Origin of the sequence: Legionella dresdenensis (assembly GCF_042649825.1) — a bacterium.
Lineage (GTDB): Bacteria > Pseudomonadota > Gammaproteobacteria > Legionellales > Legionellaceae > Legionella_C > Legionella_C dresdenensis.
This window is the reverse complement of record NZ_JBHSAB010000022.1, coordinates 1-57,671: the sequence shown is the minus strand read 5'-3', so window position 1 is coordinate 57,671 and position 57,671 is coordinate 1. Positions and strand designations below refer to the sequence as shown.

Sequence of the window (57,671 nt, the reverse complement as noted above, 5' to 3'; positions counted from 1 at the left end):
CCGAAAAGAACTGGCGCCCCTTTGCCGTGAATTAGTCGTAGAAACACTGGTCAGCATAATGGATAGCAATCAAAAATTGCAATTTCAAGATGTTCTGGTTAAGCTCGAATCCAGCGATTTTGAAAACACTACCGCAACGGGGCTGGACTATTTACGCACCGATAGCTGTAATGGCACCGTAGTTCGAATTGAGGCGACCGAGTATACTGCTCATGGCAAGGTATTAGGCGGGCAAAAACAGGCGCTGCGCCTTTTGGCGAGAAATCATTATCAGCCTCAGTCCGGCCAGGTAATGCCCTATGCTAACAGTACCCAGGAGGCACGGGTTCCCTCAATTGCAGTCATTAGTGTTCCCCATTCTGAATCGGTCCATGATGTAACTGCCAAATTAGGCTATAGTGCACAGCAATTGCGTCAGAAAGTACCAGGCTACCGAGGACCTATTGTTTATAATCTGTTAACCTCACTGCATAGTTCGGCTTATGAACGGTTGTTGGATAACCGTAACCGCCAACGTGAGAGTGCCCGCCAGATTTTGATCGGCGCTCATCACTATAATCGGGCGCAAGTCAGGAAAGGCATGCCATTTGAACTGATTTATGTGCAGAATATTCCAGTCAATCAGCATACGGTAGAATTAAACAGCGCAAGCCTTAATGATGCGAATGCTGAAGCGGCCTTGATGGTAGATATCGCTTTATTATCAACGCTATATCACCATCGTTATATTTTTCCGCCAGCGATGCAGACAAGTATTGCCCGTTGTTATAAAAATGCCCACTGGCATTATGTCAGTTTTCTGACTGATGCAGAAAAACGCGAATTTTATTTTAAAAATTCAGAAGCTGGCGTTAACACAGTCAGGCTAATTGAGAATTACAGGACAAGCTGGGCGGTTGCTGAATTCGATAATCTTTCAGCTGATTTTAACAACCTTGCAGTCTTATGTTTGTTAAAAATGTTCGCCGATGGCAGTTATAAAAAGAAACAGTTTGGAATGTTGATGCAGACGCTGTCGGTTTTCAGTGAGCCCATATCCCAGGCAGGCTGTAAAAGCGCTAATGAGCGTTATCAGGCAGTAGCTGGCCGGGTGGAGTTGCTGAAAAGCCTGAGTGTCGATCCGAACTTAACCCCTGAGAAACAAAATGTAATTGATGCGATGAAGGGATATATTGCCGGAAAAAGTCCGCTTGATTATGTGCAATACCGGCTCGATACAGCATACAACTTATATAATCTGCAGGGCGCAGCCGCATCCTTTAGCACCGAAGATCAGGGCGGCCCCTCAAAAGTGCAATCAACTAAAAACAGGAATAAACCCGGCGTTATTAATGAGATGGTTAATACCAATTATGCGGAAACCGGTTATTTAACCAGACTCCAGCAGACTAATGCTTCAGAACTGCAGGCTCATAAAGCTAATTTGCATACCTCATACCAGAAGCTGTTTGGCAATGGCCCGGCAATTTTACCCGGCCCGCACAAATAGTTGGGTATAGTATAATTTTCCCTGGCTGTCACGCACGATTCCAATGCCTGTGAGATTATAATTGCCGACAATATTACGCTGGTGCCCGGGGCTGCGTACCCAGTTATAAACTACGTCTTGTGCAGTTTTGTAATTATAAGCGACATTCTCTGCGCCGCCGCGGGGTGAATTCACCTGTTTGTAGATTATCCCTATCCGGTTTCGGAAACCATCATGGCCGAAAGGCACTTTATGCGTTGCCATATCAAGGCTGTGTAGCCGAGCCTGTTCAGACATCCTGCTATCCAGTTTCAACGGTTGCAGATGATGTTCGCTACGGTATTGATTAATATAATAGAGAACCTGTTCAGCACTGACGTTATTGGTCTGGTTTGTAGCAAACAGCGGCAAAGGGAGGAGGGTTGCCAATAGCAAAATTGCTGCTTTTTTCATGTGTATAGCCTTCTTTTATCCATAAGGATCACGGATTATACACTGTCTTGCCACTTTATAGTAGGTTGGTCGTTTGACCCAACAAGCTTTTCAACAAGCGCTCCTAGCCTGGAATTGATTGAAGATAAGTGATGTTGGGTCAAACGACCCAACCTGCTTGGTATCGATTTAATAAATAGTTAAGAATATTCGCTTATAATATCAGTAGACCTAACTGCATAAGAGTAGTGACCAATATGACAGACACAATAATCTCCAAACCGGGCATCAAGGATGAATCAGGTGCCTCGAAGAAAAGAAAATTTGGTTATTTTGAAACCATGGGCAATAAACGTCAGGAACAAGAGGATGCCCTGGTTGGATTTGGTATAGAAACTGCGGTACTGCCTCATCCGGAAGGAATTAAGATGGCATTAGTCTCTACTTATGTAGCACTTGATGAAGGTTTGCAATATGAACCACAAGCTGCAGCTGCAGGAACGACAGCAATAACCGTCGTGTATGATGGCCAGGAGCATCTGGTTACCGCCCTGGTGGCGGATGCTGCTGCCTTTGCCGCGGTTTATGACCTGGAGGGCAAGGTATTAAAAGTTGTCCGCTTAAATTCAATTGTTCATAAACCGGATAATCCCGATGAAAAGCAACGCATTGAAGATGCGGGCGGCCAGATAACGCCCAACAATAGATTAATGGGACCGGGTCCAACCCTTGCTGTATCCCGGGCGTTAGGAGATCATATTTTTAATAAAAATATTCTTATTTCCCTGCCTCAGATTGATACGTTGAGCCTGCCTGAGTTGCTCCAGGATGTAAAAATTAATCAACAACCGGCAACATTGGCTCAAGTCAAAATCCAGGTTATTACAACCTGTGATGGTTTTACTGACGCGATTGGGCAGAACGCGAATAAAGAGCAACATGAACTGTATTTAAACGACTGTTTAACACGTTACTCTGGCAATAAAGAATCCGAACAAGATTTGGCGGCATTTCTGGCGAGGCAGGCAATTCAGGATGGCTCGGAAGATAATGTTTCTGTTGCCGTGCAAACTCTGGTAGCTGGTGAAGCTTGCTGCCTGGGTGTTTATGATGGGCATGGCGGTAATTGGGTTTCTCATTATGTTGCTGATAATATAATGGAGCTCTTGCTGCGAAATTGCAGGATGTTTAAACAGCTGTATCCGCCTGCTGTATCTAAGGCTGATAATAGTAAACAGGATCTGGCGCAGGCAGCTATTCTGGATATTCGGGCTATTGCACAAGAGGCGGCTCCTGTAACTCAGGCGCCAACATTGCTGGATGCGCAGAGGATAGATCCGGCCGCGTTGCAAGCGATGAAAGATGGGCATCCAGATCAAGAGTTTTTTGCCTTAAAACAAAAGCTGCAAAATCCGAATGCTGATTTTTCCAAATTATTTAAAAAATTTATTACTCTGGTAAACGCCGGGAAGGATGAACACTCCAATCTGGCACAGGAGATTTTTCAGAATTTGAAAGCACGGGCGAAAACAGCGCGAGATCATTGGAAAGTTCTCCAGTTTCAACTTAAACATGACTCTTATCGACAGGGCATTAATAAGTTCGACCGGCTGGTTGAGATTGCTCAAATGGGGCATCTCCAGGCATTACGTGCAGTAGCTAGCCATGCATTAACAGGAAGGGCTGGCGGAGAGCGAATTGATGGCGTAACCTGGGGCCTGGATTGTTTGTATACTTTCCAGGAGCAGATTATTCCCGCGCTGAAGCATTCTGATAATGCTCAGGATAAACCGATAGGGGAAATTTTAGAACGCAGCTTGGGGCGAATATTAAAGCGGCATCAAATCGAGCGCTTTCCTGCAAACGGTAGCGAGGCTTTTCAAAATCTGGCGAATCGGTTGCAACAGGAAGGGTATGATAAATTGGAAAGCCGGTTGCCATCACGTTCTGCATTGGAAATTATCAATGAAAATAACCAGCATGTTAAAGAATTAGTGCTGAACTATAACCAGACCCAACCTGTTGCAGAACCTGTTATAGAAGATGCTCATCCAGAGCCGGCCAGTCCGGCTAGTTCAAATGTACCGCCTCAGACAGTTCAGCAACCGGCAGTCCATAGCTCACAGGCCTCATCAGATCAAGACAGGAAAACACAGCAAAGAGTCGACAAGCTATTAGGCATTTGCCAAAAATACCGGCAACATTTAGAGAGTAATATTTATTCCGTAGGTGATTCAGAGGAAAGAAAAAAGGAAAAGCTAGCTCACGCTCTTACTACATTACTTGGAAAAAAACACGCTGTAATGCAAACTCTGGAAGACATTTTAGCCAATAAAAACAACTCGCCCGAAGATAAATTAAATAAGTTTAAACAGTATTTTTATCATGGCAACGTTGCAGATGAAGCAATGAGTCCTAAGGCGTTGATTGGCGAAAGACGAAACAAGCTGGCAGCATGGTTTCTGAGTGGGGTCGAAACAATCTTCGGTAAAGGTTTTACTTGTTTCGGTCTTTGGAAAGTTAAAGGACAAGGGGTATCAGAGCAGATTAAAAGAGAGGTTCCTCCAGACAACGAAACTCCTAGTCTGTAGGTTGGGTCGTTTTGACCCAACAAAGATGTTGGTTCAAAACGACCCAACCTTAAGTAATTCTTAAGGTAGATAAGGTACAATAAATTATTACTCTTCCAAAGAATCCAATATGCCATGTTAAGTCAAAGACAAACTACCGAAACTGACAATGCAAATGAAGGGGATTCGCAAGAAAATAGGCCTAATCAAAAGGCTTTTTCCGATGCCCTGCATCTCGCTGGTCAATTATACAAGGCGACAATGCTGCTTGAGCAAAGCCTGTTTGATATGCGCTACAGCGAGAAACCTGCCGCTGGCCATAACGAGCGTCATCAACAGATTTGTAGCCAGTATAGGAGGGCGCTGGCAGATTTCGATCGATTTAAAAGCAATTTTATTCCTGCAAGCGCCAATCTGATTCAACAGCTTTATCAGGAAACAGCCCGGTTTTTGTTTAATACCCTGAACCAAAAAGGAGAAGAGGATCTGGATGAGGATCTTGCGTATTTTACCGCCCAATTGAGAGACCGTCTAAAGCCAGTCTGGGAAAACAGTATTTACTATCAACACAGTTATTATTACTCGCTTGAAAATAATCAAATCAAGTCGTATAAAAATGGAGGTGCTGTCAGTGTCGGTAGCAACGCTGTCAAATTCGATATTCATACGTTGAGCAGTTTGAAGCGCGAGCGTCTGGTGCTGGTAAACGCAAAAAACGATAGTGAGGCTGGACAGCAAGCGAAGTGGGTTCTTACTTTTCGCAGAGGCGATCCGGCAATTAATACTGCCTGGCGGGCATGTGTCGATTTGATTTTCGGCAGCAAAGAAGTCAATCAGGTTATTGCCAGTATTCCGGAAGCAAGTGATAGCGTGCAAACAATAGAAATTTATACCTTGCGATCAATAAAAGATTGTTCAAGGGTATTTCGGCTTCTGGAACGTGACAGGCTAACTTCTGGCCCGAATGTGTCGGTTAAATTTAAAACAGTAGACAATGATATCTATGATCAGAGGCATGGAGCAAGCGATCAGGTCGCTGTTTTGCCGCAGCAAGTTATTCTGCTTGAGGTCTATACCAGGTTGTTTGAACATAACTATATATTACATGGCGGCGGTGTCGAAGTTAATAATAAACTTTATTCCGCAAGCGCTGCGGCAATTGTGAAGAAAATTGAGGAACTGCTGAAGGATAAAGTAGATATTACTCAAGAGCGGGCTCTGGCGGCAAAACAGGCGAAAACCACGGCCTTATTGCAGTTTATTGAAAAAGAACTGACAGCTAAAACCAGGCCGACACGAACTTGGGGAGCATGGTTTTTCCCGGGAGCACGGGATGAATCCACCGCGGCTTTATATCAGGATATTCTGACAATGATAAAGGGGCCGAATAAGACGCCAGAATCAGCACCGGCGCCTGTCGGAATGGTTGGGTCGTTTTAACCAAAAATTACATTGGTTGATTATTTTCGTTCAAATACCCAAATTGCCGCATTACATCGCCATGATCCTGAATAATTTTTTCAACCTGAGCATCATTCAGCGTTTCCCGCCAATCGCCTGCAATTCCCTTCCGAAAAAATTGCCCCTGATGGCCAGGATTTTCCTTAAAGCCGTGGCTTTTCTCAAATTGCTGCAGTTTATCAAAAGACGTATCCTGAATCGCTTTTTGTAACACCGTTGCTGAAATATCCAGATTGAGAAATTGTACCCCTTTGGCAAATGTTTCTAACGGTGCGGTAATCATGTCTTCATAGCGTAAAACCAGAACATTAATCGGCAAATCAGCAGCAGTCCAGCTTTGGGCATGCAATGACCACGATAGCAGCTTTTGGCGTAGCTGTTTATCTCTGTTATCGGTAAACTTATCGGAGAACGGAATGGCAAATTCACTATTCCCCATCATATGAATGCTCCAGTCAAGGGGGCATTTGACGTGGTGGGCAAGTGAAATAGCGACATCAAGCGGATTGCGGATAAAATAGATGGCTCCCAGGCAACCCTGAGCTGGAAACAAAGGCGTTTTTTGATCAACAAGCGTATAGGCATCGTGGGTTTTGATATAGATAGTGCGTTTGGCTTGCCCGGCATACCAGCGATGGGCTTCGGGCCGTAACCGGTCGATTTCATCATCGGTTAACAGGGTACTGTCCAAACCAAGCATTTTGTTCATCCAGACCCGGTTTGCTACCATCCGCGAACCTAAAATTTTATCGATATCGTTAATATAACAAAGCTCGGGAGAACGATTGAGCAGCCGCGAAAGAGTAATGCGAAACCAGGTATTTCCCGATTTGGGATAAGAAGATAACCAGACAATTCCTTTAGTATTATGCATAATGTTGGCCTCGCTCAACGATATCCTGATTAATCGCATCAACGATTTGTTGCAGTTTAAATCCGGTTTTCGGTAAATAAATATCAATCATTTCACTATCATCAGGACAAATTTGCTGCAGATAAGCATTTGTGTTACTCGCCGAAAATGTAATAGTGGATTTTTGATGCATTTTCAGGGTATAGAATGTTCGCAACGTCAGGCTGTCAGGGCAATGCTGTTGTGCAAGCGGAAGAAGATACTTGTCAATCCCAGGTCTGAGCGGCCGTAATTCCGGTGTGCTTAAGGCTAATGGTTTAATAATCGATTGGCTGAGCTCAATATGGGATAATCCGGATAAAACCCGCCCCTGATGATTCAGCGCAAAAGTATTACCTGCCAGAAACGAATACCCTTTTTTATAAAAAAATGCCTGCAGCATTGCCTGGCCGGTACCAAGAGTACCAGTAAACGCAATGGCATTTTGGTCAATTTGCAGGGCAAATCCTGGCAGTATAATCAAATGCCTTTGTTTTAATAAAGCCTCCAGACAAGGCCCAAGCAGGAAAGCGGTGATGCTGTCCGGATCAACATTTGGCGCCGGCTCAATGATAATAGTCTGACCCTTGCAGACCAGAAAACGGGCTATTGTCGGCAGAGATAACCAGTATTCGGTCTGGTTACGCTGAAATGCAAACCCCTGCTCAATCGGGTTAGCGAGCCCAACCGGACTAACTTCGCCATAGGAAATGGTTACGTCTGCTGTGTCTGCCGGGATAGTCTTTTCGCTAAAACCCGGCAGGGCTAATTGGCTTTGAAGCAAAAAATCATAAGCGCCATAATAATACATACTTAACTCCAGGCTAAGAGAAGACAGGCAGCGGGGAGCAAATTTGAGTTGGCGGTATTATTCATGAAAACATGCATCCCAGCGCAAACATTGTAATGTATCCTTCCTGACTTGATCAAGGAATAACCCTTGGCGTAAAACAACCCAACCTAAGCTGCTGAAAAATCCAAACTACTTTGAAAATGTCGGGTTAAAGGCCGGACCAGCCAGAAAACGGCAACGATAAAACCGCTCATAAAGCTTAATCGCAATGTGACCGGGCTGCCGTTAAACACAAATACGGCCAGCCCGCTAGCGGGTAATGATATTAGCCATAATGTCGTCAGGTTAATACGTGAGGCGGTGCGTGAGTCGTGCAGGCCGCGCAAGGCGCTGCTGATGGCGTTGCGTATTCCGTCCAGTATTAGAAATAGTGCGCTGATGGTAAAAAAAGCCTGAATTAAATACTCAAAATGCGGCTGTAGCGCTCCGACGCCCAGATAAAATTCGGCAAAACGGCTATAGCAGGTAGAAAACAGGATAATTACCGGTACCATATATAACATAAATAGTAATAGCGCGGCTTTCAGAATAAGCGCTATTGATTCCGCTGTTTCCTGCCGGCCATAGGCTTCACTGACGACAAGCGATAACGCTTGCGCCAGGCCAAAATTCAGCATAATGATTATGATTGAATATTGATTGCTAATCTGTAATGCTGCCATGGCATCAACGCCATAATATCCCATCAGATAACTGGCTGCCGCCATTGCTGAAAGCTCGCCGCCAAACTGCAGCCCAATCGGCAGACCAAGCGTTAGCAGGCTGCGGCATATAGACCAGTCTATTCTGAACAGGTTACTGAACAATTGATATGGCCGATTGGCCGGCTGGAAATAGACGCTAATCAACACTGCAATAGACATGAGCGATTGCACGGCCAGATTAGCCTGGCTTACGCCAGCTAATCCTGAAGCAGGTAAACCAAAATGGCCTGATACAGTTCCATAGGCAATCAACAGGTTTAAGGGGAGGCTTATTGCTTCAACCAGTAAGGCAAAGCGGGGTTTGCCAATCCCGATATGAAACTGGCCGAAGATGGTCATAATCAATAAGGGCAGCATAGCGAGGGCGGCATAGTGAAAATAGCCTTTCGCTAATGAAACCAGCTCTCTTTCCTGACCAAGAGCAACCAGTAGTTTATCCATATTATCGAGAGCCAATACCGCGATTATCCCGATAACCAGCGCCAGCCAGATGCTGTTATTCACCAGACGGCCAACGGTATGCAGCGGCTGGTTCTGGCCGTAGCAATAACGGATGCGGATTGCAATGGCATAAAAAATGGTTGAGGCAAAAGTCTGGACAGCAATGGTGCTGGAGACAGCCAGCATCCCGGCAGCAAGCTGTTGTTTACCATATTGGGCAACCATCATCATGACGATAAAATTCCCGGCTATATTAATCAGGCGGCCTGCACTGATGGGCAAGGCAATGGCGGCGAGGTTTTTCGCCTGGATTAGCAGAAACGTCTTGTTCATGGGAATGTTACATCCTGTTATCCCTTCTCCCCATCTGGGGAATGGCGTAAAGCGGCAACAGCCTATTTGCCCTCTTCCGCCCTTCGGGCACCTTCTCCCGATACGGGAGAAGGGTATTGTTAAAAAAAAGAATAATATCATAAAATTTAATTGCTGTTGCCCTGGTTTTAACATAACTGATGACATGCTATTCTGCGCGGGTGAATGTGATGAATTATCAAGGGACAGCAGGATGCCGCTTAATCATTTGGACTATCTGGAAGCAGAAAGTATTCATATTATTCGTGAAGTCGTCGCCGAATCAGTCAACCCGGCAATGCTTTATTCTATTGGCAAAGACAGTTCTGTCATGTTGCATCTGGCGATTAAAGCTTTTTTTCCGGGAAAGGTTCCTTTTCCGTTGGTCCATGTGGACACCGGTTGGAAATTTCGGGAGATGATTGAATTCAGGGATAAGACCGTTAGTCGGTTTAATCTGAAATTGATTACCCATACCAATATTGAAGGGCTGGAACAAAATATTAATCCGTTCAGCCATGGTTCGTCTTATTATACCGATACCATGAAAACAGCTGCATTAAGACAGGTTTTGGATCAATACCGTTTCGATTCTGTTTTCGGCGGCGCTCGCCGTGATGAGGAAAAATCACGTGCCAAGGAGCGGGTCGTTTCGCTGCGGGATAAAAATCACCATTGGGAACCCAAACGTCAGCGGCCGGAATTATGGAATTTATATAATCTTCGTCATAATCCGGGGGAAAGCCTGCGGATTTTCCCGTTATCCAATTGGACAGAGCTTGATATCTGGCAATACATTTATCGGGAAAAAATAGCGGTTGTGCCGTTGTATTTTGCTGCCAACCGTCCCATTGTTAACCGCAATGGCACATTGATTATGGTCGATGATGAGCGGCTTCCCCTGGCTGCTGGCGAACAACCGGAATCCAGAATGGTAAGGTTCCGTACCCTCGGTTGTTATCCATTAACTGGCGCTATTGAATCAACCGCAGCTTCAGTGCCTGATATTATTGAAGAAATCGTGCGCAGTAACTATTCCGAGCGGCAGGGCAGATTGATTGATCATGATAGCAGCGGCTCGATGGAGAGGAAAAAGCAGGAGGGCTATTTCTAATGAGTGATCCAAAAGGCGATTTTACTGATTATCTGAATACGCTTGATCAAAAAGAACTGCTGCGCTTTATAACCTGCGGCTCAGTCGATGACGGCAAGTCAACTTTGATTGGCCGGATCTTGTTTGAGACTGGGCAGATCTACGATGATCAATTGCATGCGCTGCTAAGCGACAGCAAAAAATTTGGCACTACTGAGGATGAACCTGATCTGGCTTTGCTGCTAGATGGTTTGGCTGCTGAGCGTGAGCAAGGGATTACCATTGATGTTGCTTATCGCTATTTTGCCACCGGGAAACGAAAATTTATTGTTGCTGATACGCCAGGCCATGAACAATATACCCGTAATATGGCGACAGGCGCATCAACTGCCGATGCTGCGATTGTTATTGTTGACGCTCGAAAGGGAATTGTCACCCAGACCAGACGCCACAGTTTTATCGCCGCAATGCTTGGGGTTAAGCAGATTATACTGGCGGTGAATAAAATGGATCTGGTTGCCTATGACGAGCAGATCTATCAGTCAATCAAAGCCGAATTTCAACAGATTATGCAGTCGCTTCGAATTGAGCAGTGGTGTGCTATACCGGTTTCTGCTTTAAAAGGGGTAAATATTACTGCGTTATCAGAATTCATGCCCTGGTATACAGAGCAGGCCTTACTGCCGTATCTGGAGCAGATTGACAATAACGCACAACGTCAGGCACAACCCTTTCGCATGGCTATACAATTGGTTAACCGTCCGCATTCTGATTTCAGAGGATTTGCCGGCCGCATTGCAGCCGGAACACTGGCAGCCGGCGATTTAATTCAGGTATTGCCTGGCGGGCAGACAGCCCATGTTACCCGCCTGGTTTGCCATGACGGTGATTTAAAAACTGCCGTCGCCGGTCAGTCAATAACGGTGATCCTGGATACTGAAATTGATATTTCCCGAGGAAACGTATTGGCCGCGGCCGATAAGCCAGTCCTGGTATCGGATCAATTTAATTGCAGGCTATTGTGGCTCAATGAAACCGCCATGGTTTCAGGCAGGCAGTATTTGCTGAAATGCCATACTGCTACGGCCTTGTGTACACCCGGGAAACCTCGTTATCGTATTGATGTTAATACCTTTGAGCAGTTGGCGGCAAATGAGTTAAACCTTAATGAAATCGGCGATTGCGATCTGTTTCTGGATCGGCCGATAGCATTTGAACCCTATAGCGCAAATCGGGAGCTGGGTGGTTTTATTCTGATTGATCGGCTGAGTTCTGAGACTGTTGCCGCAGGTTTTATTCAGTCATCCCGCAACAGCAATACTGATTCTGGCCAGAGTTGGCTGATTAATCAGGCACAACGGTCGGCGATTAAGGGGCAAAAACCCGTTGTGCTCTGGTTTACCGGTTTGTCAGGGGCTGGTAAATCAACCATAGCCAATCTGCTGGAGCGCGAACTTAACGCGTTGGGCAAGCATACCATGCTGCTCGATGGCGACTGCATCCGCCACGGATTAAACCGCGATCTTGATTTTACGGTAAGTGATCGTGCCGAGAATATTCGCCGTATCACCGAAGTAGCGAAGTTGATGGCCGAAGCGGGTTTGATTACCCTGGTTTCGTTTATTTCGCCCTTTCAGGCTGAACGTGAAATGGCACGTGCCCGCATAGGTAATGAGCAATTCCTTGAAATCTTTGTCGATGCGCCACTGGCAGTAGTTGAGGCACGTGATGTCAAAGGGTTGTATAAAAAAGCACGAGCCGGTGAGTTAAGCCATTTCACGGGTATCAGCAGTCCTTATGAGATCCCGGCGCAACCGGACTTGGTTTTGGAGACGGCGGTTAACAGTCCGGAGCAGTGTGTTGAGAAGATTGTTGAGTTATTGAAGAGGGAGAGGGTGTTAAAGTAAGAAGCTTTTCCCCTCTCCCGTATCGGGAGAGGGCTGGGGAGAGGGAAAAATGGGGTATTAATACTCAATATTCAACACCCGCTTTCGCGCCAACGCCGCCACAACTCCCAATGGCAAACGCCCAACATCATGCCGGCCTGGTTGCTGCAGTTGTTTAACCACATCAATTTCCTGGCTGTCACGCAGGATCTTATTAAGGAAACTGCGTTTATATTTAATTGCCAGTCCGTTCTCGCTTTGAGAAATGGATTGAATAACCTTCGACAATGAAACCGCTGGTGGTTGCTCCGCTTTAACTTGATTTTTATCCAGCCATGAACCATTAAAATAGCAACGCTCGCAATTCGCCAGATTGGCAAATGCAATTGCCTGTTCTGCTGTCGTCAGGAAATTATTATCCAGCTGAGTATCAACAATAAAAAGATTCTGGTCGTCAGTTATCGCCATGATTGAATGCAGATAATTCAGGACCAGAGTTGCCAATTGCTGTTCAGACTCCGCTCTTCTGGCAGGCTCTGCCTGACTATCGCGGCTTGTAAACAAGACGATGTCATGATTGATATGACACTGCTGCTTATGCGTTTGATCACTGTCATCAATAAACCGACAGGCAGGCAACGCTCTGGCTGCAAGGTTAATTTCGCATGTCTGGAGCAGGCTGGTGATTTTATCAATCAGAAACTGGTTGGCCTTATTGACCGGTAAAGGATTAATAATGTCAGTGATTTTTTCCTGGCATAATACCAGCCGCGGACGCCACGACAGTTCATATTTATTGCTGCAGGCCAGCCAGTGTAACGCTGCTTTTATCCAGTAAGCAAGCGCTGTCTGGTTGTCGTCTGCTGCCTCATAAAGGCTGCCAAGATTGATATTGTAATAAATATGATCGGAAGAACTATAACCGCCGCCGCTGATTTCGTTATAGGCATTGGTATAAAATTGCAGGGACAGATCATAGTCTTTAATTTTTTTATACAGCCGGGCAATATTAATAAAATTGACGTATTTTAGTCCAACAGTATCAATGTTGTGCTCTGCAATAAACGCTTTGATACGGAATTCAAGTTCAAATGCCGTATCAATTTCGCCTTGCAAGACTTTGGATAGCGCAAAAAGGTTAAGGCGGTAAAGAGAATTTTCATCGGTTAACGGCATTTGTTCATTAATGCCGCATTTATTGAAGAAAATTTTAGCAATCGGTAGATTACGGCTTAACGTAGCGGAATAGGCTGCCAAAAATTGCAGTGCAGTGACTTCTGACGCTTCGACATAATCAAAATGCTCAGGAAACTCGGATTCAGCAACTGCGGCGTATTGATGTGAGAAGAAACGCATAAAGAGCAAATGCATGAACAAATGTTCCTGTTTCTCTCGGCTAATCTTGGGATGTTTACCCGCTTGTTCCAATAATCGGCAAGGCGTGTCATAGCAGCCTGCTTTCAGGCAAAGCCAGGAGAAGCCTATCAATTGGTTTAATTCCGCATCAGGAATGGTTTCCTGCAATAAAAAATCATCGTTAAAGCTAAAACCATAAGTTTTTAATAACGAAAAACGGTTTGCTTTTAATTGCATGCTCACTGGTTCATGAAAATCAGCAGCATCAGCAATTGTTACCTGGGCGTTTGCTGCCAGGCAAGCTGTTTTGGCTTTCAGGGTTTCAATGATGTCAGGTGTTGCCAAAAAAGCGACTTGCAGGAAATCCAGTGTTTCAGCCAGATACAATAAGCTATACAGGTTATCGCTGGTTAAGCTGTTATTTCCGAGGTAAACAGTAATCACCGCGGTAGTTACCGCTTGCTTTTTCAGTGTTGTGCAAATCAGGTCGCTCAGTGCTTTTGCCCTGACAGCAACCGGTTTGCCCAGTGATTCAAGATTAATCCAGTCATTTGTCGAATTCAATTCACAAATGGGTGTAAATGCAAGATGCCTGATGCCAGGAGGGCAATTTGAAATTTGCTCAGCCATATCCAGAAGGATTTGGTATGGACACAGGACAGTACCGCTCAGATTAGCAATAAACTTCATGATTGTTACGTCTCATCGGGAGGGGGAGAACCGCAGCCCGGGTTTAGCTTCACTAAGTCCGGGCTTCGTTTTTGATATCTTAAGCTTCTGAATCTTCTGAAGTAGCAGCAGTGCAGCAGCAGCAGCAAGAAGACAGAGAAGGATCGAAGTTTACGCTGTCATCGAATAAAACTTCAACTTCCATATCGAAATCTTTGTTTGTGTTATCCATTACAATATTCTCCTAGTTATAATTTAGATTGAAAAAGCGTAGTTGATACCCAGGTTCAGGTTCAAATCACCGCTGCCAAATTTGCTGTTAACAGGAATTTGGTAGCCAGCATTGAATTTAATACCGAAACCATTGTCAAAGCGGTACATCGCGAAACCTTCAACCAAAGGATCGATACGTGTACGGCCCTGGATAGATTCAGATGAAGGGTTGTCAGCAGAAACAACGACTAAGAAATCACCTTCGTTCAGGGTTTCAACAATAGCGCCAGCACCGATACCGTAGCTGAATGTTCTGATATCGCCAAATACTTTATCAAGAGTAAATGACAGTTTTGTTGGAGCCAGACGGGCAGCTGTACCAGCAGTATAATTACGTCTGGTTTTTTCGCCATACATGTCGTAGCGAGTATTCATTAACCAATCAGATGGCCAATAAATAGAAGAACCAATGTAACCGCCGAAGAAATCATTAGGATAAGTTCTTTTTGGGTTAATGGCGTAGCCGTTTGGAGTAATCAGTGTTCTTGATTCAGGAAATACGGCATAGCTATCATAGAAAGCGTGTGAGTATGAAACACCGCCCTCGACGAAAAGCAAACGCTCAGGTACGTAAGCTGGGCCCATTGTTCCTGCTTGTGAAGCTGTTGATGCAAGAGCAAAAGCTAAAGCACAAATTTTCTTGTTATTCATACAAATTCCCTCTGGTTTAAGTAATCTCATCCTGAAAAACCGGCAACAGCTTTAATGGTGCCAAACTTGCAAACAACCCAAGCTTTTGTTTTTCATCACTAATTCAGTTTTATAAACGCGAAACCCTACTTTATATTCTTGTTTTTAGTTTGTAAATGCTTTTTTATAATTAAGGAAACGGTATTTTTCCCATATAAGCATTTTCAGGACTAATACCAAGCCTCCTCGCATACTGATTATCGACGTTTAAGTTTTTGCCCAAGGCCATATGAGTAAAAAAATCGGGGCTGATTAATTTGGTATAATGTAAATCAAGCTCGCGGTTATAAGCGTGATAATAATAAATATCTCTGGACATTTCACCAAGTGCGTTAACTACTTCGTCATAACTGAAACGTTTGCTTTGCTGCAGATCGGCCAGTGAGTTCACCTGATAAGGCGTCAGTTGATGTGTAAACGGAATCGTTTCCCGTACGGCTTTATAGTTACATTTTTGAAATTCAAGGTGGTATCCAGCGCCTGCCTTATCTTCCAGCCCTTCAGAGCTTTCCGCATTATACAGGAACGAATAACACTGATAGAGCTCCTCAAACGAGGAAAGCAGCGCTTCTTCCAATGTCAACCCGCTGCTTGAACCGATAGAGTATTTAACCAGATCATCATCCGAATGGGCAAAATAAAAGATAATAACCGTGTGTCCAGGCAGCTTGTTGCCGTTCTGGACAATAACCAGTTCGCCATTATCAAGAAACTGGTTGACCAAATCGGTATAAGGCGTAATGTCCCGTAAAATTTCAGGATTAATCGTATATTGGTATGTTTTGGATAACCAGCTGCCTAACAGCGCCTGCCGCTCAAGAAATTCCATGAGTGAATTATAGAGCGCGCTTTGCTTGTCGGGGTGAGCCGCGCAGGCACAGCTGTCGCTGAAATTAATAAAACGGCTGTCTGCTTTATTACAATTTAATGAAATGGCGTTATAAAAATAATCCTGCGGTTGCTCATCAAAAAGGTTGTAGATCGTGGTCCATGAAAACAGGTGTTCAAGGCAGGTTTGTTCATTGCGCTCTTTAAGCTGACAGAGCGCCAGCAATTTATCGCGGTAACTTGCCGGTTGGATATCCTGCAGTTTTTTTCGATTATTTACTGCAACCCGGGTAAATAAATGGTTGCGCTCGTGAAATTCGCCATAAGCCTTACGGGGTAGTTTTAAGCCAATGCTTGTACTGCCGCCGTAGCTGATAATGCCGTCAATGATGGCTGATTTAGGGGCTGATAACAGGCTCTCGGTGCATAATTTGAATTTTACCGCATGCTGAATGGATGCGTGATTAGCTTTGCATTGCGGCAGTAGCGGAAAATCCCTGAGTCCGGCTAACGTCATTTTTTATTCTCCATAACCAAAGAGCTGCATAGTCAAAGGCAGGTATGTTTCATGATTAAGGCCAAGTTCAAATAACATCTGTTGTTCGCTGAATGTTGACCATACTGTCGTGCGTAAACCAGCCTGTTGCGACGTGAGGGTCGCTTGTTGGTACATGGCGCCTGCCTCCATCAGTGCATGGCGATAGCCGCGGTAACGGTATTTAAAAATTGCTTTGCCCAGGTGAGCAAGGTAAAGAATACAGAAATTCGGCCAATGCCCGCTTTCGTTACCGACAAATTCATGCAGCATTTTCTGGTAAAAATGGTTGATATCCAGCTCCTTGATTAATTGCAGCTTTTTACTGACTGGCCGGAAATGGTAACAACCTTGCGGTTTATCGTTAAAGCCATTAATGCGATCGTTAAACAAAAAAACCAGCGGCTCAACCGGATATAATCCGCCTGCTGACGGGTAGGGGCGAGTTCCGGATGCAGCAGGGGAAAACGTAGCCGTCAGTAGTTGCTGGATTGTTGCAAAGTCTATGCGGCGATCGGCAAATTTTGCGGTTGAGTTCTGGCGGGTAAATTGCGCCGGTTCTGTTTCCTCGCAGCTGATGTCATTCTTGTGAAAAGGGGTAATTTCACATTCAGTAAATTGCACCCGGCTTATCAGTTTGGGATTGGTATTGGTAATTGACAAGTTGCCATGTCTGATAAATGAAATCGTTTCTCTGGCAAAGGTTTTGCGCAGATCCTGATAAACCTGGGCATCAAGGCTTGCTTCGATAAGGCTGTTTATAAATACCGATTTTTTGGGAGTTGCCATGATTTAGACTGCCTCCAGCTCTTTGACGTTTTTCAGGTTTAACTTCATATCATGTTCTGAGAACGGGGAATGAAGAGCGGCTTCACTCTGGATAGTAAAGCTGGTCAGATCAGCCTGCCAGAAGCAGTTAATCTGATCCAGCGGCGTTGGGCTGTTCCACAGATTGGTATATTGTGAAGCAAAACGATAGATGCAATAAGCGATATAGGCACGTTGACAGCTGTTGATTTCCGGATCAGGAAATTTATCGAGTGAGTTTTTGATTAATTGGCGATAGAACAGCAGCCAGTTGTTTTTGGTGGCGGGAATATCGCTGTTTAAATAAGCCATGAGCTGGTGCAGATTGGAAAAATGAGTGGGTAATCCGCTGCCGGCAAAATACAGATTATCCACGATCAATATTTTATGCAGCACGCCAGCTGTGATGAGGTAAACATCTTCTGCAAGATTCTGATACAGAGTGTTGAATGCGGCGTGGGAATAATTTTGCCTGAAAAAAATGACCATGGAGTCGCGCTGAAAATTCTGTGTATTTTCAGGCACAACCTGGACATTAAATTCTTTATCCAGAGTTTCCTGCAGGACGCTGGTTATTAGTTGATCGTCAGAGTTAATATAAATCAAAGGTATTTTCTGGTGAAGCAGGGGTTTGAGAACATTAAGCTGTTCAATCAGCACTTTTTTCAATGCGGCGGCATCGACCTGAAATTGCGCTGCCAAATCGCCCAATTGCTGCTCCGTGCATTCAAGTTTTTTAAACTGTTTTAAAGTAGCCAGAATAGCCGCCAGCTTAGGGTTGGGAATTTTGGCGCCTATGTTGAAATTAGTCAGGTAAACATCGCTTGATAAAGTCACCAGTTGGTATTCATTGATAACGTACATGCACAATCCTCATGCCATTTATAATGACGGGAAAAACCCGTGTCCTGTTTGAACGGGCATTATATACCCAAATTTCGCTAAAATGCTATGCTTTGATTACAGCCGTGCCCGCCCGTAAAATCTACTCTGCCCGCCGAATAATATGCGTAACTACACCCCAGATTACCAAATCTGCCTCTCGGGTAATATCAATAGGCTGATAATCAGCGTTTTCAGGAATTAATTGCACACAACCATTTTTTTTGGACAATCGTTTAACCGTCAGTTCGCCATCAAGCGCCGCAATCACAATTTTACCATGGCTTGCTTCAAGGCTGCGGTCAACAATAAGCAAATCGCCTGATTGAATCCCGGCGTTCTGCATGGAATCGCCGGAAGCGGTGACCAGAAACGTTGCTGCGGGATGTTGAACCAGGTATTCATTCAAATCCAGCATGGATTCAATATAATCATCGGCTGGAGAAGGGAAGCCGGCTCGGACAGAGGATGCATATAGAGGAAGTTTTGCTGTATGACTGTTTCCGGCAAGCAAGGCTTTAACATCACCCACTCGGCTGGAAGGTACCCGCAACACCACGCTCGGCTCACCGCGCGGTCTGCCAGAACCCGTTCTTTTACCGCCCCATGTCATACTCATCACCTTATTATTTGATTATCGTATCAAATATCAAGATCATAAAGCGATTAGCGGGATTTGTAAAGCCTCGCTGCCATTAAGTTACTGTCATTCCCGCGAAGGCGGGAATCCACGCCTCAAGTTAGCTCCTTACCTTGTTTGATAGATGGATCCCCGCCTTCGCGGGGATGACAAATTTTCTTAACTTAATGGCAGTGAGCTACGTTTGTTACTGTCAAGAGTTGTTACCTCGGTGCCGTATCGCCTTGCCTATTCTGCGCCGCTTCAGCACGTGCAATTGCTCGCTCCCCAAGACGTGTATTTATGGCTTCATGATTGATAATTTTCAATGCTGGATTATCTTTTGTTCCAATTTTCGCCTCAATGAAATCCAGACGTCTTGCCAGACTGCCTTTAGGATTGATGCCAGTATGTGCACTCTCCTCTAATACCTTTTGCAGCGCTTTTAACAGTTCCACTGGATCGGTCTCATTCTTATTGTTTTTTAAGAAATCTTTAATCAATTGAGCATGGTTACGTCCCGCGTGAAAAAAGAAGATGTTCGCTTTAGAGGCATAATCCTGCAGAATACATCTTGCGGACACACAATCAAACTGGTCTAGTAATTGAGTATTCGCTGAGGGCATTTCCGGTTGCTTCCAGATCTTTTCATAAGCCGCATACCCTTTAAAACCTGGATTTCGAACTCGTACATTAGCTGCAACGGGAGCTTGGGCCGGAACTGGCGCCTGGACAGGGGCTTGAGCTTCCGCTTCCGCTCGAGCTCGAGCTTCCGCTTCCGCTCTCAGCCGCTGGGTGCGGGCTTGTTCTGATTCCACAATTTCAATTGAAAAATAATCAGCTGGAACCTGAACTGGAGATGTCACAGTTTGGTTTTGCTGTGGGTTCTTTACTTGCAGTTTTTCCTGCTCTTGTTTTCTAGTTTGAAATAACTGATCTTGGTGTACGTGAGGAACCTGAGCAAATAAATGACTCAGTATGGCGTCAGCCTGTTTATCCGCTTTGCTGTCATCGAGGTTTATAACAAACCCTTTTGCATAGTGTTCGGTCATCCTTTGCTGGAATTCGTACTCAAGGGTTCTAAGTCTCCTTTCTTCTGGAGTAGTTTTTTGTTCAGTGTTTGTTACCCAATCTATAGCTCGACCAAAGAAGTTAAAGGTTTGATCAACGACGCCCTTTTCGGGCGTAGCGCCAACCAGAACAAGCCTTACAGAATCTTTCATATTACTCAGACGAGTTCTAATGTCGCTCTGTATTCTGGCAATGGCCATTTCTTCATTCGTTTTAAATTCGTCATTTGATAAATCAACGACATAAATGAGAACATCGGCGCCCGCTTCGTCCTTGCCCATGTGAGTATTGAGCATACGCTTACTACTATCTGGCTGGGTTGCATCAAAGACATGGATTAGCGGTAACTCGGCATCGACGGTTTTTTGTTTTTGCAGCTCTTTTTCATCTACTTTTACTTTGCCTCTCTTTTCAAGTCGATCATCTAACACATTTTGCGCTCTGGTGGCCTCATGTTCATCCAATTCTGGCGCTTGAGGCCTGAAGGTGTATTGCGTACCGCCATCCTCGTTACCTATCTGCTTTGCTCCAATCCCTGTGTTCAGATACCCTTTGCCTTTTCTCTGTCCAGATTTCTGGTTAAGCATGGCCAGCAACTGGCTTGAACATTGTGTATCACCAATTACTAGAGCTTTTACGGCTTTTTTAGGTTGATAAGGTTGAGTCGGTGCTGGCATAATTTTTCCTTTAAGGTAAATATATATACAATTATAATAGTATATGATTAAGGAAAGATTAAGTAATTCAAAATGTGGGCATATTTTTCGTTGTGTCGGACAATTTTTGTAGGTTGGGTCGTTTGACCCAACAAGCCATTTTATCAAGCACTCCAGATCTGGAAAGTGATTGAAGATTAGTAATGTTGGGTCGGAACAACCCAACCTACGATTGTTAACAGAGTTATCCACAGATTTTGTGGGTAAGTTCTTAATGGGATAAAAATGAAAAAGTTTAATGGATACAACAGGTTAAAATAAAATAATATTTAAAAAACAGTCGAATGTGTTAGAATTGGGTATAGTTATCCACAGATAATGGCTATATAGCGCTTTCACATTCTAACAGATAAAATTTCCGATGTAAGTCTTGACATGAATTTTTTAAAAAATTTTAAAGAGAAAGTCCGATTTTAAGGTATCATAGTGCGCAAGTATTTATAACGGGCACTCTGTGTGGGATTTGTGTTAATCTAAAAGCTGGATTAACACTGAGGGTATAGGGCATCTATAGTGAATAAAATGGATAATCGCATCACAAAAGCATCGTTTCGAGGGTGCCCAGTGGCTGATCGAAAATTATTCTCTCAATCTAATTGTATTATGCCAATCAGTGTTGGCCAGGACATTCATGAAGGAAAAAAATTTGCGGCTGTAATCAAGCTGGTTAACGCATCTTTTAAAGAGTGTACTATTCTGGTGGATGATAGCGTCCAGCACCACACTATGCAAATTGATAATCCTGCCAGCAAAGAGATTTTATACCATCAGGCCCTTGAGGAGGGAGATCGGTGGCTTGAGCGCAATGAAGCCATTTTCAGAGAATTAACCATTCCCTATAAGATACTGCGTTGGGATGATTGGCTGGCCAGAGCAGATTTTTCTGACAGCTATGATCGCGTGCTGAATTTGTATCATAAAAACGCTGATTACCAGGCACAGCTGCACAGTAATATTGATGAGTTTCTGGCACGATACCTGAGAATGCGGGGCACACAAGTAGAGTATGATCGCGCATTTAATCTGTGTTTGGGGTATTTGCTGGAAGAGTGCGCGGTGATGTGCCTTTGGCCGAAAAACGGATACCATTTTGAAGTCTACCCCAGCGGCCGCAACAAAGCGATGCATGCAACCTATGAATATCTGATAAAACCGGAATATGGCGATTATCTGAAATCAGTAGCCTTACGCTTTAAAAAATATCCTGCTCTTATGGAAGTATAATTCCCTCTCCCAACCCTCTCCCGATACGGGAGAGGGCTTAATGTTCCATATAATCCTGCTCTGTGCAGGGAGAGGGCATCATATTTCATATTGTCCCCTCTCCCGCATCGGGAGAGGGCCAGGGAGAGGGCTTCATATTTCATATTGTCCCTTCTCCCGCATCGGGAGAGGGCTAGGGAGAGGGTTTCATATTTCATATTGTCCCCTCTCCCGCATCGGGAGAGAGCTAGGGAGAGGGCATCATATTTCATATTGTCCCCTCTCCCGCATCGGGAGAGAGCTAAGGAGACGGCTTCATATTTCATATTGTCCCCTCTCCCGCATCGGGAGAGAGCCAGAGAGAGGGTTTCATATTTCATATTGTCCCCTCTCCCGTATCGGGAGAGGGCTAGGGAGAGGGCTTATCTACTCAGTACTCAACAATTTCTCATTATACCTCACCCTCACCGCCTCAATTTCCTGTATAAGCCGGGAATAAAACGAAGGATATAAGTTACAACTCTTATTAGCGATTGCATCCTCCAGATCACTACATGCCTGTTTCAAGCGCATGGCAGCGCAGTAGCTGGCGCCGCTTTTCATACGGTGTGCCAATGCTTTTAAAGACGGCCAATCTTGTTGTTGATAAGCTTCTGCCAACAATTTTCTTTCACTGGAAAACGATTGAACCAACATAGTCAGCATTTCCCGGAACAGTTGTGCATTACCCAATTGTTCAAGTCCCGCTTCATAGTCAATCACTTTGCCTGTTAACTCAGGAAGGCCGTGAGCTGGTATATCCTGTGAGGCTGTGTCCTGTAACTGGCGATAGGGAATGAAGGCGGCCAGAATGGACTGGGCTTTTTCTTTATCCAACGGTTTTGATAGTACCGCGTTCATACCGACATTCAGGCAGGTTTGGCTGTTTTCTTCGGTCAACTGGGCAGTAAGCGCAATAATAGGAACGTAGGTATCGGCGTTTAGCTCCTGAATCCTGATACGCCTTGCCGTCTCATAACCATCAATATCGGGTAAACCAATATCCATAAAAATTAAATCATAACCTTTGGACTGGGCCATATTAATAGCCTGCAGGCCAGTGTCAGCAATTTCAACGATACATTCCAGCCGCTCTAACAGCAATTTGGCGACTCTGGCTGCGATATCATTGTCCTCAACGATTAAAATCCGGCTTTTATGGGCTGTCGGTATTTTTGTTGTTATGTCGGGATTCAACGGCGGACTAGCTGCCGGCTGGGCCTGATTTGATTCAGCGCCGAGTGATTCGTCAAGCAGGGCCTTTTTTAGCGGGATGATGCAAATAAAGCGTGAGCCTTTACCCGATTCGCTTTCAACATACACTTCACCATCCAGATCGCTGACTAACTGCTTGACAATAGAAAGCCCAAGCCCCGCTCCTTTTTGTTGGCTACGGTAAGAGGGCACCAGACGCTTGAATTGCAGAAAAATCTGCTCCTGCTTGTCTGCTTCAATACCAATCCCGGTGTCTTCAACGATTAATTTTACAATGACGGAACGTTCATCTTCTTTAGCAAGCATCGTCGTCAGCGTTACATGACCCTGTTCTGTAAAATTAAGGGCATTGGAAATGAGTTCAATTGCAATACGGTGAATCCGTTTTGAGTCGCCAATTAAATAATTCGGAATCTTGTCGTCATAATTAAATTTCAACGTCAGATGCTTGGAGGCTGCTTTAGCCAGATTCAGATTAATGACCTCATTCATGCGTTGCCGTAATGAAAACTTGCGCGCCACCAGCGGAATATCGCCAGAACTGATTTCAATCACTTCCAGGATTTCATTTAATAAATTAAGCAACGCTGTGCATGACGTATTCAGGTTTTTAACATATTCCTTAATGCGGGGATCATCAACTTCCTCGCAGATAATGGATGCAAAACCACTGATGCCGGTAAGCGGGGTACGGATATCATGGCGGATATTTTCCAGAAACTCTGTTTTGACCTGATTGGCCGCCTCGGCTTTTTCCTTGGCTTCTTTCAGTTCGCATTCGGCTTTTTTACGGTCTGAGATATCCATTGAAATACCCAGGACGCCGATTACCTGACCATTATTATTCCACAACGGCGTTTTCTGGCTGAGCACAGTGACTTCATGCCCATCCATCTGCGCGATTTCTTCAACAATCTCAGAAACGCCAGACGCCATGATTCGTAAATCATTGGCGCGGAAATCACTGGCAATGTGCTTGGGCCAAGGCAGATCAAAATCAGTTTTGCCCAGAATTTCATCGGTGGAATGCAAGCCGAGATTCCTTGCCTGCCGCTGGTTGCAGCCTAAATAAACGCCGTCGGTATTTTTCCAGTATACGTGTCCTGGCATATTGGCGACTATATTATTTAAGGCGATTTCAGCTTCTTCCTTGGCCTTGATTAATTGCGAATGGGAGTGCCGATGCTCTTCTTCCAGGCGTTTTTGTTCGCTGATATTCAGCGCCATACCCAGAATGCCGATAATGATGCCTTCTTCATTTAACAGCGGTTTTTTACGCGTTAACATGGTAATGGTTTGGCCATTATCCAGTGTAATCCGTTCTTCCAATTCGATTTCACGGCCATCCTGGATCACTTGCTGATCACTCTGCTCTATCAGACTGGCTTCTTCCGGACGCCAGGGAAGTTCCCTGTCGGTTTTACCAACGATTGATTTCAGACCGAGCATTGCAAGCATGGCCTGGTTGCAGCCCAGGTAAACGCCGTTTCGATTTTTCCAATAAACCGTTTCCGGTATGGTATTGATAATGCTTTTTAAATAATATAGCTCGCTATATGCAGAATTTTCACTTTGTGATAATCGGGAATGAAATTCCTTTGCGGGCATTGTATTTCTCCAAAACTAGGTTTTTGCCAGGCTTTTTCCTTATATAGGATAGCTTAACCCGAGTCAGTCTGCTTTTAAAGTGTTATTATTTTTTTTCGGCTACACCAGGCGAGGTCAATATGAAAGTAGCAGTGGTCAGTGATGAGTTGTACCCGGTGAATGAATTTATTATTCAACAAGTTAAAGGATTGGGACATGAGGTTATCCTGTTTGGCGCATTAAAATCCCATGAAGCTGAATTCTGGGTTGATGCAGCCCGTGAAGCCGCACAGGCAATTACAGACGGTCGCTGTGATGAAGGGATATTTTTTTGCTGGACAGGCACCGGTATTACTATTGCAGCTAATAAAATAGATGGTATCAGGGCTTCATTATGTACCGATTCCCAGACAGCTGCCGCTGCACGAATCTGGAATGGCGCCAATGTCCTGGCATTATCCAACCGCCTGTTAACGCAAGATCTGGCAGCAGAAATTCTCAATAGCTGGTTTAATACGGCAATGAATGAAGAAAGCAGGCGTGCGATTGCAGCATTACAAATGTTGGAACAGGAAAGGGAATAGATCAATCTGAAAAAAATATACTGGCGCTCCTGATACTGGCATGGCAATATGAAAATACCAGTATTGGTTTGAGGTGTGTCAATGATTACAGGATGTAACCAGATTACCGACTATCTTTCCTCTCTGAAACATTTCCTGCACAAGCGCTTGCCGAATGTAGTGAAAGGGATGAAAAGCGTGAATACCACTGGGCAGGTGATCTTTATAATGGAGCAGGCCAAATCGTATTTTAAATTTTATAACCCCTATGTCATGGTACCAGTAACAGCGGTTACCGCGGCAAACAGCGTTGCGGTGGTTGGAATTTGTAAGTTCCTTGCAATCGAGCGAACTTTTTCCCCACCTGCTGAAAACACTCTGCCTGTTGTAACCGTGACTCAGGAACAGGAAATAGTTTTATCCGGATATAAAAAAGCTGTCTATTTTTTTTTATCGGGGGCAAGTCTGCTTTCCGGCATTTTTGATGGCATGTATGGATTTATGGGCGCTAATATTGTAATGGAGTTGCTTACCCGGCAGTTGCCGTTGAATGAAATAACAGCAGATGTAGTTGTGACGTTATTTTCTATTGCCGGATTTGGCGTTTCTTTTGCCTGCTACCTGGCCTATGATTATTGGACGGTATTAGATGTCAATGCAAAAACTATTGCCAATAGTTTCAGTTTTACTCAATTACCGCGCAATAGCGCGTTGTTAAAAACAGTTGTGGTTGGCGCTCCCATTATCTTTGATATGTCATCACAGGCTTATCTGTCTACCGTACCAGCGCTGCGTACTCTGCCTGTTGTTGGCCGATTGTTGACACCAGCCATTGCCAGACTGTCATCTCAGGCAGTTAGCCTGATCGCCGGTATAACGGTACTGAATGCTTTTCCTTCTATCTACAATTATTTCATTGAACCGCCCACTGAGGCAGCAACAGAACAACCAGAATCAAATCTTACTACCGCTTGCCGTTATGCAACTTATACTACTGGCACGGTAGATTGCTTGCTAAATGTGGGGCTTGGGGTTTTTCTCGCAATTATTGCTGCTACACATGATGAAATGGGCGTTAATCCTTATGGCTGGATCATTGGCATCGCTATCCTGGGCGGGTTATACGCTGCGATACTGAATGCCGCAACAGCTATCCGTCCCGGTTATCTGGAGCGCATGGACTCATTAAGGCAAGAACAACAGCCAGAGCCGATTGAAATAGTTATTCACGAGCCAGAGACAAACAGCCCGGTTTCGTCAGGTATCTATCGCTCGGCAAACAGAATTGGCCTGTTATTTAAAACAGCCTGCGATGGCATGAAACAGGCTATTTTGCCGGCTGCCAATCCTGAAAGTGGACAAGGGATTGCGCCAGGATAATAATTAAGAAATTAATAAATTTTCGTAATCTGGAACTATGATAATGAAATTATATCATTTAATGCGAGGCTCACTGTCTTCATTGTTTGCCAGACGGACAATAGGGGTGAGGATTTTATTAATTAATGACAATAAGGTGCTACTGGTTAAACACACCTATACTCCGGGCTGGTATACAATTGGCGGCGGAGTTGACCGTGGTGAAACGCCTGCCCAGGCTATCCAGCGCGAATTGCAGGAAGAAACCGGGGTGACCTTGATTGGGCCGCTGCAGCTGTTTTCTGTTTATTACAGTAAAAATGAAAAACGCGACGATTATGTTGTGTTTTATGTTGCGCATGGCTGTCGGCAGGAAGAGGTCTATTCGCCGGAAATCGCTGAACAGCAATGGTTTGCATTTGATAACCTGCCTACAGATACGACACCTTCCACTCGCCGCAGAATTGCGGAATATTTAAATAAGGTTGAGATCAGCGAATACTGGTAGCGGCTTTTATAACGGTTTGATGCGCTGATTCAGCCAGCCTGACAAATAATCCAATACCGGTTGGGTAGCCTGATCCAGACTCTGGATGCAGATAAACGCATGCTTTTTGCCGATTTCTGCACGACTCAGGCGTTGCCTGATTTTTTTAAAAGAATGGAAAGCCGTATGGAAAGTAATTTCCTCGATAGTATTGTCAATCACAGCCTTGTTATTTTTGATTTCAAGATGGTAAATAAGCGAAATCAGCCAGAATTGCTTCCTGTTTCGCAAACGAAAACGGAGATTCTGTTCAAACAGGACAGGGAAATCCTGATGAAATTGCACAAACGGCTGTTTATGCAGAGGGAAGGGCATATGCGGCAAATGAAAAAAACGCCGTTTAAAGCCGGCATGCTCAGCGCTTAATTCCTGAAAGCCGCGGTATTCATTGTTTTTCAGGATATCCAGAGGTTTTCGCAGCAGCGAATAAATGGCCTGTTTGAGTCGGTTATGCCATTTATAGCGTGCCTGAGTTTTCCAACTGCCGCGTAAAACCAGTTTTTCGCCATTGAAAAAATCCTGATAGCTCACCGGTCGTATCAGGATGCAATCATCATTCAAATAAATAAAGCGCTCAGCTAAACCTTCAATGCGCCATAAAACACTTTCGATAGCCAGACTGTTAAAAGTCGGCAGACAGGATTCATAGCCGGAAAAAATCTGCTTGTGATCAACAACCTTTACTTTGTGTTCATAAGCTGTTCCTGCCAATTGGTTAATAATGGCAGGGATTTGATTATCAGTTACAATATAAATAGTACGGATCCAGGGTGCATATTGCAGCAATGATAAAACACAGTAATAAATTTCACCGCACTGATTAAACCGGGTTGGCTCGGCTGCTTTCGGGCGAACGTTTATTCCATGTTCGGCAAAGTAATCGGCAAGTTTTTGCTGGTGACAGGGGTCGTGGCCATCAACCCAGGTAATTACCGCATCGACTGGTTCTGTTTGTTGGGGGTGTGTAATCACGTTTTGCTGATAATTGCGGGAATACATAATAAGTGCAATTATAAAGCTCTGGTCTGGAATGAGCAAAACTTTTTTCAATTTATGTTGTGGTGGACAATTTACTGTGCTCTAAGACTTCAGTAATTTGCTCTTTACGTTCCTGGGGCGCTGATGAAAGCGGCAAGGTTGCCTGAGCCAGCATAGCATAAAGTTTTTTCAATGATAAATCGGTAAACGCATTCAAATGTTTTTCAATGGTCGCAATATCACCGCGCTGAATGGGGCCGGTGAGCGATTTTTCCGCTGACAGGGTATTTTCAAGATTAGTGACGGTACCACGCATCAGATTAACAATAAGCCGCATCGCAACCTCTTCAGGAACCTGAGCTTCATGCAGGCAATTGGCTGCCTGTTTTGCCAAAGTAACCACATAATTCGAAGCAATAACCCCTGCGGCGTGATAAAGGGATTTTTTATCTTTATCCAGAAAAAAAGTAATAGCCTGTGCCTGGTTAAACAGGGATTGCAACCTGTCAACTGCTTCAGGATGTCCTTCGAGCGCACAATAAGTACCGGCAAACTGCTGCACGGACAACGCCGGATTGGCAAAACTGCGCATGGGATGCAGACTGGCAGTAAAACAACCGGCCTCTGCCGCAGGCAACAGGATATCGCTGCTTAAGGAGCCGCTGCAATGGACAACTGCTTGCCCGGGGTTGAGATGATTTTGTTGCGCCAGGGCAGCACAGGTTGAGTCGATAAAATCATCTGGGGTAGTGATAAAGGTGATATCGGCATAAGGTAATTCACTAAAATGGCTAATTGTGGCGCCTTCACCAATAAACTCAAGCGCAGTGAGCGTATTTGCGGGTGTTCTGCTCCATACCCCTTTAACTGCCGCCAGTTTTTTGCTAACCAGCAGACGTCCAATTGTTTTACCCAGATTTCCGGCACCGATAATATTAATTGAGAACATTTGAATACCTTTTAAATTCCCTCTCCCCAACCCTCTCCCGATACGGGAGAGGGAGCCCTAAGAGGAGGCTGGAGAGGTAGCAGAATATGTCCCCTCTCCCGTATCGGGAGAAGGTTAGGGTTAGGGGGCAATTAGTCCCCTCTCCCGTATCGGGAGAGGGTTAGGGAGAGGGTAAATTTTATTCCTCAGTTAAACCTTGTTTACCCGACATTAATTGCACGCTATGATGCTGAAATTATCAACTCAATAATCACAACATCATGCCTCATATCATTTTAGAATGCAGCAATAATATCAAAAATCTGGACCAGATTAACCCATTATTTGATCAGATTCATCATATACTGGAACAGGAGCTGCCAACCCAATTATCCAGTTGCAAAGGCCGTTGCCTGGTTTATGACCGCTATTTTGTTGGTGCAGGCGAGCGTGAAAATGGTTTTATGCATTTAACTATAAAAATGCTGCCCGGACGTACTGATGAAACCAAGCAGACGTTAGCGGCAAAGCTTTTGCAGTTGCTAAAGGAATATTTTCAACAGCCAAAATTGTCTTTTTCGGTGGAGTTGCTGGATTTGAACCGCCATTATTATAAATCCTGAAATGGCTTGTTGGGCTTTACAGCCCAATCTGCTCTTAACCCTCTTTCGAATACAAGGCAATCCCATTCCCTTCAGTATCAGTGATAACCGCACGAAAACCATAAGGTCCCATCTCCTGCTTGCCGCTCACTACCTGACCGCCATTTTTTGTAACCGCATCAATCGCTGCATCCATCCGTCCCTCGACATTAAGATAAACCAGCGGTCCGTTATTGGATGGTTTGCGATCTGGCATTTCGCACAGGCAACCAGAGGCATTATCATTGGTATGCGGTAATAAGCCGAATTCAAAGCCATGTTCGCTAATTTTTTCAACGGGGGTGGCAAGAACCGCGGAATAGAAGTTAATCGCCCGATCGAGATTAGTAACGGGAATATCAGCCCAGCAAAGCGTATTATTTATGCTCATGAAAATTTCCTGATTAATAAATAATCTTTTTTACAGGACGGTATCATTTAAGTCAATGCTCGAAAGCTTGTTTTAGATATGATCTAACAGATAATCCAAATCAAAACTCGAACGCTGATTTAAGTCTTTACCATGATGATAAAGGAACGATTCTGCAGAATGCCGGCCGCGCTCAAACAGCATCCGCAAAAAAGCCCATTCCGGATTGAGTTTGGAGGTATAGCTAAGCTCGGTCATATCGTCACTGGCAATACGATGAATCCGCATGCTGGCCCAGCGGTTGCCTTCGTCGTTTTCCTGATTGGAGACTTTCTTAAGCAGGGCGATCATTCGCAGTTCTTTCATCAATGTCGCGTTAAAGGCAATTTCATTCAGGCGATTAAAAATTTCATTAGCGCTTCGTGGCGTGCCTTGCCGTTCAACAGGATTGATTTGAACTAAAATTGTGTCGCTTGACTCGCATTCGCGAACTAAGGGGGTGATAGTCGGATTACCCGAATAACCGCCATCCCAGTAAGCTTCGCCTCCAATTTCCACCGCCTGAAATAACATCGGCAGACAAGCCGAGGCTAATAACACCTCCGGGGTAATTTCCGCATTACGGAATATCCGGCCATAGCCTGTGCGGACGTTAGTTGCAGTAATAAACAGTTTAATAGGGGCTTTGTGCAACACATTAAAATCGATACAGCGCAATAACACAGAGTGTAGGGGATTAAAGGCTGTCGGGTTTAAATCGTAAGGTGAAAACAGGCGAGACGCGATATCGAAAGCAAGTACTAATGGCGAGCGATCAAGCGTCCAACGCCCCATTATCACATCCAGCGGGTTGCGCTGAAATGGGCTGAACAGGGCAGTATCCGAAACAGCCTGCCAGAGTTGTGCCAAAGCCTTGCGTGCGCCTTCCGGGCCGCCATGAACATAGCCGCTGGCTAAAGCTGCGGCATTCATCGAGCCAGCAGATGTGCCGGAAATACCTTCAATCTGTAATCGGGGTTCTTCCAGAAGCCGATCCAGAACACCCCAGGTAAATGCGCCATGCGCTCCGCCGCCCTGTAAGGCCAGATCAATCAATAACGGCTTCTTGCGCGAGCGTCTAACTTGCTTGTCAGGCATCCCTTTTCCTTAGGAACATTGCCAATATTATGTTAATAATAGCAGCAATAACAAAAATATTTTGCAGTTGCAGCAAAACAGGTTGTCTTTTTTATTGTAATTCTCTAAACTTGATAAATGAAACACATTTCAAATTAAATTATGTTTGCCCTGATTGATTGCAATAATTTCTACGCATCTTGTGAGCGTCTGTTCCGCCCTGATTTGACCGATAAACCCATAGTTATCCTGTCAAGTAACGATGGCTGCGTTATTGCCCGCTCTAACGAAGCAAAAGCGTTGGGCATCCCTATGGGCGTTCCGTTTTTTCAGGTCAGAGCTTTATGCAAACAGTATAATGTTCACATCTTTTCATCCAATTTTACTTTGTATGGCGATCTGTCGCGGCGAGTGATGGCAATTATTGAAGCAGCCTGGCCTGAAACCGCGATTTATTCCATTGATGAGGCGTTCCTTGATTTAAGCACCATGCCTGCCAGTCAGCATGACGAATTTTGCCGTCAGTTGCAGAAAAAACTGTTAAAATATACCGGGATTCCGGTTTCTGTAGGGCTTGGTCCGACCAAAACGCTGGCCAAACTGGCGAATCATGTTGCGAAAAGGGAATTAAAAACGCCGGTATTTAATATTACTGAACAGCGAGAATGGTTAAATCGTGTCGCCATCGGCGATGTCTGGGGTATTGGCCGTCATTGGGGTAAGAAATTGTTGCATCAGGGCTACTATACTGCAGGTGATTTGGCGGCGGCAGATTTGTATTTGATTCGTAAGCAATATAATGTCCTGATGCAAAGGACAGTGATGGAGTTAAATGGCATATCCTGCAGTGGGCTAGGGGAGTCAGAGCCGCGGCAGAGTATTATTTCATCCAAAACATTCGGCAGCATGCAGACTGAATATACGGCTATTGAGCAGATAGTCAGCAGCCATTGCGTACGGGCTCATGAGAAATTACGCCAGCAAGAGTCTTTGGCGGGTTATCTGTCAGTATTTATCCGCACCAACCGTTTCCGTGCTGATTTGCCGCAATATTATCAGTCAACCGGTTGCAAACTGATTACACCAAGCGATGATTTGAGGTACCTTGTCCATAGCGCCAAATTATGCCTGAAGAAACTGTTTCGCAGCGGTTTTCATTATTATAAAGCGGGCATTCAGCTGGATTTTCTGACCGATAAACGTAACCGGCAATTTGATCTGTTTCATCAGGCCAGCATGGAGGAAATGAATAAAACCGAACGCCTGATGTGCCTGTTGGATAGTGTAAATAAAAAATATGGCCGCCATGCCTTGCATCTGGCAGCAGAGGGGTTCAGCCACCCGTGGGGAGCGCGTGCTGAATTACGCTCCCCGTGTTATACCACCAAATGGTCTGATCTGAGGCGGGTCAGGCTGGGCTGAGGAAGGAGTGTTGGGCTTCATCGCCCAACACTCCTTCCGTGCGAGGTTTTTTCTGTCTGGAGCCAAAAAAGCTATCTTCTGCAACCCTTTTTTCTGCTTTCGCAGCGCGAGGGATAAAAAGATACGCCGGAGTGCCATCCAGGCCATTATTAAAACCGAATTTGGTCGGGTGGCAATCTTCTTTATTGTTAACCTGAGAGGTTATGCTGAACTCTTGTAAAACCTTGAAAATCACATACCACGCTTCCGCCCAGGTAAATGTCAGCCCCCGACAAACGCGCTCATGGCCGCCGAATGTTGCCAGCGGATTTAAATCCCTATGTTCGCCGACATTTTTCTCAGGATTAAATTCTTTCGCAAAGGGTCCCCATTCTGAGGAAAGATTGGCCTGCCAGGTGGTGTAATGTAAATCTGTGCCTTTGGCAACAAAAAAAGATTGGCCTTTATAAGTGACTACAAAATCGTCAAGCGCTTTACCAGGCTGGGCAAAGATTGTGGTATAATGGCGGGCGATTTCTTTGAGCAGGTTATCAAAGTTGGTACGGCGGACTTTGGGGTCTGGGGCGTTCAGATAATCAGAGTCGATATATTTTTTCTTAATCTCATCACGTCCAAGCTCAACAAAGCAATGGTCGAGGAATTTTTTGATATTATCGCCGCCGGCAAATATCAGTGAGATAATGATCTGTCGTTGTATTTGCCGTATTTCGCAATTAATTTCATCCTCGCTATAATCAGGATGGTTTTTCTTGAGCACAGCGCTAATCTGATCAAAATACTTTTTATCCAGATAGTGAAATTGATCCCTTTCCATAATTAAATCGATATCCGAACCCAATATTTCTTCCGCTTTGCTTCTTAGCGCTTCGGTGTCGCTATAGGGATCCATAATGCATTTGAATGCCATATCCGACACCACTTCAATTTTTTTCGCCAGTTTCTCGACCCACTCTTTAGGCCAATTATCTTCTTCACGAACGCCATCAGGCGGCGGGTAAAAGCCTTTTAAAAAAATAGAGAGGGAATAAGTCAGAAAATCGGGGGTATAAAATTCTTTTTTTTGGGCCTGAACACGAAACTGTTTCAGCAATTGTTCCGTTTCATCCTTAACAATATTGACGAAGCGTTGTTTAAACGGATTATTCTGATATTTATTCGTGTCGATAGATTGTATGGTCAGGGTTTCAATCATTTGTTGGGTGAACAAAGAGTGAATATCATGCGGCGCGCTTAATATTCCCATTCCTATGGCTTTAAGGACGGAATCAAAAGCTCGTCCGCCGCTGATTCTGGGAACTTCCGGATTATCAATGTAATATTGCTCGCTGGTGTTTTCAGCTCTTGGGATTCTGCGCAGGGCATCCAGTATTACCGGATTGCCAAAAGCTATCACATTCTGGGTAAGATGGATATCGAGTTCGGCCAGGGCTTTGGTAAGGGGGATGCCTTTGACAATCGCATTAACCAGAGTAGCATAGAGCTTTTTGACTGGAATATTAGGCGTAAACATCGGCAGCAACAGGACTTCCAGGGTGTCGGCAGGCAATTTATCATATTGCGCCATTAAAAAATTATGAAAGGCATTGGGATCAGTGCCGCCGCTGAATCGCGTGACCAGTTGATAAGTATTGGCAATACCCTGAATAAACCCTGTCATCAGCGAAAACGCTTTACTAATCAAGCCGGCATTAGGCATATCCTGTGCGGATACTTTGAAAACCTGGGCTTTTTCACGCATCTTGTCTATAGTCTGAACCATTTTATCTTTCCAATGTTAACCCTGGGGATATAAAATATAGTTCAATAAATCAAAAAAAACGTAGGTTGGGCTGTAAAGCCCAACACAGCTTTGAACAGGTCAATCTACACCCCATGCGGTTTAATCCAGCCCAGGCTAAACGCAATAAAAAGAAAAATAAATAACAATAGTGATAGCCCAATCCGTACCGTCAACGCCTTGACCGTTCGTTTGGTATCCCCAGTATCACGTACCAGAAAAAGAAGGCTGCTGCCCAAAGCAACCAGGATAATTAACATGACGGTAATGATGATAGCCTTGGCTAACATTTGGTATACTCCTTGAAAAGAGGGGAGAAAAAATAATGCCCAGTTTAACCTGTTTTCAACGCCGTTTCACGCTCTCATGGCAAAAGTTGCTGCTTGCGCTATTGGCTATGGGGATTTTATCCGGCTTGGGCCAATGGCAACTTAAGCGTGCCGAGCAAAAAAAACAAATGCTTGTAGCCGCTGCCCAAGCGTCGGCGGATAAAGATCGCGCCTGGCGAAGCCATATGGCATTGCCGAAGCAGTATCAATCAATCCGCGTTCAGGGTGTTTATCTCGATACCTTGATTTTATTGGATAATCAGCATTATCAGCATCAGTTTGGTTATGATGTGATTACACCGCTACTGCTTGATAATGACAAAATTATCCTGGTCGACCGCGGCTGGGTGCCAGGCAGTCGAACCCGTGCGGAACTGCCGGTAGTGGATACGCCGGTGCAAAAGGTTACCGTTAAAGGATACGCCTATTTTCCTTCTGATAAAAACTGGGTGCTTGGGCAGGTTATCGAGGAAAAAAGCGAAAATACCTTTGTTGTCGAACAAATGGATACCCTGTTAATGAGTAAATTTTTGCATAAATCAGTCTATCCGTTTATCATTCGCCTGAATAAGGACGAAGCAAACGGTTATATCAGAGATTGGCCCATCGTTGCCATGCCGCCAGAGCGGCACTATGCCTATGCCATGCAGTGGTTTGCAATGGCGCTGGTGGTTCTTGTGATTTTTATAGGTTTAAGTTTTAAGAAAGCTGATGAAGAAAATAAATCGTAATTATATTGCCTTACTGGCGCTCGCCCTGGTATTTGCCGCACCTGGCATTGCTGCCTGGTTGTTTTATACCCATCCGCAATGGTTGACTGCTACAGCAACCAACAAGGGGACTTTAATTAATCCGCCGCAGCATCTCGTCGAATTGGCCGGCAAATCAAAATGGCGGCTGATTCTCTGGAATCCGGGGCCCTGTGAAGAATCATGCAAGAGCCAACTGGATAAGCTGGCTCGAATTCGCCTTGCCTTGGGCAGACGCTTATACGACATCAATCAAGCGTTGGCGACTGGAACAGATCAGCAATTACCAGTTGATTTGATGAAACAATTAAATGAAATGGGTATAAATGTGTTATTCTTGCACCAGGAAAATTACACAAGTTTAAATAATTCACCGCGGGTATTTATCGCAAACCCAGATAATTACCTGGTGCTGTCTTATTCTGTGGACGCAAAGCCAGGAGATATTTTTCATGATATCAAACTCCTGCTTGGTTCGGATGGTAACAACAAGAGCAATTGATACAAATGCAATCAAATAAAATACGTTATGCAATTACTATTGCCATGGTACTTGCTTTATTTGTCGTTATGCTAGGCGCATATACCCGCTTAACTGATGCTGGTCTGGGCTGTCCGGACTGGCCAGGATGTTATGGCCATATGGTATTGCCGGAAGCAGGAAAAGCACGGGATATCGCTCAGAGCAATTATCCGGATATCCCGGTCGAAGCGCGTAAAGCGTGGACGGAAATGGCGCATCGATATGCTGCGGGTACCCTGGGCCTGTTAATATTTTTTATTGGAATAACAGCGATCTGGCGGCGTCGAATTGATAAGACAGTTCCCTGGAAATTGCCTGTTGTTCTTATGCTGCTGGTATTGTTTCAGGCTGCGCTCGGGATGTGGACTGTCACCATGAAGCTGCTGCCGGTGGTTGTGATGAGCCATTTATTAGGCGGTATCCTGATTTTCTCCTGCTTAAACCGTTTACATATGCAGGCAGCGGGTGTGCAGCCTGCCGAGTTACCCAAATGGCGTTTCTGGGTAATCCTTGGCGCTGTGATTGTTTTTTGCCAGATCGCTTTGGGCGGCTGGGTTAGCGCGAATTATGCCGGCATTGCCTGTATTGGTTTTCCGCAATGTAATGGCCAGTGGTTGCCGGCATTGCATTTTTCCAAAGGATTTAACCTGTTCTCGCAGGCAGGCGCCAATTACCAGGGCGGCGTACTGGATAATGAAGTACGGATGACGATTCAGTTTATCCACCGCCTTGGCGCTGTTATTACTGCGAGCTATGTCCTGATTCTGAGCGCTCTGCTTGCGTCTTATGTCAACAACAAAACCGTCAGGCTGGCGGCTTCGGTTGCTGGCATCCTTGTTCTTGCGCAGTTTGGCCTTGGTATTCTGAACGTTGTTTATCTGTTGCCGTTAAAAGTTGCGGTTGCCCACAATGGTATTGCCGCTCTTTTATTTGCAACCATGTTAATGCTGGTCTATCTGACTGGCCGAGGAAACAGTGATGTCAAGTGATGTAATGTTTCAGCCCGCTATGTGGCGTGATTATCTTGAACTCTGCAAGCCGCGTGTCGTTGCTTTGATGCTGCTGACAGTGGTTGTCGGTATGTATCTGGCTGTTCCAGGCTGGGTACCGGTGCAGACGCTGGTTGCTGCCTTGCTGGGCATTGGTTGCTGCGCAAGCAGTGCGGCTGCGATTAACCATCTGGTGGATAAGCGCATTGACGCCATTATGGCGCGAACCAGCAAAAGGCCGGTTGCCAGAGGCCGGGTATCGGTCAGACAGGCTATTCTTTTTGCCGCTATTCTGGGCGTGACGGGGCTTTGGATCTTAACCTGCTGGGTTAACGCGCTAACCGCGGCCCTGACTTTCATCACCTTAATTGGCTATGCCGGCATTTACACCGGGTATCTGAAGCGGGCAACACCGCAAAATATCGTGATTGGCGGTTTAGCGGGTGCTGCGCCTCCGTTACTGGGCTGGACTGCAGTGACTGGCCACTTTGATCCCCAGGCGTTGTTACTGGTACTGATTATTTTTACCTGGACGCCGCCGCACTTCTGGGCTTTAGCCATTTACCGCTTTGAAGAATATCGCAACGCCGAAATCCCTATGCTGCCGGTTACGCATGGTATAGCGTTTACCAAGCTGCATGTATTGCTTTACACCATCCTGCTCCTGGTTGTCAGTGTCTTGCCCTTTGTTATCGGCATGAGCGGCTGGATTTACCTGATTGGCGCTCTGGCGTTGGGAGTCCGTTTTCTGTACTGGGCGGTTGCTCTGTATCGAACGAATAAGCCGGTTATCGCAATGCGTACATTTCGTTTTTCGATTGTCTATTTAATGTTGTTATTTGTTGTTCTTTTAATTGATCATTACCTGTGAGGATTAACATGCCTGCTAAAAAAAGTCGGATTGCGCTGACAGTTACCTTATTACTAGCTTTTGCAGCCCTGGTAACCGGGATATTTGTATCTCAGCATATGAATGGCCGTAAAACCATTGATGTCAGCAAATTCCATGGAACATTGCTGCAGCAACCCCGTGAAATTCAGCAATTTTCACTGACCGGTACTGATGAGGCGGTATTTGATAATCAGAGTATGAAAGGGCAATGGACAATGATCTTTTTTGGTTTTACCAACTGCGGCTATCTCTGCCCGACCACGATGGGCGAATTGGCGAAAATGTATCGTCAACTGGAGCAGAAAGGGGTAAATCCATTACCGCGGGTTGTCATGATTTCAATTGATCCTGATCGCGACAATACCGAGAAACTCAAAAATTACGTAACCAGCTTTGATTCACATTTTTACGGTGCGCGCGGCAATATGGATAAAATTCATGAAATGACGCACGAGATGGGAATAGCATATAGCATCCAGACTGCTGATAAAACTAATGGCAACTATGATATTCAGCACAGCGGTGCCGTAATGTTGTTTAATCCACAAGGCGAACTAGCCGCTTTCTTCACGACTCCGCATAAAGCCGACCAGTTGGCGGAAGATTACCAGTTATTGGTGAATTAAACTAAACTGTAATTTTGGGGCACTGCTGCCCTGCACGGATGGTTTAACATGCTCCGGAGCGGCATCAGGTTGCCCAATCATCTGATAGGGTAAAAATTAAAAAAGCAAAATTTGGGAATCGCACGATATGAAAATTGCCATACTGGCCACTAATCCTGATTTATATTCGCATCAGCGTTTAAAAGCTGCTGGTGAGGAAGCGGGTCATGAAGTAAGTATTATTAACCCGTTATACTGCTACATGAATGTGGCTGCTTCAAGCCCCAGCGTCCATTATCGCGGCGGCAGGCAATTGCCAAAATATGATGCGGTAATCCCGCGCATTGGCGCTTCGATAACCTATTATGGCACGGCGGTTCTCAGGCATATGGAAACCATGGGGATGTACGCCCTTAACGAGTCGATAGCGATTTCGCGCTCCCGTGACAAGTTCCGATCCTTACAACTGCTGGCACGTAAAGGTATCCCGATGCCATTAACAAGCTTTGCGCAATCGCCGGATGACACTGAAGATTTAATCCGTATGGTAGGCGGTGCGCCGTTGGTGATTAAATTATTGGAAGGTACTCAGGGTAAAGGCGTTATCCTGGCTGATAGCCATCAATCGGCGGTAAGCATTATTAACGCGTTTAAAGAAATGTCCGCCAATATTCTGGTACAGGAATTCATTGAAGAATCACGCGGTACAGATATCCGTTGTTTTGTAATTGGCGATAAAGTGGTCGCAGCAATCAAACGGCAAGCGAAAGAAGGCGAGTTCAGAGCAAACGTTCACCAGGGCGGTAAAGCAATAAAAGTTACCCTGTCCCCACAGGAACGCGCGATAGCAGTCAGCGCTGCTAAAACCATGGGATTAAAAGTGGCTGGCGTAGACCTGATTCGCTCAAACCACGGCCCATTGGTCCTTGAAATCAATTCCTCCCCAGGATTTGAAGGCGTTGAAAAAGCCACGAATGTGAATATCGCCGGTAAAATTATTCAATACATTGAAAAACACGCGAAACCAAAAGGTTTGAACCAGCGTTTTCAGGGATAACAAGGAAATTGTCATCCATCAAACAAGGTAAGAAGCCAACTTGAGAAATGGATTCCCGCCTTCGCGGGAATGACAGTATCTTTAACTTAATGGCAGTGAGGGTTGGAGAGAGGTGCAAATTAATCTGTCCTTTAATCTCCCTCTCCCGTATCGGGAGAGGGTTGGGGAGAGGGCAAATTAGTTCGCCTTTTTCCTACGTTGTTTCACTTCACTTTTTCCGATTAACCACTCTGGATTGACTTCCAGCTCATCAGCAAGTAATTCCAGAATTTTTTCATCAGGAATAGAAATTCCATTTAAAATCGCTTCTGCTTTAAAACGCGGGATGCGAAGCAGCTTGGCAAAAACTTCCACTCGCTCCTGACTTAACAGAGGCACACCAATACTATCAAGCTCGCGATTGAGCCGCTCTGAAAATTGTCTGTATGCCATAGGTGCCTCAGATAAATTTGTTTGTTTCTTTTTCTATAGCATAGAATTAGTCTTTTGCAAGTAAAACTCCAATTTTCAGCTACATAACAACTGATAATCGCGCTCATAAAACCCGTAGTGATTAATAAAGTTTTAATTTATTAATCATAATTATGCTATATTGTGATTAATAAATAGTAAGGTTATTCCTCTGATTAAGGAGACTGCAGTGGAATCATTAATTCCCCTTGGGCTATTGGCTGTTTTCGCTATAGTATTTGTAATGGCTGGCGTGAAAATTGTTCCCCAGTCAGAGGAGTGGACGGTTGAGCGTTTTGGGCGTTATACCCACACCTTACATCCTGGCCTGGGGCTGATTGTTCCGTTTATCGATCGCGTTACCTATAAAATCAATATGCGTGAGCGTGTGCTTGATATTCCGCCGCAGGAAGTCATTTCAGCTGATAATGCCATGGTAACTATCGATGCGGTTTGTTTCTTTCAAATTATTGATCCGGCCAAGTCTGCTTATCAGGTTGACAATCTTGAACATGCGATCCGGAATCTGACGATGACTAATATCCGTACGGTACTGGGGTCGCTTGAACTGGACGGAATGTTAAGCCAGCGTGATGATATCAATAATAAACTGATGCATGTTGTCGATGCGGCAACTAATCCATGGGGGATTAAAGTGACGCGCATTGAAATTCGCGACATCCGCCCGCCGCAGGATCTGGTTGAAGCCATGGCCAACCAGATGAAAGCCGAACGTGACAAACGGGCGGCGATCCTGGCTGCTGAAGGGCATCGACAGGCTGAAATTTTGCGTGCCGAAGGAGACAAACAGGGGCAAATCCTGCGGGCGGAAGCTGATAAACAGGAAGCATTTCTGGAAGCTGAAGCGCGGGAACGAACCGCACAAGCTGAGGCTAATGCAACTCGCATGGTTTCAGAAGCAATTGCTTCCGGCGATCTGAATGCAATTAATTATTTCGTTGCTGAAAAATACGTCGAAGCGCTCAAAACTATCGGCTCTGCCCAAAATAGCAAGCTGGTTATGATTCCGGTTGAAGCAAGCGGCATTATCGGCGCATTAAGCGGTGTAACAGATTTGCTGAACAAGGTTAATCCTGCAAGCGGTAAGGAAAAAGCATGAGTTGGCTGCTATATTGGCATTGGTTTGCCTTCGGGCTGATTCTGGTTATCGCTGAAAGCCTCGGTGCCGCCGGATTTCTGTTAGGGCTTGGCATGGCCGCGATGACAACTGGGGTAATAAGCGTGTTATTTGCGATAACCTGGCAATGGCAGCTGGTATGGTTTTCAATATTCTGCATCGTATTTTCTATAATCTGGTGGTATTGGCTTAAGCAACGCACGGCGGCTAAACCAACGTTGATTAATAAACCGCTAGAAACATTAATGGGCAGAACATTTACGCTTACCGAGGCAATTGAAGATGGCCACGGTAAAATCAGAGTCAATGATAGCAACTGGCAAGTCTCGGGTCCTGAATTACCGGCAGGAACGAAGGTAAAAGTGGTTGCTATTGAGAATGGTTCGATACCGGTGGTTGAGCCAGTCCACAAATCTGAATAAGGGCATTAACCCAATCAGGCGATTCATTAAGGCAGGGGATGAGCGTTAATTCTTCCCCGCCGGCAGACAGCCATTGCTCACGGCCCCGTATGCCAATTTCTTCAAGTGTTTCCAGACAATCCGCAACAAAAGAAGGACAGGCTACTGCCAGACGTTTAACACCCTGTGCAGCCAATTGAGCGAATACCAGATCAGTATAAGGTTTTATCCAGGGTGTTTTACCAAGGCGCGATTGAAACGAAACACCATATTGTTGCTCAGATAAACCTAATACTTGCGCCAATGCTCGACTGGTCTGATAACATTGTGCGCGGTAACAGTCGGGGTTTACAAGTGGTTCCGGACAACTGCCTGCACAAATTGATTGACAGCCCGCATTATGCAAATGCCTTTCCGGAATACCATGATAGCTGAGCAATAAATAATCCTGGTTAGCCAAATAAGGTTTAATCGAATTGGCAAGCGCTTTAATAAAGCCTGGATGTTGATAAAAATCCCGGATTAACTGTACTGAAGGCTGAACAGGATTTTGTGCAATTAGGGTAAGTATTTTTTCAATGGATGAACCGGTTGCTGCCGATGAATACTGCGGATAAAGCGGTAATATGGTAATGGTTTCGCAATCAGCCAGTTCGCCAAGCGCGTCAGCAAGCGACGGATTACCATAACGCATGCCTATGCTGACAATATAATTGTCGCCTAAGCGTTGTTGCAATTCCTGTTTCAGCTTTTGGCTATGGATAAGTAACGGCGACCCCTGTTCCTGCCAGATTGTCTGATAAGCATGGGCGGATTGCCGAGGCCGGAAAGGCAGAATAAATCCATACAACAGGATGTATCTGACAATTGCTGGTAAATCAATAACTCGTCTGTCGGCCAGAAACTCCGCCAGGTATTTACGGACAGCTGAAATACTGTAATTGTCAGGCGTTCCCAGATTGATGAGCAGCAGCCCTTTCTTCATCGCTGTCTACCTTATTTAAAAACTGCTAATATAAGCGATCAGAGGCTGCTACTGCAAATAAAGAACCCGTCACTCCCACCGGCGCGGGGATGACATTGAAACTGCTTTAATTACGTCTGATGTGACGTAAAAAGTCACTGATTCCATTACTCGCTGTTTTTTCACCCATCTGGAACAGGGTAAAACAATCCAGTTTTCTCTTAATCGAGGCAATATAACGTTCAATCGTTTTACGGCTGACGTTGTTAATTGCGGCAATCATCTCAGCTGATTTTCCCTGGTGCAGCCATCTCAGGCACTGTCTTTCATTGTCGGTTAAAAAATATTGGGAAAAATATTTAAACTGTATACTGTTCTGAGCAGAATCAGCCAGATTAATGGTTCTTGGATCTGCACTTATCAGGTTAATCGGTTTGCTTTGATTTAATTTTTCACTGCCAACGTTAATCGGGTGTTGGTAAATCTGGGCAATCTCGGTAATATTTTGTAAGCAGTCATTAAAAAAGTCGATGAAAGTATGCAGTGAGTCCAGTTTTTCCAGATAACGTTGATTAATACCGTCATCGTTTAACTGACCGCTGAAATGATAACAGTGGGTAATATCCGTATCGTGGCGGGTAATAGTAAGCGTATGCCCCTGATCAAATTCAGCCGCCATACGATACAGTTTCTCTGCTCTGGCGTCAAGATTGAGAAAATCCCAGAAATCATAGTGATATTGCTTCTTTAATTCCACAGGACGATAATGCACATCGTTGTGAGCATGATTCTGCCGCAGGTATTCTTTGGCGTAATTAAGTTTCGAACCGAGGCAATAAGCCTGGCCTTGCGCATCAATTGAGGTATAACCAAAAAAATGGACTCCCAGTTTTTGCAGGGGAGTGCACAGTTCATTTAAAACCGTGTGATTGATAATGCTAGGGTGCTGATCGACTTGAGTCGGGTTGGACATTGTTTTCTCCATAAAAAACATTTGTGACATTGTATCATACATATTGGTCAAATAAAATACCGTTGGGTTTTTTAAACATGGCAATCGCTTAGAGCTACGCAGACTAGTTGAGCAAATGAGTGTTGGGCTTCCACAGCCCAACACTCATTTTTAACATCTTACCCGTGTCCGAAGTAGGACATGATGAAAATGGTGCCATCAAGATAGAATTGTGGAAAATTCAAGTTACCAATTTTTTGTATGTCCGATATTCGAACTGCCTTTAAATAAATCATTTGGGTAGTCTATAAGCCTATTTAACTGCAGTGAGACGATATAATGAACCAAGATACATCAAAAAAAGATGCCGATAAAAAAAGAAGCTGGCCGAATTCAAGAGGCATTATTCAATACGCGAGATTACATAAACCTCATGTCGTTACAAAGCCTGAGCCGGAGCCTACAGTTGCAGAATTGTTTAAAAGCCCGCTGGCTGGAGGAAAAAGTAAGGAGTCATTCCTGGCTAAACCTGCCTATGCGCATGTTGCGCAGTTGCTAGCTGGTTTGCCATCCAACCCAACCGTTGTCGATTTAGGGATGGGAAACGGGCAATTTCTGATTGATTTAGCGGGTTTACTAGGTTTAGAGGCGGATTTAATTGGCGTATCAGCGACACCCAAGGAAATTAAATACCGCCAATGCCGAATTGCAGATATCAAGATTGTTAAAGGAGCATTACCTGATGATGACGCAATTCATAATCTTTTGATAGAAAAGCGAGAACAAGTCGATCGCATTTTTGACAGCTATGGCCCATGTACCTATGCCAAAAATCCAGTACACAGCCTGTTTATCGCTGCGCTCATGTTAAAGCCAGACGGCAAATTTTCTGCGATAAGCTCTACCAATGGGAAAGATTTTAGAACAACGGTATTCGGTTCGCTAGCAAATCGGCGCGAAATAGCAGCTTTTTTCAAAAAAGAACTGGGTATCGCGATCAGATTCCGGCCTAATTATATTAACTCTATGGTCAATCCGGGTGTAGTAAATCAGGATATGTTGATTACATTTGAAAAAACAAAATCTACTAACCATATCAATTATGTTGAGTTATGCAGAAAATTTGACAATGCAGTAGGTAACCCGCTGGCAATTGGTAAAGAGTGGTATAAATATCAGGATTTTAAAATTCAGATGTATGATTATCAGACATTCTCTTTTTGGGCAAAAGCAAACCCGAATTTGAATGTTGCGAAAGGAAATGAAGCTGGCAGTGAGTTAGGTTCTGGGAACAACGTTATTAAATAAACCAGGCCGGGTTGTTCTAATCCGGCAACAAGGATGTCTTTAAAAGACCTCATTAACTGCTTGTAATATCTTCCCGCTCTCGCGGGAAGATATAATGCCTTAACTTCCAATTATTTTCTAAAGACCAACAAAGACCAGCCATCCAGCTGCTGATTATCAGTCAGTTCAAACAAATTACGGTATTCTTCTGCAAGTTGACTTGCTTGTTCAGTCAAAATACCGGAAACAACCAATGTTCCGCCATGTTCAAGCAACTGATAAAAATCCTGCTTAAGACGGGTTAGCGGAGCAAGCAGAATATTGGCAATTATCATATCAACCGGCGGTTGTAAGCTGTCCGGCAGGCCAAGATGCAGGTTTTGGCTGCTTACAGAATTACTGTCGGCATTGTTCTGAGTGGCAATTAACGCTTGCGGGTCAATGTCTATCGCCTGGACATGGCGGGCACCCAGTTTCAGCGCCGCAAGTGCAAGAATTCCTGATCCACAGCCATAATCAATCAGAGTTTTATCAGCCAAATCTGCCTGATCCAGCCAATTAAGGCACAGGCTTGTTGTTGGATGCGTACCAGTACCAAAGGCTAGGCCCGGATCGAGAATCAAATTAACAGCGTCTGGCTCGGGGGGAGTCGTCCAGGATGGGCAAATCCATAGCCGCTTACCAAAGCGCTGCGGCTTGAAATCATCCATCCAGGCTCGTTCCCAATCCTGATCCGGCAATTCCTCAAGCCGATATTGCAAATCAGGATACCGGGCGCCGAATTGCTGCTTGACCTGATTGGCATGATTTTCATCATCGAATAGCGCGTTGATAATGACATCAGGCCACAAGGGAGTAGTACCTGGCTCAGGCTCCAGTACCGGATCATCGTTTTTATCGGTCAAGGTAATAGACAATGCGCCGGCTTCTTCCAACTCTTCGCTTAACCGGTCAATATCATCGCGGTGACACTGTTCAATTTGTAACTGATACCACACAACTTATTCCTTCAATATTTTTTCTAAATAGTGAATATTGGTGCCGCCCTGCATAAATGACTTGTCGCGCAGGATACGCTGATGCAGCTCAATATTGGTTTTAATGCCGTCAATAATCACTTCATCCAGTGCATTACGCATTCTGCCAAACGCTTCGGCACGGGTTTCACCGTAACTGATTAATTTACCAATCATGGAATCATAATTAGGCGGAACGGTATAACTGCTATAGATATGCGAATCAAAACGAATACCAGGGCCGCCAGGTTGATGCAGCAGGCGGATAGTGCCTGGGCAAGGCATGAACGTTTTGGCGTCTTCGGCATTAATCCGACACTCAAGCGCATGGCCATGCAGTTTGATATCTTCCTGTTTAAGCGTAAACGGCATATCGCTGGCGATTTTGATTTGCTCTTTGACCAAATCGACTCCGGTAATCATTTCAGTAACCGGGTGTTCTACCTGAATACGAGTATTCATTTCAATGAAATAGAAACAGCCATCCTGATAAAGAAACTCAAACGTACCGGCACCACGGTATTTTAATTCACGGCAGGCATTAACTACGCGTTGTCCGATTTCCTGGCGCTGTTCTTCCGTAATACCCGGAGCCGGCGCTTCTTCCAGTACTTTCTGATGCCGGCGCTGCATAGAACAGTCACGTTCGCCCAGATGAATAGCATGGCCTTTACCGTCGCCTAAAACCTGAAATTCAATATGCCGCGGGTTTTCAAGGAATTTTTCCATGTAAACCACAGGGTTGTTAAACGCCGCTTTGGCTTCGCTTCGAGTCAGTGCAATTGCGTTGAGCAGGTTCGATTCGGTGTGAACGACACGCATGCCGCGTCCACCGCCGCCGCCCGCTGCTTTAATAATAACCGGATAACCAATTTCCCGGCCTAAGCGCAGGTTATGTTCATCTTCATCAGGGAGCGGACCATCTGAACCTGGGACGCAGGGAACACCGGCTTTTTTCATGGCGGCAATGGCGGATACTTTATCACCCATCAGGCGAATTGTGTCGCCGCGCGGCCCAATGAAGACAAAACCGCTTTGTTCAACAATATCGGCAAAATCAGCATTTTCTGACAGAAAGCCATAACCGGGGTGAATTGCGACAGCGTCGGTAATTTCGGCCGCGGAAATGATTGCCGGTATATTGAGATAGCTTTTCTGGGAATTGGCCGGGCCAATACACACTGTCTCATCTGCCAGGCGGACATGGAGCAAATCCTTGTCAACATCGGAATGGACCGCGACAGTCTGAATTCCCAGCTCTTTACACGCACGTAAAATCCGCAGGGCAATTTCCCCGCGATTGGCGATAACAATTTTATTCAGCATGAATAAACCCCTTATTCAATAACAAACAAGGCCTGGTCGTACTCAACCGGATCACCATTCGCTACCAATATAGCGGCAATTTTGCCTGCTCTGTCGGCTTCAATTTCATTAAACATTTTCATTGCCTCGATAATACAAAGCGTGTCGCCTGCTTTAACGCTCTGGCCAATGGTGACAAAAGGCGCTGAGTCAGGGGACGGCGAAGTATACATCGTGCCAACCATGGGCGAACGGACTTTATGACCGGCGACCAGTTCTTCCTTTTTGTTGTCAGTTGCGGGCGCCAATGAAGGAGCAGGCGCTGCGGCCGGAGCCATGGGCGCAGGAGGCGCGGCATAGCGCACCGCATGCTGCATAGGCTCTGCGTGGTGGGTATAACGGCTCAGGCGTACTGATTCTTCGCCTTCTTTGATTTCAATTTCCGAAATGCCGGTTTCATCTAATAATTCAATTAATTTTTTAATCTTGCGAATGTCCATTGATAATAACTCTCTTTAATTAAATTCAATGATAGCCTGGAGCGCCAATGAATAACTCATGACGCCAAAACCGCTGATCACGCCTAATGCCAGATCAGAGAAATAGGATTGATGCCGGAATGATTCACGGGCATGAATGTTAGTAATATGTACTTCAATAAACGGAATTGCCGCCGCTGCAAGCGCATCACGGAGGGCAATGCTGGTGTGAGTAAAAGCCGCCGGATTAATGATGATGTAATTAACATCTTCATCCGCCGCGCGATGAATCGCTTCAATCAGCTTTTCCTCACTATTGCTTTGTAAGCAGGATAGAGCACAATTGGCGTTAGCTGCCTGCAATTGCAATGACTGATCCAGGTCAGTCAGGGTCGTTAAACCATAGACAGCAGGCTCCCTGACGCCAAGCCGGTTGAGATTGGGGCCGTGTAAAACCAGAATTTTTTTCATATTGACTAAATTTAGCTAAATTGCTGCGATTCTGCCTGAACTTTGCAATAATGTCCAGAACCTCGATGATATCGGCATGATGCCGGCATGTTTCCCGCTATATTGTTTCAAGCAGGAATATGCTATCGTTACCTTAATAATCAATGCCATTAAGTTAGGGAGACTGTCATTCCCGCGTAGGCGGAATCCATTTCTCAGGTTGGCTCCTTACCTTGTTTGAGAGATGGATCCCCGCCTTTGCGGGGATGACAAATCTTCTTAATTTAATGGCAGTGACCCTAATAATAGTCATAGTTATTTAATTTTACAGGGAGAGTGAATGGCGGTTACTTATATTACTGACGTCACGTTACGGGATGCTCACCAATGTCTGATTGCCACTCGTTTGCGGACGGAAGATATGCTCCCCATTACTGCCCGGATGAACAGGATTGGTTACTGGGCGATGGAAGTCTGGGGCGGCGCGACCTTTGACGCTTGTCTGCGGTTTTTAAAGGAAGATCCCTGGCAACGATTGAGATTGTTGCGTGAAGCCTTGCCCGATACCCGTTTATCCATGCTGTTACGTGGTCAGAATTTGTTAGGGTATCGTCATTATGCCGATGATGTCGTGCAGACTTTCGTCAAACTCGCTGCCAGTAATGGCGTTGATGTATTCCGTATTTTCGATGCGTTAAACGATGTCCGTAATTTAAAAATGGCAATCGAGGCGGTAAAAAAGCATAAAAAACATGCCCAGGGCACAATCTGTTATACCACCAGTCCTGTGCATACGCTGGCAAATTTTGTTGAGCTTGGGATTGAACTGGCTGAAATGGGGTGTGACAGCATTGCGATTAAAGATATGGCAGGCTTGTTGACTCCGGCCGTGACGGTTGAACTTTATCAGGGGCTGGCGGCGGCAACCGGGCTGCCGGTTCACTTGCATAGCCATGCTACCTCTGGTCTGGCGCCTATGTGTCATTATCAGGCTGTCCTGGCTGGTTGTCAGCATATTGATACTGCAATTTCTTCCTTTTCCGGCGGCGCCTCTCATCCGGCAACTGAATCGCTGGTGGCAGCGCTTGCTGGAACAGATTACGATACCGGACTGGATTTGAATGCCTTACTTGAAATTGCCGATTATTTTCAGCAAGTACGCAAAAAGTATCGCCAATTTGAAAGCGAAGCGCGTGATATTGATCCGCGGGTACAGCTCTATCAAATCCCCGGCGGCATGATTTCGAATCTTTATAACCAGCTTAAAGAACAAAATGCGCTCGACAGGCTTGATAAAGTGCATCTTGAAATTCCACGGGTACGTAAAGACTTGGGTTATCCGCCGCTGGTTACCCCCACTTCCCAGATTGTCGGTACCCAGGCAGTAATCAATGTGTTAACAGGCGAGCGTTATAAAACGATTACCAATGAGGTCAAGCTTTATTGCCAGGGCAAATACGGTGCTGCGCCGGGCAAAATCAGTGCAAGCTTGCGTAAAAAAGCGATTGGACGTACAGAGGTAATTGACGTTCGGCCAGCGGATTTACTGCCGCTGGAAATTAAGAAATTGCGCCGTGAAGCAGGCGAGCTCGCCAAAAACGACGAAGATGTATTGACGCTTGCGATGTTTCCGGAAATCGGCCAACAGTTCCTTGTTGAGCGTGAGCAAAACACGCTGATTCCAGAACCTTTATTACCACCTGAACATTCAGCCGGGGAAGAGCGGTTATCTGAATTCGACATTGCCTTGCATGGTGAAAGCTATCACGTTAAAGTGGCTGGCTTCGGCATGCGTGAACGCGGCCAGCAGTCCTGCTTTTTGTGGGTGGACGGTGTACCGGAAGAAGTGATCATCCAGGTTGATAACGAGCAAACGCCATCAGCCCAACCAGCAGTCAAAAAAACATTAAAAGCAGGCGACATTACTGTTTCCATGCCAGGCACTATTGTGATAATCAACGTTGTAGTAGGCGATAAAGTAACGAAAGGTCAAGCGCTGTTAGTGCTTGAGGCGATGAAAATGGAAACCGAAATCCAGGCCCCGCTTGCGGGTACAGTACAGGCCATACATTGTAACAAAGGAGATAAGGTCACTCCGGCTCAGGTATTAATAGAGATCGCTTGAAAGCTGTGTTGGGCTGCACTTCGTTTAGCCCAACACTCTTTTCTACGGCTTAAGAATCTCTTAATAATTCCACCATATAATAAAACAAATTATTGATTAATACTTAAATCATGCCCACAGTCGTTTCCCAGCTTAAACAGGCGATAGATAATCAGGATGAGAATGCCGTTAAAAAAATTCTGACTGAAAATCCGGGATTGGATCTGAATGAGGTTGCTCCTAGAATTTCTGCATTGTGGTGGGCTTTAAATCCGCCCAAAGGCAAACCGTTTTCGCGTGCTATTATCACTTGTTTGTTAAACACTCAAAAAATCGATCCAACTCAACGTTATGGCCTTTTGAGGCTTGTTGATTTAATTGCCGAGGAGCCCAACTTTCCTCTCTACCAGCAAATTAAAAGCTATGAAGATCAGTATGTCAGACCGCAGGCTGCAAGAACGACAGAGCTAAGGGATTTTGTTGCAGACGATCAAAATACCCATGACAGTATTATCGTGAAAGCGGTTGATAGCAGTATCTCGGCGCTTTATCAACGTTATGGCAATTCAGCCTTTTCTGGCCAGACGATTGAAAATTTTATAAAGGGATTAAAAGCCGGGCAGGGCATAAGCGAACGGGAGATTAAAGCGGCGCAAAAAGCCTGTGCGCGGATCAAATCGCAAACTGAAGATCGCGCTTATGCGTTACCAGCTAATCAAAGAGTCGTCCTGACCAACCAACAGGTCTTAAATCTTCTCTGGCAAGCGGTTAATGATACCCGGCCGGAATCTTTTGTTTTTAATGCAGATATGTCAACTGCTGAAATTACGGCCCGTAAACGGCAGTTGGTCAAACATCTGGCAATGGCTCAAACGGAATATGGTGAAGATACGGCAGCTTGCTGGATGGGTACTCGCAACCAGATAGTCAGCAGCATGGATGCGGTTCATCGGGATGTGGCTATCGCTGAAAGTCTGCCAATCACGGAGGAATCTATCGGATATCAGTATCTGGCCTACAGTAAAAGGCAGCTTGACGAATTGGCAGCAAATGAACCGGCATTGTTTCGGGATTATGTCTATTATTATGCGCTGCGAGGATTACCGGGCGGCGCTCATGCCAATGAGCCAATACCCGCGACTGTGCAGCAATGGCTGGCTGCCGCCCATGACCAGTTTGCCCGGGAAGCTCGAGCTGAATATCTAAACGCCAAACCGGAGAAGCAGCAAATTAATCCTGTCGATTTTGATTCGCTGTTAACCCGTCTGCGGGATCCGCTTTTTATGGACGAGGATGGAGAGTTGGACCCGCAGTTAATACCTGAGTTGAAAGAGCTTGGGGGTATTTTGCTGAGATTGTTTGGCGAAGGGTTAACCTTGGGCGATAACCTCTATGGCGATGCCAAAGCCGGTCTCCAGGAAAAAATAAAGGAAATTATCAGAGGTTACTTAAGCTTGCAAACGAAAATGCAAGCATTTGTGCCGGAAATGCTTAACGATGTTGTCACGTGTTTACAAAACGCGATCGATACCGAAATTTTGAAAAAATACTTACTATCCAGCGAGAGCAGAAAGCAGTGGCAGACAGTGTTTGACTGCCTTGAGCCGGAGCATGCCGAGGCTTTGTTAAGTCAGTTAAAAATTAAATGTATTCCCTTGCTGTTGGGGCATAAACCCCTGACTGCGTTCTCCAATTTTTGGACGATTCTGACAGAGGAATTGACCGAAAAACTCGGTGTTGAAAATCAAATCGTGCAGTGGTTCCAGACGTTGCCGGCATCATTACAAGAGCGTTTTATCCAGCAACTGTTTCAAACGCATGGTTATCCTCTAACCGCGCTTTCAGAATCACTTCTTGTTAGTGAAGCTTTTGGCCTGGGATTGCAGGAAGGGTATCTTAGCTACCTTAAAAGCGGGCAGCGGATTACTATCCGGGATAAGGATTTACGCGGCATTAATTTAAGTACGCTCGATCTGACCAATATTGAACTGATTAACTGTGATTTACGGCTTACCCGATTATTTAATAATAAAACCATCACTAAGGCTCATATTGAAGAAAACCGGTTGGATGATAAATATTTGGGCCAATTAAGTATACGGGGAGATATTGAGGCTCTAAAATTTGCTATCTCGACTAAGAAAGCGCCGGAATTTTTTAATGAACAGCTAAGAGGAAGGAATGTATTTGTCCCAATGCTGATGTCGAGAGACAAGACATCATTGCAAAGGCTGGTTCCCCAGCTATTTGATTTGATGATGGAAAATCCTTCTGTTACTGCGCAACATTTCGCCCGATCTGGTTTATTGATTTATTTAGTACAAGGGTATCTCCCTGATTTGATACGTCAATTTATTGAGAGTCCAAAATGCTCAACAGGAGCATTCAGAATAAGTGAATTCCAATATTGGTATGCGCGGCCAAGGGAGGAGCAACATACTATATTGCATACCATTATATGGGAATTATACGGAAAACAGGATTTGCTCGAAAAAAACGACCTTTTGCGCATTGCTGATCTGGTATTGCAAAGTCCCCACATGAAACCAGAAATTTTACAGATTACAAATATGGGACATTATAATGTGCTTTCGTACGCGGTAAGTTGTGGTCAGAAAGAGATGGTTTTGAAAATTCTTTCTCACCCCCATTGTCGTGATAGGGCAGTCAGAGATGCATTTTACCACTGCCAGAGTGATAAGCGTTGGAATAATAAAAGCTGTTTTACTATTTTAAATATGTATCTAAATCCTCGCCCCAGCTATACGGCAATATATCAGAGAACAGAGGGCGGCGAATTAGAGAAAGCCTGTGCTTTACTGCGTGATTATACCAAAGATAACTCCGCTGCAGTGCGTTTTTTCTGCGGTCATTGGAATAGGCATTATATTAAAGAGGTTAACCAGGTTCTGCATCAGATAAAAAACGGAAAAATTTCTACCATTGAGCGGTTGATTACCGAATTACAAACAATTGATCCGGCGAATAAAGCGGGTTCTTTAGCTTCCCGGACTATGTTTATAGTCAGGGAACATAAAAAAGCGTTGCAGGCTCCAGTGGCTACGCATGAGCCATCGATAAATCCACAACCGCATTTGTAATTAAAAACGGCCAGCCTACAGAAATTGTCCTGTGCAAAGAAGCCCAACACCCCTTTTCTACGGCTTAAGAATCTGTTAATAATTCCGCCATATAATAAAACAAATTCTTAATTAATATTTAATCATGCCCGTCATCGTTTCCCAGCTTAAACAGGCGATAGATAATCAGGATGAGAATGCAGTTACAAGAATCCTGGCTGAAAATCCGGGATTGGATCTGAATAATGTTGCCCCCGGAATATCCGCCTTGTGGTGGGCGTTAAATCCGCCGAAAGGCAAATCGTTTTCGCGTACTATTATCACTTGTTTGTTAAACACTCAAAAAATCGATCCAACTCAACGTTATGGCCTTTTGAGGCTTGTTGATTTAATTGCCGAGGAGCCCAACTTTCCTATCTACCAGCAAATTAAAAGCTATGAAGATCAGTATGTCAGACCGCAGGCTGCAAGAGCGGCAGGGGCTCTAAGGGATTTTGTTATCGATGGTCAAAATACCCATGACAGTGTTATTGTAAAAGCAGTTGATAGCAGTATCTCAGCGCTTTATCAACGGTATGGCAATGCGGTTTTTTCTGGCCAAACGATTGAAAATTTTATAAAGGAACTAAAAGCCGGGCAGGGCCTAAGCGAACGGGAGATTAAAGCGGCGCAAAAAGCCTGTGCGCGGATCAAATCGCAAACTGAAGATCGTGCTTATGCGTTACCAGCTAATCAAAGAGTCGTCCTGACCAATCAGCAGGTATTAAATCTCCTCTGGCAAGCGGTTAATGATAGCCGGCCGGAATCTTTTGTTCTTAATGCCGATATGTCAACCGCCGAAATAACGGCCCGTAAACGGCAGTTGGTCAAACACCTGGCGATGGCTCAAACGGAATATGGCGAAAATAATGCAGCTTGCTGGATGGGTACCCGCAACCAGATAGTCAGCAGTATGGATGCAGTGCATCGGGATGTGGCTATCGCCGAAAGCCTGCCAATCACGGAGGAATCTATCGGATATCAGTATCTGGCCTACTGTAAAAAGCGGCTTGACGAGCTGGCCGAAAATGAACCGGCCTTGTTTCGGGATTATGTCTATTATTATTCGCTGCGAGGTTTGCCTGGCGGCGCTCATTCCGATGATCCAATCCCGGAAATTGTTCAGCAATGGCTGGTTGCCGCCCATGACCAGTTTGCCCGGGAAGCTCGGGCTGAATATCTAAGCGCCAAACCTGAGAAGCGGCAAATTGAACCGGCTAAATTTGATTCGCTGTTAGCCCGCTTGCGGGATCCGCTTTTTATGGACGAGGATGGAGAGTTGGACCCGCAGTTAATACCTGCTTTGAAAGGGCTTGGGGGTATTTTACTGAGACTGTTTGGCGAAGGGTTAACCTTGGGCGATAACCTCTATGGCGATGCCAAAGCCGGTCTCCAGGAAAAAATAAAGGAAATTATCAGTCGTTACTTGAGCTTGCAAACGACAGCGCGAGCATTTGTGCCGGAGATGTTTAACGAGGTTGTCACGTGTTTACAAGATGCGATTGATACCAAAATTTTGAAAAAATACTTATTATCCAGTGAAAGCAGAAGGTCGTGGCAAGCTGTGTTTGACTGCCTTGAACCGGGGCATTCCGAGGCTTTATTAAACCAGTTCAAAATAAAATGTATTCCCTTGCTGCTAGCGAATAAAACCCTGACTGCGTTCTCCAGTTTTTGGCCGATTCTGGCAGAGGAATTGACCGAAAAACTTGGCGTTGAAAATCAAATCGTGCAGTGGTTTCAAACGTTGCCGGCCTCATTACAAGAGCGTTTTATCCAGCATCTGTTTCAAACACATGGTTATCCTCTAACCGCGCTTTCAGAATCACTTCTTGTTAGTGAAGCTTTTGGCCTGGGATTGCAGGAAGGGTATCTTAGCTACCTTAAAAGCGGGCAGCGGATTACTATCCGGGATAAGGATTTACGCGGTATTGATTTAAGCACACTGGATCTGACCAATATTGAACTGATTAACTGTGATTTACGGCTTACCCGATTATTTAAAAATAAAACCATCACTAAGGCTCATTTCGAAGAAAACCGGTTGGATGATAAATTTCTTGCCCAATTTGGTTTGCGTGAAGATTTCGAGGCTATAAAACTTGCTATCTCGACTAAGAAAGCGCCAGAATTTGTTAATGAGGAACTACTAGGAAAGAAAATATTAGCCTATATGTTGCCAAAAATCGAGAGAACATTGCAGGAGCTGGCTCCCCCCCTGTTTGATTTGATGATGGAAAATCCTTATGTTAACGCGCAACATTTCGCCCAATCTGATTTATTGACCTATTTAGTACAAGGGCATCTCCCTGATTTGATACGTCAATTTATAGAGAGTCCAAAATGCTCAACGGAAGCATTCATGATGAGGGAATTTGTATATTGGGATAAGGTACCAGGGAAACAGCAACATACTATATTGCATACTATTATATGGAAATTGTCTGAAAAAAAGGATTTGCTTGAAAAAAGCGAGCTTTTGCGAATTGCTGATCTGGTATTGCAAAGCCCCCACATGAAACCAGAAATTTTACAGATTAAATGTCTGGGACGCTATAGCGCTCTTTCGTCCGCTGCAATTCGCGGACAGGAAGAGATAGTTTTGAAAATTCTTGCTCACCCCTACTGCCATGACAGAACAGTCATGGATGCATTGTACTGCTGCCAGAATAATAAGCGTTGGAATAATAAAAGCTGTTTTAATATTTTAAATATGTATCTAAATCCTCGCCCCAGCTATACGGCTATATATCAGAGAGCAGAGGGCAGTGATTTAGAGAAAGCCTGTGCTTTACTGCGTGATTATACCAAAGATGACTCCGCTGCAGTGCGTTTTTTCTGCGGCCATTGGAATCGGCATTATATCAAAGAGGTTAACCAGGTTCTGCATCAGATAAAAAACGGAAAAATTTCTACCATTGAGCGGTTGATTACGGTATTACAAACGATTGATCCGGCGAATAAAGCAGGTTCTTTAGCTTCCCGGACTATGTTTATTGTCAAGCATAAAAAAGCGTTGCAGGCTCCAGTGGTTACGCATGAGCAATCGATAAATCCTCAACCGCATTTGTAATCAAACCAGCATAGAGGTGTTGGGCTGTAAAGCCCATAACCGTCAAGCTAAGGAATTAAATTTCTATATTTCACAATATCGTTCGGGCTGAGGAAGCGCTTTAGCGCTGTCTCGAAGCCTGTGGTACAGTGCCACGCCTTCGAGACAAATGCTCCGCATTTTCCTCAGGCCGAACGAATATGTGCTGTAAAACCCATAGCAGGCAGTTAAGGAATTTTGTACATTTACTATTCTAATTTCCTATGTACCTGGCTTAGCTTGACGGCTATGGGCTGTAAAGCCCAACACTCACTTTCTCCAACAAGCATAAACCTGATTACATTGGCTGCGAAGCTTTAATAATCCGCTCTCTGACGCCTTCCCATTCTTTGCTTGCCGGCGGCAGCTCAATCGCAATTGCTGTTGCTGTGGATTGGTCTGCAACACGCAATTGATAATAAAGTTCGTAGGCCATTTCATCTGCATTGACTGGCAGTTGAAATCCCAGGTGATGGGAAAAATCGCGGTTTTTAGTAAAACTCAAAACATAACAGTCTGGATTTTGCTGACAGAATTGCTGTATTTGCTGGTAATCGTCAAAGCAATATAAGGGTTTTTCCGGTTGGTAATGGCTTTTGAGCTTGCCTGGAACACGGATTGCGCTATTATCAGGTGTCAGCTCACCAGTAATAATAGCCTGGATGGCGCGCTCATCAATCATGCCGGGGCGCAGAATCTGGTAATGGTCCGGATCAAGGGCTGATATAATCGTTGATTCAATGCCGACTGGACAGCGTCCGCCGTCCAGAATAAGCAAATCCTGTTCGCTAAAGCTGTACTGGACATGTTCAGCAGTAGTTGGGCTTACTTTGCCAAAGGGATTGGCTGAGGGTGCAACCAAGGGAAACGCCACTTCAGCCAGTAATGCCTGAGCAGCAGGGTGAGCCGGACAACGAATGGCAACTGTATCCTGGCCGCCGGTAACTAATGGATTAACAGCTCCAGGTTTGGCCTGAAATACCAAGGTCAGCGGGCCTGGCCAAAAGGCTGCCATTAACTGTCTGGCATAATCGGGGATAAAACTCACCCACCGATCCAGCTCCCAGTTCCGGGCCACATGCATAATTAATGGATGGTTCAGCGGCCGGTTTTTCAAGGCGTAAATTTGTCGGATGGCCTGCTCGTTTTCTGCGTTGCCAGCCAGTCCGTACACTGTTTCGGTAGGAATAGCAGTAATACCGCCGTTACGGAGTACAGTAACAGCCTGAGCAAGATCGTTAGTAATTGCTGACATAAAAAACTTTGGTTGGCAGGCATCGCAGGATGCCAAAAAATTTTACTAATTATACGATAAAATCGTCCAATATGCATTAACTGCTCCTGTGGCCGTAAATCTTTTCTTTGTGCCGGACAATTTTTTTAAAAGCTGGTCTCCGGTTTATCAAAGAGAATCCAATTAGCCAATTTA

At 45.0% G+C, this 57,671-nt stretch carries 50 protein-coding genes (1 of these 50 running past the window's edge); 23 read left to right on the top strand and 27 right to left on the bottom strand.

Translation table 11 applies throughout. The annotated features are described in order from the left end of the window. Nucleotides 1-1,489, top strand: the 3' portion of a protein-coding gene (locus ACFORL_RS09250) for a hypothetical protein (protein ID WP_382343299.1). The gene continues 2,000 nt to the left of window position 1, outside the view; 1,489 of the gene's 3,489 nt are visible here — the last part of the coding sequence; its start codon lies beyond the left edge, outside the window; the stop codon is at nt 1,487-1,489. Here ACFORL_RS09250 and ACFORL_RS09245 read toward each other — a convergent pair. Beyond that, the gene (locus ACFORL_RS09245) at nt 1,469-1,921 is read right to left on the bottom strand and encodes a CAP domain-containing protein (protein WP_382343297.1); all 453 of its coding nucleotides are present in this window, start codon (nt 1,919-1,921) and stop codon (nt 1,469-1,471) included. The genes ACFORL_RS09250 and ACFORL_RS09245 overlap by 21 nt on opposite strands. 227 nt (nt 1,922-2,148) lie before the next feature. Between ACFORL_RS09245 and ACFORL_RS09240 the strand changes: the two genes are divergently transcribed. Then, a complete protein-coding gene (locus ACFORL_RS09240; protein ID WP_382343295.1) occupies nt 2,149-4,491 on the top strand; it encodes a PP2C family serine/threonine-protein phosphatase in 2,343 nt (780 codons plus the stop codon). Between the two features lie 114 nt (nt 4,492-4,605). Next, on the top strand, nt 4,606-5,910 hold the full coding sequence (locus ACFORL_RS09235) for a hypothetical protein (RefSeq protein ID WP_382343293.1): 1,305 nt from the start codon (nt 4,606-4,608) through the stop codon (nt 5,908-5,910). A gap of 7 nt (nt 5,911-5,917) precedes the next feature. Here ACFORL_RS09235 and ACFORL_RS09230 read toward each other — a convergent pair whose 3' ends face one another. From ACFORL_RS09230 to ACFORL_RS09220, 3 genes are all read right to left on the bottom strand, one after another. Beyond that, complete coding sequence (locus ACFORL_RS09230) at nt 5,918-6,805, bottom strand: sulfotransferase domain-containing protein (protein WP_382343292.1); 888 nt, start codon at nt 6,803-6,805, stop codon at nt 5,918-5,920. After that, entirely contained in the window at nt 6,798-7,634 is an 837-nt protein-coding gene (locus ACFORL_RS09225) for a hypothetical protein (protein WP_382343290.1), read from the bottom strand. The genes ACFORL_RS09230 and ACFORL_RS09225 overlap by 8 nt, the downstream gene beginning before the upstream one ends. Nucleotides 7,635-7,783: 149 nt before the next feature. Then, nucleotides 7,784-9,154, bottom strand: coding sequence for an MATE family efflux transporter (locus ACFORL_RS09220; RefSeq protein WP_382343288.1), 1,371 nt, complete (start codon nt 9,152-9,154; stop codon nt 7,784-7,786). Between ACFORL_RS09220 and cysD the strand changes: the two genes are divergently transcribed. Further along, the gene (gene cysD / locus ACFORL_RS09215) at nt 9,051-10,286 is read left to right on the top strand and encodes a sulfate adenylyltransferase subunit CysD (protein WP_449280260.1); all 1,236 of its coding nucleotides are present in this window, start codon (nt 9,051-9,053) and stop codon (nt 10,284-10,286) included. The two genes, ACFORL_RS09220 and cysD, sit on opposite strands and share 104 nt — an antisense overlap. Further along, nucleotides 10,286-12,172, top strand: a complete 1,887-nt coding sequence (cysN, locus tag ACFORL_RS09210; RefSeq protein ID WP_382343284.1) for a sulfate adenylyltransferase subunit CysN — start codon at nt 10,286-10,288, stop codon at nt 12,170-12,172. Before cysD ends, cysN begins: the two co-directional genes overlap by 1 nt. A 57-nt stretch (nt 12,173-12,229) precedes the next feature. Here the strand turns inward: cysN and ACFORL_RS09205 are convergent, their stop codons facing one another. The 7 genes from ACFORL_RS09205 to ACFORL_RS09175 form a co-directional block, all read right to left on the bottom strand. After that, entirely contained in the window at nt 12,230-14,197 is a 1,968-nt protein-coding gene (locus tag ACFORL_RS09205; protein ID WP_382343282.1) for a hypothetical protein, read from the bottom strand. A gap of 234 nt (nt 14,198-14,431) precedes the next feature. Next, nucleotides 14,432-15,100 carry a hypothetical protein gene (locus ACFORL_RS09200; protein ID WP_382343280.1) on the bottom strand — a complete coding sequence of 223 codons (669 nt, stop codon included), beginning with the start codon at nt 15,098-15,100 and terminating at the stop codon, nt 14,432-14,434. A 169-nt stretch (nt 15,101-15,269) separates the two neighbouring features. Continuing rightward, nucleotides 15,270-16,484, bottom strand: coding sequence for a YcaO-like family protein (locus ACFORL_RS09195; protein WP_382343278.1), 1,215 nt, complete (start codon nt 16,482-16,484; stop codon nt 15,270-15,272). A 3-nt stretch (nt 16,485-16,487) separates the two neighbouring features. Further along, nucleotides 16,488-17,291: a SagB/ThcOx family dehydrogenase gene (locus ACFORL_RS09190; RefSeq protein ID WP_382343276.1), complete on the bottom strand. Its 804-nt coding sequence runs from the start codon at nt 17,289-17,291 to the stop codon at nt 16,488-16,490. A 3-nt stretch (nt 17,292-17,294) separates the two neighbouring features. Next, complete coding sequence (locus tag ACFORL_RS09185) at nt 17,295-18,173, bottom strand: hypothetical protein (protein ID WP_382343274.1); 879 nt, start codon at nt 18,171-18,173, stop codon at nt 17,295-17,297. A gap of 121 nt (nt 18,174-18,294) precedes the next feature. Next, entirely contained in the window at nt 18,295-18,804 is a 510-nt protein-coding gene (locus tag ACFORL_RS09180; RefSeq protein ID WP_382343273.1) for a LexA family protein, read from the bottom strand. Nucleotides 18,805-19,034: 230 nt separating this feature from the next. Next, nucleotides 19,035-20,558, bottom strand: coding sequence for a DUF5617 domain-containing protein (locus tag ACFORL_RS09175; RefSeq protein WP_382343271.1), 1,524 nt, complete (start codon nt 20,556-20,558; stop codon nt 19,035-19,037). Between the two features lie 603 nt (nt 20,559-21,161). Between ACFORL_RS09175 and ACFORL_RS09170 the strand changes: the two genes are divergently transcribed. After that, nucleotides 21,162-21,821, top strand: coding sequence for a hypothetical protein (locus tag ACFORL_RS09170; RefSeq protein WP_382343269.1), 660 nt, complete (start codon nt 21,162-21,164; stop codon nt 21,819-21,821). Here the strand turns inward: ACFORL_RS09170 and ACFORL_RS09165 are convergent. Both ACFORL_RS09165 and ACFORL_RS09160 read right to left on the bottom strand, forming a co-directional pair. Next, nucleotides 21,764-22,180, bottom strand: coding sequence for a hypothetical protein (locus tag ACFORL_RS09165; RefSeq protein ID WP_382343267.1), 417 nt, complete (start codon nt 22,178-22,180; stop codon nt 21,764-21,766). The genes ACFORL_RS09170 and ACFORL_RS09165 overlap by 58 nt on opposite strands. Before the next feature lie 46 nt (nt 22,181-22,226). Further along, nucleotides 22,227-24,662: a PAS domain-containing sensor histidine kinase gene (locus tag ACFORL_RS09160; protein ID WP_382343266.1), complete on the bottom strand. Its 2,436-nt coding sequence runs from the start codon at nt 24,660-24,662 to the stop codon at nt 22,227-22,229. A gap of 119 nt (nt 24,663-24,781) precedes the next feature. Here ACFORL_RS09160 and ACFORL_RS09155 point away from each other — a divergent pair, with 119 nt between their 5' ends. The 3 genes from ACFORL_RS09155 to ACFORL_RS09145 all read left to right on the top strand — a co-directional run bounded on the left by ACFORL_RS09155 (nt 24,782) and on the right by ACFORL_RS09145 (nt 27,071). Next, the gene (locus ACFORL_RS09155) at nt 24,782-25,225 is read left to right on the top strand and encodes an RpiB/LacA/LacB family sugar-phosphate isomerase (RefSeq protein WP_382343264.1); all 444 of its coding nucleotides are present in this window, start codon (nt 24,782-24,784) and stop codon (nt 25,223-25,225) included. Nucleotides 25,226-25,306: 81 nt separating this feature from the next. Beyond that, the gene (locus tag ACFORL_RS09150; RefSeq protein WP_382343263.1) at nt 25,307-26,584 is read left to right on the top strand and encodes a hypothetical protein; all 1,278 of its coding nucleotides are present in this window, start codon (nt 25,307-25,309) and stop codon (nt 26,582-26,584) included. Between the two features lie 43 nt (nt 26,585-26,627). Continuing rightward, nucleotides 26,628-27,071: an NUDIX domain-containing protein gene (locus ACFORL_RS09145; protein ID WP_382343261.1), complete on the top strand. Its 444-nt coding sequence runs from the start codon at nt 26,628-26,630 to the stop codon at nt 27,069-27,071. Between the two features lie 6 nt (nt 27,072-27,077). On the opposite strand, the gene ACFORL_RS09140 is transcribed toward ACFORL_RS09145, so the two are convergent. Both ACFORL_RS09140 and ACFORL_RS09135 read right to left on the bottom strand, forming a co-directional pair. Beyond that, the gene (locus tag ACFORL_RS09140; protein WP_382343260.1) at nt 27,078-28,082 is read right to left on the bottom strand and encodes a stealth family protein; all 1,005 of its coding nucleotides are present in this window, start codon (nt 28,080-28,082) and stop codon (nt 27,078-27,080) included. A 79-nt stretch (nt 28,083-28,161) separates the two neighbouring features. Beyond that, a complete protein-coding gene (locus tag ACFORL_RS09135; protein ID WP_382343258.1) occupies nt 28,162-29,037 on the bottom strand; it encodes a Rossmann-like and DUF2520 domain-containing protein in 876 nt (291 codons plus the stop codon). A 260-nt stretch (nt 29,038-29,297) separates the two neighbouring features. On the opposite strand from ACFORL_RS09135, the gene ACFORL_RS09130 reads away from it, so the two are divergent. Next, nucleotides 29,298-29,639: a 5-carboxymethyl-2-hydroxymuconate Delta-isomerase gene (locus ACFORL_RS09130; protein ID WP_382343256.1), complete on the top strand. Its 342-nt coding sequence runs from the start codon at nt 29,298-29,300 to the stop codon at nt 29,637-29,639. 34 nt (nt 29,640-29,673) lie between these two features. On the opposite strand, the gene ACFORL_RS09125 is transcribed toward ACFORL_RS09130, so the two are convergent. Continuing rightward, nucleotides 29,674-30,048 carry a VOC family protein gene (locus ACFORL_RS09125; RefSeq protein ID WP_382343254.1) on the bottom strand — a complete coding sequence of 125 codons (375 nt, stop codon included), beginning with the start codon at nt 30,046-30,048 and terminating at the stop codon, nt 29,674-29,676. 72 nt (nt 30,049-30,120) lie between these two features. Beyond that, nucleotides 30,121-31,164 (bottom strand): patatin-like phospholipase family protein, encoded by a 1,044-nt coding sequence (locus tag ACFORL_RS09120; RefSeq protein WP_382343252.1) that lies wholly within the window; start codon nt 31,162-31,164, stop codon nt 30,121-30,123. Between the two features lie 141 nt (nt 31,165-31,305). Between ACFORL_RS09120 and ACFORL_RS09115 the strand changes: the two genes are divergently transcribed. Next, nucleotides 31,306-32,565, top strand: a complete 1,260-nt coding sequence (locus ACFORL_RS09115) for a Y-family DNA polymerase (RefSeq protein WP_382343250.1) — start codon at nt 31,306-31,308, stop codon at nt 32,563-32,565. Here the strand turns inward: ACFORL_RS09115 and ACFORL_RS09110 are convergent. Continuing rightward, complete coding sequence (locus ACFORL_RS09110; protein WP_382343248.1) at nt 32,552-34,324, bottom strand: hypothetical protein; 1,773 nt, start codon at nt 34,322-34,324, stop codon at nt 32,552-32,554. The two genes, ACFORL_RS09115 and ACFORL_RS09110, sit on opposite strands and share 14 nt — an antisense overlap. A 104-nt stretch (nt 34,325-34,428) precedes the next feature. Further along, the gene (locus ACFORL_RS09105) at nt 34,429-34,632 is read right to left on the bottom strand and encodes a twin transmembrane helix small protein (protein ID WP_382343246.1); all 204 of its coding nucleotides are present in this window, start codon (nt 34,630-34,632) and stop codon (nt 34,429-34,431) included. Nucleotides 34,633-34,667: 35 nt separating this feature from the next. Here ACFORL_RS09105 and ACFORL_RS09100 point away from each other — a divergent pair, with 35 nt between their 5' ends. The 6 genes from ACFORL_RS09100 to rimK all read left to right on the top strand — a co-directional run bounded on the left by ACFORL_RS09100 (nt 34,668) and on the right by rimK (nt 39,486). Further along, nucleotides 34,668-35,402, top strand: coding sequence for an SURF1 family protein (locus ACFORL_RS09100; RefSeq protein ID WP_382343244.1), 735 nt, complete (start codon nt 34,668-34,670; stop codon nt 35,400-35,402). Beyond that, nucleotides 35,383-35,922, top strand: coding sequence for a hypothetical protein (locus ACFORL_RS09095; RefSeq protein ID WP_382343242.1), 540 nt, complete (start codon nt 35,383-35,385; stop codon nt 35,920-35,922). The genes ACFORL_RS09100 and ACFORL_RS09095 overlap by 20 nt, the downstream gene beginning before the upstream one ends. Nucleotides 35,923-35,927: 5 nt before the next feature. Continuing rightward, nucleotides 35,928-36,932: a COX15/CtaA family protein gene (locus ACFORL_RS09090; RefSeq protein ID WP_382343241.1), complete on the top strand. Its 1,005-nt coding sequence runs from the start codon at nt 35,928-35,930 to the stop codon at nt 36,930-36,932. Then, a complete protein-coding gene (gene cyoE / locus ACFORL_RS09085; RefSeq protein ID WP_382343239.1) occupies nt 36,922-37,803 on the top strand; it encodes a heme o synthase in 882 nt (293 codons plus the stop codon). Before ACFORL_RS09090 ends, cyoE begins: the two co-directional genes overlap by 11 nt. An 8-nt stretch (nt 37,804-37,811) precedes the next feature. After that, on the top strand, nt 37,812-38,450 hold the full coding sequence (locus ACFORL_RS09080; RefSeq protein ID WP_382343237.1) for an SCO family protein: 639 nt from the start codon (nt 37,812-37,814) through the stop codon (nt 38,448-38,450). 127 nt (nt 38,451-38,577) lie between these two features. Beyond that, nucleotides 38,578-39,486 (top strand): 30S ribosomal protein S6--L-glutamate ligase, encoded by a 909-nt coding sequence (gene rimK / locus ACFORL_RS09075; RefSeq protein WP_382343235.1) that lies wholly within the window; start codon nt 38,578-38,580, stop codon nt 39,484-39,486. Between the two features lie 177 nt (nt 39,487-39,663). Here rimK and ACFORL_RS09070 read toward each other — a convergent pair whose 3' ends face one another. Further along, nucleotides 39,664-39,918 carry a hypothetical protein gene (locus tag ACFORL_RS09070; RefSeq protein ID WP_382343234.1) on the bottom strand — a complete coding sequence of 85 codons (255 nt, stop codon included), beginning with the start codon at nt 39,916-39,918 and terminating at the stop codon, nt 39,664-39,666. 208 nt (nt 39,919-40,126) lie between these two features. Here ACFORL_RS09070 and ACFORL_RS09065 point away from each other — a divergent pair, with 208 nt between their 5' ends. Together ACFORL_RS09065 and ACFORL_RS09060 are read left to right on the top strand one after the other, a co-directional pair. Continuing rightward, nucleotides 40,127-41,056 (top strand): SPFH domain-containing protein, encoded by a 930-nt coding sequence (locus ACFORL_RS09065; protein WP_382343232.1) that lies wholly within the window; start codon nt 40,127-40,129, stop codon nt 41,054-41,056. Further along, nucleotides 41,053-41,496 carry an NfeD family protein gene (locus tag ACFORL_RS09060; RefSeq protein ID WP_382343230.1) on the top strand — a complete coding sequence of 148 codons (444 nt, stop codon included), beginning with the start codon at nt 41,053-41,055 and terminating at the stop codon, nt 41,494-41,496. Before ACFORL_RS09065 ends, ACFORL_RS09060 begins: the two co-directional genes overlap by 4 nt. On the opposite strand, the gene hemH is transcribed toward ACFORL_RS09060, so the two are convergent. Together hemH and ACFORL_RS09050 are read right to left on the bottom strand one after the other, a co-directional pair. After that, nucleotides 41,444-42,460, bottom strand: coding sequence for a ferrochelatase (gene hemH, locus ACFORL_RS09055; RefSeq protein ID WP_382343228.1), 1,017 nt, complete (start codon nt 42,458-42,460; stop codon nt 41,444-41,446). The two genes, ACFORL_RS09060 and hemH, sit on opposite strands and share 53 nt — an antisense overlap. A 106-nt stretch (nt 42,461-42,566) precedes the next feature. Further along, nucleotides 42,567-43,412, bottom strand: coding sequence for a helix-turn-helix transcriptional regulator (locus ACFORL_RS09050; protein WP_382343227.1), 846 nt, complete (start codon nt 43,410-43,412; stop codon nt 42,567-42,569). 318 nt (nt 43,413-43,730) lie between these two features. Between ACFORL_RS09050 and ACFORL_RS09045 the strand changes: the two genes are divergently transcribed. Then, complete coding sequence (locus ACFORL_RS09045) at nt 43,731-44,699, top strand: hypothetical protein (RefSeq protein WP_382343225.1); 969 nt, start codon at nt 43,731-43,733, stop codon at nt 44,697-44,699. A 110-nt stretch (nt 44,700-44,809) separates the two neighbouring features. Here the strand turns inward: ACFORL_RS09045 and prmA are convergent, their stop codons facing one another. Genes prmA through aroQ form a run of 4 tightly spaced genes read right to left on the bottom strand, consistent with a single transcriptional unit; the run spans nt 44,810 to nt 47,949 of the window. After that, the gene (prmA, locus tag ACFORL_RS09040) at nt 44,810-45,676 is read right to left on the bottom strand and encodes a 50S ribosomal protein L11 methyltransferase (protein ID WP_382343223.1); all 867 of its coding nucleotides are present in this window, start codon (nt 45,674-45,676) and stop codon (nt 44,810-44,812) included. Nucleotides 45,677-45,679: 3 nt separating this feature from the next. Next, nucleotides 45,680-47,020 (bottom strand): acetyl-CoA carboxylase biotin carboxylase subunit, encoded by a 1,341-nt coding sequence (gene accC / locus ACFORL_RS09035; RefSeq protein WP_382343221.1) that lies wholly within the window; start codon nt 47,018-47,020, stop codon nt 45,680-45,682. Between the two features lie 11 nt (nt 47,021-47,031). Further along, complete coding sequence (gene accB / locus ACFORL_RS09030) at nt 47,032-47,499, bottom strand: acetyl-CoA carboxylase biotin carboxyl carrier protein (RefSeq protein ID WP_382343219.1); 468 nt, start codon at nt 47,497-47,499, stop codon at nt 47,032-47,034. A 15-nt stretch (nt 47,500-47,514) separates the two neighbouring features. Further along, complete coding sequence (aroQ, locus tag ACFORL_RS09025; RefSeq protein ID WP_382343218.1) at nt 47,515-47,949, bottom strand: type II 3-dehydroquinate dehydratase; 435 nt, start codon at nt 47,947-47,949, stop codon at nt 47,515-47,517. A gap of 319 nt (nt 47,950-48,268) precedes the next feature. Here aroQ and oadA point away from each other — a divergent pair, with 319 nt between their 5' ends. From oadA to ACFORL_RS09010, 3 genes are all read left to right on the top strand, one after another. Further along, a complete protein-coding gene (gene oadA / locus ACFORL_RS09020) occupies nt 48,269-50,053 on the top strand; it encodes a sodium-extruding oxaloacetate decarboxylase subunit alpha (RefSeq protein WP_382343216.1) in 1,785 nt (594 codons plus the stop codon). A gap of 110 nt (nt 50,054-50,163) precedes the next feature. Next, the gene (locus ACFORL_RS09015) at nt 50,164-53,133 is read left to right on the top strand and encodes a DUF5617 domain-containing protein (protein WP_382343214.1); all 2,970 of its coding nucleotides are present in this window, start codon (nt 50,164-50,166) and stop codon (nt 53,131-53,133) included. A gap of 124 nt (nt 53,134-53,257) precedes the next feature. Continuing rightward, nucleotides 53,258-56,224, top strand: coding sequence for a DUF5617 domain-containing protein (locus tag ACFORL_RS09010; protein WP_382343213.1), 2,967 nt, complete (start codon nt 53,258-53,260; stop codon nt 56,222-56,224). Nucleotides 56,225-56,540: 316 nt separating this feature from the next. On the opposite strand, the gene ACFORL_RS09005 is transcribed toward ACFORL_RS09010, so the two are convergent. Further along, complete coding sequence (locus ACFORL_RS09005) at nt 56,541-57,497, bottom strand: L-threonylcarbamoyladenylate synthase (RefSeq protein ID WP_382343211.1); 957 nt, start codon at nt 57,495-57,497, stop codon at nt 56,541-56,543. Nucleotides 57,498-57,671 lie beyond the last annotated feature (174 nt).

What these genes read in the sequence shown, in the direction of transcription:
- ACFORL_RS09245 (WP_382343297.1), bottom strand. Translation starts at nt 1,921, where the DNA reads ATGAAAAAAGCAGCAATTTTGCTATTGGCAACCCTCCTCCCTTTGCCG.
- ACFORL_RS09235 (WP_382343293.1), top strand. Translation starts at nt 4,606, where the DNA reads ATGTTAAGTCAAAGACAAACTACCGAAACTGACAATGCAAATGAAGGG.
- ACFORL_RS09230 (WP_382343292.1), bottom strand. Translation starts at nt 6,805, where the DNA reads ATGCATAATACTAAAGGAATTGTCTGGTTATCTTCTTATCCCAAATCG.
- ACFORL_RS09225 (WP_382343290.1), bottom strand. Translation starts at nt 7,634, where the DNA reads ATGTATTATTATGGCGCTTATGATTTTTTGCTTCAAAGCCAATTAGCC.
- cysD (WP_449280260.1), top strand. Translation starts at nt 9,051, where the DNA reads ATGACGATAAAATTCCCGGCTATATTAATCAGGCGGCCTGCACTGATG.
- ACFORL_RS09220 (WP_382343288.1), bottom strand. Translation starts at nt 9,154, where the DNA reads ATGAACAAGACGTTTCTGCTAATCCAGGCGAAAAACCTCGCCGCCATT.
- cysN (WP_382343284.1), top strand. Translation starts at nt 10,286, where the DNA reads ATGAGTGATCCAAAAGGCGATTTTACTGATTATCTGAATACGCTTGAT.
- ACFORL_RS09205 (WP_382343282.1), bottom strand. Translation starts at nt 14,197, where the DNA reads ATGAAGTTTATTGCTAATCTGAGCGGTACTGTCCTGTGTCCATACCAA.
- ACFORL_RS09200 (WP_382343280.1), bottom strand. Translation starts at nt 15,100, where the DNA reads ATGAATAACAAGAAAATTTGTGCTTTAGCTTTTGCTCTTGCATCAACA.
- ACFORL_RS09195 (WP_382343278.1), bottom strand. Translation starts at nt 16,484, where the DNA reads ATGACGTTAGCCGGACTCAGGGATTTTCCGCTACTGCCGCAATGCAAA.
- ACFORL_RS09190 (WP_382343276.1), bottom strand. Translation starts at nt 17,291, where the DNA reads ATGGCAACTCCCAAAAAATCGGTATTTATAAACAGCCTTATCGAAGCA.
- ACFORL_RS09185 (WP_382343274.1), bottom strand. Translation starts at nt 18,173, where the DNA reads ATGTACGTTATCAATGAATACCAACTGGTGACTTTATCAAGCGATGTT.
- ACFORL_RS09180 (WP_382343273.1), bottom strand. Translation starts at nt 18,804, where the DNA reads ATGACATGGGGCGGTAAAAGAACGGGTTCTGGCAGACCGCGCGGTGAG.
- ACFORL_RS09175 (WP_382343271.1), bottom strand. Translation starts at nt 20,558, where the DNA reads ATGCCAGCACCGACTCAACCTTATCAACCTAAAAAAGCCGTAAAAGCT.
- ACFORL_RS09165 (WP_382343267.1), bottom strand. Translation starts at nt 22,180, where the DNA reads ATGAAATATGAAACCCTCTCTCTGGCTCTCTCCCGATGCGGGAGAGGG.
- ACFORL_RS09160 (WP_382343266.1), bottom strand. Translation starts at nt 24,662, where the DNA reads ATGCCCGCAAAGGAATTTCATTCCCGATTATCACAAAGTGAAAATTCT.
- ACFORL_RS09155 (WP_382343264.1), top strand. Translation starts at nt 24,782, where the DNA reads ATGAAAGTAGCAGTGGTCAGTGATGAGTTGTACCCGGTGAATGAATTT.
- ACFORL_RS09150 (WP_382343263.1), top strand. Translation starts at nt 25,307, where the DNA reads ATGATTACAGGATGTAACCAGATTACCGACTATCTTTCCTCTCTGAAA.
- ACFORL_RS09145 (WP_382343261.1), top strand. Translation starts at nt 26,628, where the DNA reads ATGAAATTATATCATTTAATGCGAGGCTCACTGTCTTCATTGTTTGCC.
- ACFORL_RS09135 (WP_382343258.1), bottom strand. Translation starts at nt 29,037, where the DNA reads ATGTTCTCAATTAATATTATCGGTGCCGGAAATCTGGGTAAAACAATT.
- ACFORL_RS09130 (WP_382343256.1), top strand. Translation starts at nt 29,298, where the DNA reads ATGCCTCATATCATTTTAGAATGCAGCAATAATATCAAAAATCTGGAC.
- ACFORL_RS09125 (WP_382343254.1), bottom strand. Translation starts at nt 30,048, where the DNA reads ATGAGCATAAATAATACGCTTTGCTGGGCTGATATTCCCGTTACTAAT.
- ACFORL_RS09120 (WP_382343252.1), bottom strand. Translation starts at nt 31,164, where the DNA reads ATGCCTGACAAGCAAGTTAGACGCTCGCGCAAGAAGCCGTTATTGATT.
- ACFORL_RS09115 (WP_382343250.1), top strand. Translation starts at nt 31,306, where the DNA reads ATGTTTGCCCTGATTGATTGCAATAATTTCTACGCATCTTGTGAGCGT.
- ACFORL_RS09110 (WP_382343248.1), bottom strand. Translation starts at nt 34,324, where the DNA reads ATGGTTCAGACTATAGACAAGATGCGTGAAAAAGCCCAGGTTTTCAAA.
- ACFORL_RS09105 (WP_382343246.1), bottom strand. Translation starts at nt 34,632, where the DNA reads ATGTTAGCCAAGGCTATCATCATTACCGTCATGTTAATTATCCTGGTT.
- ACFORL_RS09100 (WP_382343244.1), top strand. Translation starts at nt 34,668, where the DNA reads ATGCCCAGTTTAACCTGTTTTCAACGCCGTTTCACGCTCTCATGGCAA.
- ACFORL_RS09095 (WP_382343242.1), top strand. Translation starts at nt 35,383, where the DNA reads ATGAAGAAAATAAATCGTAATTATATTGCCTTACTGGCGCTCGCCCTG.
- ACFORL_RS09090 (WP_382343241.1), top strand. Translation starts at nt 35,928, where the DNA reads ATGCAATCAAATAAAATACGTTATGCAATTACTATTGCCATGGTACTT.
- cyoE (WP_382343239.1), top strand. Translation starts at nt 36,922, where the DNA reads ATGTCAAGTGATGTAATGTTTCAGCCCGCTATGTGGCGTGATTATCTT.
- ACFORL_RS09080 (WP_382343237.1), top strand. Translation starts at nt 37,812, where the DNA reads ATGCCTGCTAAAAAAAGTCGGATTGCGCTGACAGTTACCTTATTACTA.
- rimK (WP_382343235.1), top strand. Translation starts at nt 38,578, where the DNA reads ATGAAAATTGCCATACTGGCCACTAATCCTGATTTATATTCGCATCAG.
- ACFORL_RS09070 (WP_382343234.1), bottom strand. Translation starts at nt 39,918, where the DNA reads ATGGCATACAGACAATTTTCAGAGCGGCTCAATCGCGAGCTTGATAGT.
- ACFORL_RS09060 (WP_382343230.1), top strand. Translation starts at nt 41,053, where the DNA reads ATGAGTTGGCTGCTATATTGGCATTGGTTTGCCTTCGGGCTGATTCTG.
- hemH (WP_382343228.1), bottom strand. Translation starts at nt 42,460, where the DNA reads ATGAAGAAAGGGCTGCTGCTCATCAATCTGGGAACGCCTGACAATTAC.
- ACFORL_RS09050 (WP_382343227.1), bottom strand. Translation starts at nt 43,412, where the DNA reads ATGTCCAACCCGACTCAAGTCGATCAGCACCCTAGCATTATCAATCAC.
- ACFORL_RS09045 (WP_382343225.1), top strand. Translation starts at nt 43,731, where the DNA reads ATGAACCAAGATACATCAAAAAAAGATGCCGATAAAAAAAGAAGCTGG.
- accC (WP_382343221.1), bottom strand. Translation starts at nt 47,020, where the DNA reads ATGCTGAATAAAATTGTTATCGCCAATCGCGGGGAAATTGCCCTGCGG.
- accB (WP_382343219.1), bottom strand. Translation starts at nt 47,499, where the DNA reads ATGGACATTCGCAAGATTAAAAAATTAATTGAATTATTAGATGAAACC.
- aroQ (WP_382343218.1), bottom strand. Translation starts at nt 47,949, where the DNA reads ATGAAAAAAATTCTGGTTTTACACGGCCCCAATCTCAACCGGCTTGGC.
- oadA (WP_382343216.1), top strand. Translation starts at nt 48,269, where the DNA reads ATGGCGGTTACTTATATTACTGACGTCACGTTACGGGATGCTCACCAA.
- ACFORL_RS09015 (WP_382343214.1), top strand. Translation starts at nt 50,164, where the DNA reads ATGCCCACAGTCGTTTCCCAGCTTAAACAGGCGATAGATAATCAGGAT.
- ACFORL_RS09010 (WP_382343213.1), top strand. Translation starts at nt 53,258, where the DNA reads ATGCCCGTCATCGTTTCCCAGCTTAAACAGGCGATAGATAATCAGGAT.
- ACFORL_RS09005 (WP_382343211.1), bottom strand. Translation starts at nt 57,497, where the DNA reads ATGTCAGCAATTACTAACGATCTTGCTCAGGCTGTTACTGTACTCCGT.